The sequence below is a fragment of the Nostoc sp. DedQUE05 genome (genome assembly GCF_034530955.1).
GTDB lineage: Bacteria > Cyanobacteriota > Cyanobacteriia > Cyanobacteriales > Nostocaceae > Nostoc.
In genome coordinates, this window is record NZ_JAVRCB010000060.1 from 1 (window position 1) to 44,861 (window position 44,861).

Sequence of the window (44,861 nt, forward strand, 5' to 3'; positions counted from 1 at the left end):
AATCCCACACACTAAACAATCGATCGAATAACGCCACCATCTACCCGCAAAGCTGCACCATTAGTTGCCGATGCTACGGGACTAGAAAGGTAAACTACGATCGCTGCTACTTCTTCATTTGTTGCAAAGCGTTTGATTAAGGAACTTGGACGCACATTTTGAAAAAACTCCGCCTCAACGTCAGCGCGAGTAATACCGCGTTCTTGTGCCAGGTTGGTGATAAAATCTTCAACTCCTTCGGAACGAGTTGGCCCTGGAAGGACGGAGTTTACTGTAACTCCAGTCCCCACAGTCATTTCTGCTAAACCTCTGGCAATGGCAAGTTGTGCCGTCTTAGTTGTGCCGTAGTGAATCATTTCCACTGGGATCTGAATAGCAGATTCGCTGGAGATAAAAATTATCCGCCCCCAGTTTTGCTCTAGCTGCTTTTGCAGATATTGCCGACTCAAACGAACTCCACTGAGAACGTTAACCTCAAATATTTTTAACCAGTCTTCATCAGTAATATCAAAGAAGGTTTTTGGCTCATAAATACCCACATTGTTTATGAGTATATCAACGTCAGGAACCTCTTGAATGAGTTTCTCTATCCCTGATGCAGTGGCTGTGTCAGCAACAACACCAGAAACTTTTGCGTCGGGTGTAGAATGCTTAATTTTAGCGATCGCTTGAGCTACTCGTTCTTCAGACCGACCGTTGACAATTACTGATGCACCCTCTTGAGCTAGCCCAAGAGCGATGGCCAAACCAATACCTGCGGTTGAGCCACTGACCAGTGCGGATTTACCATGCAATTTCAAGTCCATTTCGCTCTTTCCCCGTTATTTGAAACAAAACGATCTGGGATTGGGGACTGGGGAGAATGCGAGGGGGACAAGCACAAAGGTCTAAGCGCCGGAAGTCGGCGCTCAGAACTTTAGAAGAACAAGGAAGGGGGACAAAGAATATTCAACAAGTCTCTCCCCAATTCCCAGTCCCCAGTCCCCAGTCCCTAATCCCCTTAACTTAAATTAAAGATGCTGTGCTAAGGTCTTATTCAAGGTAGTTTTTGGAACCGCCCCGACGACAGTATCAACCTGGCGACCTCCTTTAAAAACCATCAATGTCGGAATGCTGCGAATTCCATAGTGGCTAGCGACAGTAGGATTTTGATCTGTGTTCAACTTCACAAATTTCACCTGTCCTTCGTATTCAACAGCAACTTCATCGACGACTGGGCCCACCATCCGGCAAGGGCCGCACCACGGTGCCCAAAAGTCTACTAATACCGGAATTTCACTTTCCAAGACTTCTTGCTTGAATGTGGCTTCTGTGACGTTTGTAATGGATGACATAAATTGCCTTCCTACTTAATTCTATAATTCGATAATATCGAATAATAAAAATATATGCCACCTGATGAGATAATGCAACTATGAGATTCCTTTATCATCCAGATAGAAAAAATATTTCTTTACCAGGCGTGTTGTATGCATTGGGCGATCCGGTGCGGCTAGAGATTGTGCGGCTGTTAGCGAGTGAGGGGGAACAATGCTGTGCGAAGTTTGATTTTGCGATCGCCAAATCAACTATGTCCAACCACTTCAAGATTTTGCGGGAGTCGGGGATAGTCTTGACACGCAAAGAAGGGACACACCATATTAACATCCTGCGGCGTGAAGATTTAGAGGTGCTGTTTCCAGGGTTATTGGATGTGGTATTGAAAGCTGCTCAACCATTACCTGTTGAATCTGCCAGTACTAAACAAACAGTTTCAAGGATTTAGGGGTATTGGGCATGGGGCATGGGGCATGGGGCATGGGGCATGGGGCATGGGGCATGGGGCATGGGGTATGGGGTATGGGGCGATCGCTCTTTTCAAAGGGCGGATAACCTGATATGCTTTTTCAGCCTTCTCAATTGATACTTGAGGTATTGGCGATCGCAGCCTGAGAACTGCTAGATCGACAGTATGTCCGAATCTAAGGATTCAAGAACTGTGAGAATTTTATATATTATGTTCAAATCTGGAGGTCATAAATAAACTTGCAACCAGGATTTATAGCGTCTGGCGAGTTCCTGAAGAAAATTGAGTTCTTCACCCTCAAGATTATTAAATAGGTTGCGATATTGCCAACCACGCTCGTAGCGACTCAGCATTTCTTCTGGAGTAAACCGATATACATCAGCAGTTTGCCAACAAATTGATTCCAAAAAAGGCAGCTTTTTAGGGACAATAACAGGATTATTTGTTGGTGTTGCGGTTGTCATAATTCTTTTAATCAACCACTTTTGGCTTACTTTAATTTTAGCTTTCACGCCTTATATCACGCCATGGTATTTGAGAAGGACAAATCAATGACGAAATATAAAGCGGGCGATCTAAAAAAATCTATCTGCCGCTAAGTATTGGGGTGTGATGCCCTAATTGAGGCAATAGCATCTGATGCAGAGGTAGGTTTGAAAGCTATAATTAGGATACAACACATATTCTTAAAAGTGCAAAATCGCAACAAAAGCACCAATGGCAGAATTCACTATTCAAATTCCCGATGAACTAGCTCAACGTTTAGAACCTCTGCAAAATCGCTTACCCGAATTGCTTTGGCGATTACTAGACGTTGTTAATCTACCAACAAATATTCAGCCAACAGTTAGTCCTGAGACTACAAATATTCCAGCAGTTTATCAAGAAGTTATTGATTTTTTGATTAAGGGGCCAAAACCAGAAGAAATTATTAATTTTAAAGTTTCATTTCAATCTCAAACACGCCTACAAGAATTACTAGAAAAAAATCGCTCTGCAACACTCGATCAAATGGAATTAGCAGAATTAGATGTTTACGAGCAGCTAGAGCAGATGATGATTTTATTAAAAGCACGAGCTTATTCTGCAATCAGCTAACATGACTTCTAATTCGATTTCTGTAGAACTCCGTAGGTTAGTGTTCCAGAGAGCTTCAGCACGCTGTGAATATTGCCAAATCCATCAAAACTTTTCTATTTATACCCATGAAGTAGACCATATTATTGCTGTCAAACATGGGGGTGAAACTACTGCTGAGAATTTGGCACTTTCATGTTTATCCTGTAACCGTCATAAAGGCTCTGATTTCGCTACTATAGACCAATTTACTCAAGAAATTGTCCCATTGTTTAATCCCCGCCGCCTGGTCTGGGATGAACATTTTTATCTTGAGAAGGCCAGGATAGAAGGAAAAACTCAGATTGGTCAAGGGACTGCAAGGTTACTTCAATTTAATGTTCCCAATCGGGTGCTTTCTCGACAAGTATTGATAAGTCAAGGACAGTACCCGTAGATATAAGATCAAGTCCAATTTTGCTCCCAGAGCAATAGGGAATTGAGTAAACTTAAGAAATGTTAATGTTACTGAAATTGAAATATAGTTCATTCCAGAATTTATTGCGGAGGTCTATAGATGAGGATAACTGCTCAGGAGTTGCTCCAGCGATATGCTGCTGGGGAGAGAGATTTTAGTGGGGTTGACTTGGAAGGAGCTAACTTGGTTAGAGCTAATTTGAGTGAAGCCAAGTTGAGGGGAGCTAATTTGGCTAGAGCTAGTTTGAGAGAAGCTAATTTGGCATATATTTTTCTGGAGGATGCCAACTTGGAAGGTGCTGACTTGATCGGTGCCAATCTTGAGGATGCTAGGTTGATGCGTGCCAATTTGAGTTACACCAATTTGCGAGGTGTCGATTTGAGAGGGGCAATTTTGTCTAATGCCAATTTGACCAGCGGTAACCTGAGATGTGCTAATTTGGCTTGCTCTTCCTTGGATGGCGCTAACTTGACCAATGCTAATTTTACGGGGGCTGTTTTGGACAGTGCTACTTTGACTGATGTTGAGTTCGCTGGGATTAATTTGGATTGGACTATCCTGACCAATACTGATTTCCGGGGAGCCAAGAAACTGGGTATTCCACCCTTGGAACAAACTGGAATGCTCTTTCCCAGTAGCAGAGGCGCTCTCTTCTTGGAAACCTCGTTTCCAGATGGTGAGATCATCCAAGGTCTATACTACAGAAATCCCTGAATCTAGCAGATGATCAGTCATTGAAGTTTCAGCCAGTAAAGATGATTTAAGAGGTGAATCAATTGGCTTGTTTTTATTATCAACACGTAAAGCTATCTTATTTTGAATAAGGTCTTTTGCATCTTGATTCAAATTTTTAAATCTAATTTTATCCCAGCTATAAATTATCTGGGCTGTGATAAACTCTTCCTTTCCAAGCGCCGCCGCGCCCTTGCCAATGACGGAGTGCTGAGTCTAGAGTCATTAAAGTATAAAGAAAAGCGATCGCAGGTAAACTAAAAGCGAACCAGACAGAACATTTATAAAAGCGGATCGTCGGGTAGTAAGCAAAAGTCATTAATAGCCATCCTAATATACCTGTAAGTGCGATCGCCGAATTACTCGAAACTGCACCCAGAATCACACATACAGGTGGAGCTAAATAAATTAGAGGCATTCCCACCAAAGTTCCCAATAATATTAATGGTGAATAATTCAGTTGGGTATAGGCAGTACGAGCAACCATATCCCAAATCGTCGCTAGCGAGTCATAAGGGCGCAAGCTTCGAGTCAAGCTACTCAATCCCAGCCAGATACGACCTTGACTGGGCATTGGGCATGGGGCATTGGGCATGGGGCACTGATTATTAATTCTTCTCCCCCTGCTCCCCTGCTCCCCTGCTCCCTGCTCCCTGCTCCCTGTTCCCCCACTCTTCTTAACAGCTTTAGCCAAGGCGCAATCGTCAATTAAAGCTTGGCGAATCACTTGAATTCCCCCGATTCGCTCTAAAGCTTCTCTACGAATCAAAATAGATCCCCCGGCGGCGGCGGCTGTAGGATTGTTGGGATTATTCACCCAGCGAAAAGGATAGAGTTTTTGAAAGAAAAAGACGAAAGCTGGAATCAAAAGTTTTTCCCAAAAGCTCTCACACCTGAGTCGCACCATTACCGAAACCAAATCTAAATCTTCCTGCACAGCTTTCTTCACGAGTCGGCAGAGATTACCAGGATCGTGTTCGATATCTGCGTCAGTCAGCAAAAAATAGTCAGGTGCTAATAAACTCGCACTTTTGATACCTTGCTCAACTGCCCAAAGTTTGCCCGACCAACCAGGAGGTAGTGAAGCGCCAGAAATAATATGCAATTGCTGAGGTTTCCCAACAGCGTGTGCAACTCCTTCGGCAAAATTTGCTGTCCTGTCTGTGCTGCGATCGTCTACTAAAAACACGTTGAAAGAACCAGGATAATCTTGAAGTAGGAGCGATCGCAAACTAGTTGGTATTAACTCAGCTTCGTTACGCGCTGGAACGACCGCACAAACCACAGGTAACGATTCTAGCTGAGTTTCTGTAAACTCTAATTGCTGGTCTGTTTGCCAAAACTGTCCCCAAAAACCCAGTAATACTAACCAAATTGTCAACGATAAGAGCATCAATCCTAATACAATTACATCCATGACCTATTGCAAATTATCAGTGACTCAGACAGAATACTATGTCTATTGATAGAGGAAAAAAAATTTTTTTGCTGTACTACCGCGTTCATATCTAGTGTTGGGTGTTGAGGTTAAATAGTTTTTCATGCAAACACAAGACAGGGTAAAAGTCAATAAAGTTGCAGATGCGATCGCAGCTAGCCAAGAATATCTGCTTTCAATTCAAAATCCGGCAGGTTACTGGTGGGCTGAGTTAGAATCTAATGTCACCATTACTGCTGAAGTCGTCCTACTGCATAAAATTTGGGGAACAGACCAAACCAGACCTTTACACAAAGTTGAAACATATTTGCGTCAACAGCAACGAGAGCATGGCGGCTGGGAACTTTACTACCGTGATGGCGGAGAACTTAGCACTTCGGTTGAAGCCTACATGGCTCTAAGATTGCTAGGCGTACCAGCAACCGATCCGGCGATGATTCGGGCGCAAGCTTTTATTCTTCAACGGGGTGGGATCGGCAAAACTCGGATTTTTACCAAGTTGCACCTAGCCTTGATTGGCTGCTACAACTGGCGCGGTATTCCCTCGCTACCACCTTGGATAATGCTGTTGCCGAAAGCTTTCCCTGTCAATATCTACGAGATGTCTAGCTGGGCACGTTCTAGTACAGTACCATTACTGATTGTATGCGATCGCAAACCTGTTTTTCTCACCGACTCAGCTATCAACCTAGATGAGCTATACGCTGAAGGTATCGATCGAGTTCAGTGGGAATTACCTGAAAGTGGCGATTGGACGGATTTATTCCTCACTCTCGATAAAGGTTTTAAGTTGGCAGAAAGCCTTAATTTAGTACCCTTTCGTGAAGAAGGCATCAAAGCCGCCGAAAAATGGATTTTAGAGCGCCAAGAAGCTACAGGCGACTGGGGCGGCATTATTCCGGCGATGTTGAATTCCATGCTGGCTTTGCGGTGTCTGGATTATGACACAAACGACCCGATTGTGGAACGAGGTTTGCAAGCAATTGATAACTTTGCCATTGAAACAGAGGATAGTTATCGAGTTCAGCCTTGTGTTTCACCCGTCTGGGATACAGCTTGGGCGATGCGTGCTTTGATAGAATCTGGCTTTGCACCAGATCATCCTGTCGTGGTAAAAGCTGGCGAATGGTTGTTGCAAAAACAAATTTTAGATTACGGAGATTGGGCTGTCAAAAATCGCCAAGGAAAACCAGGGGCTTGGGCTTTTGAGTTTGAGAATCGCTTTTATCCCGATGTAGACGACTCGGCGGTGGTGGTGATGGCACTACATTTGGCGAAACTCCCGAATGAAAAAATCAAGCAGGCTGCGATCGCTCGTGCCTTAAACTGGATTGCATCTATGCAATGTAAACCAGGCGGTTGGGCTGCTTTTGATTTGGATAATGACCAAGATTGGCTTAATTCCATCCCTTATGGCGATTTGAAAGCGATGATCGATCCAAACACCGCAGATGTTACCGCTAGGGTACTAGAAATGCTGGGTGCTTGTGATTTGTCAATTGATAGTGATAATTTGGAGCGATCGCTTACTTATCTTTTGCGCGAACAAGAAACCGAAGGCTGTTGGTTTGGTCGTTGGGGTGTAAATTATATTTACGGCACCAGTGGCGTTTTGTCAGCTTTGGCGTTAATCGATCCTCAAAGACACAAACTCAGTATAGAACGGGGAGCAGCTTGGTTAGTTGGATGTCAAAACCCAGATGGTGGTTGGGGCGAGACTTGCCGTAGTTACAACGATCCCAGTCTCAAAGGCAAAGGAAATAGTACTGCATCTCAAACTGCTTGGGCTTTAATTGGGTTGATAGCAGCAGGTGAAGCAACAGGTAAATTAGCTCTTGATGCGATCGAGCGGGGAATTGGATATTTGGTGGCAACTCAAAAGCCAGATGGTACTTGGTTTGAGGCAGACTTTACAGGTACTGGTTTCCCTTGCCATTTTTATCTCAAGTATCATCTGTATCAACAATACTTTCCTTTAATCGCACTAGGTCGCTATCAAGCAGCGATTGCGATCAAAGAAGGTTAACATTCGTTTTTAGTAAGGTAGCACGCCTATGCTACCTTAGCTCGACTTTATCCAAAATTAAGAACTTGCTTATCTTGATACGGCAAAAACCCTAGCTTTTTGGCAAAAACTTTTTCCATGTCACTGATTATCGGTTAAATCTAAAAAGTAAAACTACCGTCCCACAAAGGTTTCAGTGTCAGGTTTTGGGTTTCGTAAAAATGGATAAAGTCGAGCTTAGAGGATGTCTGAGAAGTATTAAATATTTCGTCCGATCCCCCCTAGCCCCCCTTGAAAAGTGGGGAAAACTTCTAAAAGTCCCCCAATTTATCGGGGGATTTAGGGGGATCTACAAGTCTCGAATACAACACTAAAAAGTTTTCAGACATCCTCTTATCGTGTATTCCATTAATACGAAAACCAGCTATTACATCAATACTTTTCGGATAAACCCAACAATCTCTTTTTTGGTCTGGGGGTAAGGCTAATGGGTTTGCGGATAAAGGTAAATTCAAACCTTTTCCCTTTCCCCCTTAACCCAAAAGTATTGGTTATTACATAAGCGATCGCATCAACTATATTTACTCAAGTAAAGAAAGTTTATTCTCTTAATATTTAACTATAGGACTCATATTTGATTTCTGAAAAAACTCAGTACACCTTTATTCCTATCTTCCCAGTCCCAGTCCCCAGTCCCCAGTCCCTAGTCCCCGATCTTTACAAGTAATCAGGAATCAAATAGGATTGCTATATAACGCCCCAAATCAACGTATTTCTATTCTCTGGCAATGACAATATCGTTAGATTTAATAACTGCATAAGCTTCTTTTCCTTCAGATAATTCTAACTCTTCTGCGGAAGCTCTGGTGATAATCGAAGTTAATTCTACTTTGTGAATAATCTCCAAAGTAACCTCACTATTAACTGCTCCATAAACAACTCGTTTAACCACACCTTTAAGAATATTGCGAGAGCTAACTTTTAGTGGTTTCTTTTGAATACTACTTTCTATGTTAGGCTTTTGAGTGTAATAGATATCTGCCTGTTGTTCCTGCTGAGTTGGTGGTGATATTGGTGCTAAGTTTTGCTGAGTGAGACTACGCACGAGTTCCCGCAGAATCTCAGTCTTAGTGCGTTGAGACTGTTCGCAGAACTCCTCTAGAATCTTCCGCTCGTCCTCTGAGGTTTGAAATGTAACCCATCCTTGTTCTTTTCTTGGCATAATAATATTATTATCAATTTTGGTTATCTTGGTAAAATTCTACCAAGTATCAATTCGATACGTCGTTTTAGTAATAACATTTTTTTGTCGGTATTTTCGGCATTTCTACCGCAATTAATCAACTATTCTCATATAGTTAACTACATATATATTTATTTTTTTCTAGATGCGAAATATTTTGTTACTTGAGATTGTCTAAACCATCACTAAAATGATACCAACTAAGATGGTATAACATTAGTCTATGGTATTTGTTGGGATAGCTACGCTTATGCAAGGATAATCTAACAGAAAATTCCACTGGCGACGCCGAATAGCCCGTCGCAGACATCGCGTGAGTGCCGTAGGATTATTTAACGTGAGTTCACAGCCGGGGGATGAAACACTTAAAATCACGTTCTCAAGACTTGCGGAGTTTATTTGAGAACAATATCACCATTGAATACGTGGCAGAACCCCTAAAAGCTATGCCAGCTGATGCGGAGGCGAAAGAAGTGCTGCATTGGATGCAAGCACAAAATTTTGATGTTATCGGCGTGGAGACGGGAGATATTATTAGCGGTTATGTAGAACGCTCTAGTTTGATCCCAGGCAAAAAAGGTAAATGTAGCGACTATCAACGGGTGTTTCATCCCAAAGAACTGATTGCCATTTCCACCCCACTGATAAAGTTGCTACCCATTTTGCAACAAACTCCGCGATTGTTTGTCTTAGATTGCAATCAGGTAAGTGGTATTGTCACCTGTGGTGACTTGCAGAAAGCACCCGTGCGAATGTTACTATTTGGCTTAGTAACGCTGCTAGAAATGAATTTACTACGGCTGGTGCGGATTTACTATCCTCAAGATTCTTGGCAAAAAGTCCTTAAACCTGAGCGCTTAGAAGTTGCTCAACGACTATGGCGAGAAAGTCAGGAAAGAAACGAAGCCACCGATTTATTAGATTATCTACAATTCTGCGATAAGCGAGAGTTGATTTTAAATCAACCAGAACTTCTCCAGCAACTAGGACTAAAATCAAAACGGTTTGGCGAACGTTTCCTCAAGTCTGCTGAACAGTTGCGAAACCGATTAGCTCACGCCCAAAATTTAGTTAGTGGTTCCTCTTGGACAGAATTGATTTCTCTAGCACAAGCGATGGAAAAGCTGTTAATTCATTGTGAGGAAGTTGAGTAAATTAGTTAGGTTTTTTTAAAATTATTGAACTAGCAAATCAAATCCGCTGCTGTCCAAAATACTCATGTAGAGACGCAATAAATCATGTCTTGTTTGAATAAAGTTGAACTGAGAGGATGTTTGAAAAGTTCGTTGTCGTTATCAAAAGTTTTAGCTTCCTCTAAATTCCCTTTTTCAGGTGGGTTAGGACGGATCTAAAAGTGCCTAAAGTCACAACAAAACACTTTTCAAACAACCTCTTAAATCCTTTAATTGAGTCAGAGACAATACTTCAATCTGCGATGTCTACGACGGTTTTTTTACGAGATGCACTTGCGTTCGCCTACACAATTTCGGAGGAACTGTTGCAAGCTTATTTTTCAGTGAAGTTATAACTTTTTTCGATTAACTCTGCGTTAGCAGGCACCACTCTTATCTGACACAACTTTTAAAGTTTTGAAGATTAGACTAATATCATAAACTATAGACCACTTACGTTGGTAGTCTAAGTCCATATGAACAATATCTTCAAAATCTTTAATACTGGAGCGACCATGAGCTTGCCATTCACCAGTCATACCCGGCTTGACATTCAAACGTTCCCAGTGGTGCTGTGAGTAGTGTATCACTTCATTAGGAGTAGGAGGGCGGGTGCCTACTAGACTCATTTCCCCCAGCAGCACGTTCCAAAACTGAGGGAGTTCATCTAAGCTAGTGCGGCGGAGAAACCTTCCTACACAGGTAATGCGGGGGTCATTCTCATTTTTGAATATCCGATCGCTTTGAGCTTCATTCTTAACTAGATGCTTAAGTTGGTCAGCTCCAACTGACATCGAACGGAACTTCCAAATTCGGAAGTGACGCCCATTCAAACCACAGCGAATTTGACTGTAAAATATAGAACCTGGGCTATCTAACTTAATCGCGATCGCAATCGGAATTGCTAAGAATACTGTAATCGATAGCCCAATAACAGCACCCAAGATGTCAATCATTCGCTTGGCTTTACTGATGACAGAGGGATGAACTGGAACTTTAACTTTAGGAAGAGTATGGGTATCATCTAGAACTTGCATATCAAAACGATGGGGAGTAAAAGTATTAGACATGGTAATTGCAGTTTCAGTAGTAAGTCGATCAACTCGATCGTCTGTACATTTACTTATTTCAGTACCCTGTAAAAGCGAGAATGAGATTTTCTAATAGGTTAAGCAAGTAAATATGTCACCAGTCAATCTGTTCTTTAAGATATTTGCAATGACGGTAGCGATCGATGCTTCATATTTAAGCATTCAACATCATTACGACGGCATTTAGTTATCATAAATTTCAAACACTGAATCCATCTGAGTCAGTTCAAAAATCATCCGAACAAGTGCTTGCAAATTACCGAACAATAGGCACTTGAACGTCTAGACAAAACCTCCTTAAGTAAAGCGATTAAGCTTGAACTATCCATAAAATTTACTTTGACTAGATCAATCACCCAAAGATGTTTGGGGTGAGGTACTAAGCTAGATAGCTGTTCCCTTAAGGTATTACCATGCTCAAAATCTAAGCATTGCTGAGTTTGAATCACGATCGGTTGCCTTTCTTGTGTCAGAGTCATAAGTTTTATAGATTTAATTAACTAAGAAGCTGACTTTCAAAAGCATGAAACTGTGTGGTTTACCACACATACTCGTTTCATTATATTTAACTGATAAGGTATTTAAGAGCCAGGATTATTTGTTATTTTATTTATCTGAAATTTCTGTTGCAAAATTAACCAAAAAAATGGTAATCCTTCTATTAAATATCTTTTCCATAATCTTTGAGGCTCCGATACCATTCTATATAACCATTCAAAACCCATATTACTTATATATTTTGGTGCCCTTTGTATATTACCTGCTTCAAAATCAATAGTGGCACCTATTGCTAAAAATATTTTGATATTTGGCAGTTGGTTTTTGTATTTATATATCCATTTTTCTTGTTTTGGTGCGCCTAGCCCAACGGCTAATACTGTGGCGTCTGAAGAATTAATCATCTCAACTATTTTTTTACATTCCGCTTCTTTTTTTTCAAATCCAAAAGGTGGTGAATATGAGCTGACAATTATATTTCTATGAACCTTGGCATTAATTTTCTCTTGAGCTTTAATAGCTACACCTTGTGCTGCACCTAATAAAAATATTTTAATTGTTTCATTTTGTTTGTGGAAGTTATAAAATGCTGGAAAAAAGTCAGAACCGGAAATTTTTTCTTGGATGGGCTGACCTAAGAAACGAGATGCATATATTAAAATTTGACTATCACATAGTTTGTAATCAGCAGTCTTATAAGCTTCAAGAAATTCACGATCGTTTTGCAATTTCATTATGTGATCTACATTGGGAGTAAATACAGTACCATATTTAAGATTTTCTAAAACTTCTGTTGTCAAGACATTGTTAATCTCAATATTTAAGAGATTAACCTTTTGTACTTGGTTGTTCTCCCATTCAAAGGATTTACCCTGATGTCTTAAAAGTTGTACTAGGAAAAAACTGAGTGTTTCAGATGAGAAAATACGGTCAAAGCGAATGTTAAAGAGACTATTTTTTTGTGCCATATAACTTTGAAGTTCGCTATCTACAATTGAGAAATAGTAAAATTTAGAACATTGCCGATGTTTTCTGCTTATGCGGGTATATTTAGAGTGTTACGTTTGGGTGATATCAAACCATATAAATGCTAAAAATATGAACAATGTCTGTTGCCAGACTTCAATTTTTATCTGTCAAAGCTTTTAATACAGTTGCATTGCTACGCATAAGCACCATAAAAGATTTGGTGTTGCTGAATTATGGGATGATTTCACTCAGTTTTGAACGGCCTTTCAATTGTTTCAACTGCCAATTTATACCGCATTCATGCAACGCCATAGATTTGATAGGACTTGAGACTTTGTTCGCGAGGTTGAGTCAAGACTTAGTGAACTCTACGTATACTTTCTTACGCAAATACCGATAGAAAATACTATCTGATGGCTACTTAAATTATTTTTTATACAGTATCCTAATGAGGAATAAAATTATCCAGCTAACTATCCGTTTGGCTGTGGCGTACAGATAGTATAAATTTCATAATAAGATAATTAGGCACGGAAAAACAAACGTATGTTTAGTTTTTTCAAACCTGTACAGTAACCAACTTATAAGCTATTCAGCGAATTTACATTTCTTTACATAGCTTACTTTTTTAACACTGATTGACTGACTACAGGACATAAAAAACCAAAAAAATTAGAGCTTTGACAACTACAGAAATAAGATAACAAACAATTATTGCCACCCAGAATTGATGTTGAACAGATGATATGTTGAGTGAAAATATTTCCAGTAGCGAGTGAGAATTTCTGTTTCTCTCGTCATTTTTATATTCAGGTAATAATGGCAGTCTGTAGAGTTGTCAGATTGCAATTTAATTGCTTATGCTTTTTATCTGTTAATGACTTAAGCCTCTTTGAGAAAAATAAATCTTTCTTCTTTCTATCTTTTTGCTCTTAACTGATGATTTAGCTCAACTTATTCGCCCAAGCCTTATTGTTACATCCATTCAATACTGGGCGGTTACGCCATCGCACTTCCTTTGCGATCGCTAAAACCATTGTTGTATAGTAGGCATTTCCCGTTTGCAGATAAGTATATAAATATGAAAAGACACCGAATTATGGTTATTGGTAAAAATGTCATGACCGTGCAGCGCGTCAGCAGTCATTGCTTAAAACAAAATGCAGAAGTTTTTCCATATTATTGTATTCCCACGCCGGAAGAGATAACTTTGTTTGAACCTCATATATTGGTGCTATGTCTACCCATACCTGAGCAATTCCAGCATGAACTACTTCAGCCTTACATTTTGTGGTCAGAACAACTCGTGAATGACATCTCACCACTGGCTACCACTTTGACAGAATTATCTGACTGTTTACATAAATTCCTCTAAGCTTAAATCAGCCCTTGGCGTACAGCTAAAGCTGCTGCTTGAACGCGATCGTCAACGCTAAGTTTGTTGAGAACCATACGTACATAAGACTTGACGGTTCCGAGTGAGAGGTAGAGTTGGTTTGCAATCTGCTGGTTTGAGCGCCCCTGTGCAATAAGTTTAAGAATCTCGCGTTCGCGATTACTGAGAATAGGTTGCGCTATTACCTGAGATACAGAAGCATCGGGAGCAACAGCGGTTGACCTAAGCATCCGAGCAACTTTTTGAGCGATTAGAGGATCTAAATAAGCGCCACCTTGGAGTATCAATTGAATAACGGCGATGAGCTGTTCCCATTCAATGGTTTTAAGACAGTAACCATCAGCACCAGCTGCAAGCATCCCCATGACCTGAATATCGTCGTCAAAGGCACTTAAGGCTAAAACACAAGTAGTCAAGCAGTTGCTTTTTATATGCTGGGTGGCTGTAATCCCATCCATAACTGGTAGATCGATATCCATTAAAACTACATCTGGTTGGAGTTGACTAGCTAATTCAACAGCTTCTCCACCGTCCAATGCCTCTCCAACTATACTAAAACCAGGTTCTAAGCTAAATTGCCCTTTTATCCCTCGGCGGATTAAAGCGTGATCGTCAACTAATAGAATCCGTACAGTTTTCTTTTCGTCAATATTAGATATCATTATTGCTACATCTGGTTATATTCTGTTCATCGTTACTATCAACTTGATTTATGGCACTTGGGAGAGTAAACCAGAAAGTACTTCCCTCTCCAAGAGAACTTTCAACACCAATGTTTCCTCCGTGAGCCTCAATAATTTGACGACATAAGTACAGACCAAGCCCACTTCTTCCACGATGCCCTCGTCCTTGAATAAAGCGGTGGAACAGCTTTTCCTGAGCTTGCGGTGCAATTCCCAAACCATAATCGCGCACCGAAATCCGCACTTGCTCTTGTTCATAAGGCATTATCTCAATTAGAATTTCCCCGTTAGGCTTACTTACCCGCACAGCGTTATCAAGTAAGTTTTGTAGAACTCTTTGAATTTCTAATTCATCACCATAGACAGCTGGCAGCAATTGAGAAGTTTTACAAATGAAGGCTAACTCACGTGTAGATGTTGCTTTTATCTGACTAATTACTTTAATTAAAATCTTTTCCCAGTTTAGGCGATCGCACATTAAACAAGTGCTGCCTGCTTCATAACGGGAGATATCTAAAAGGAGTTCCACAAGCTTAAGCAAATCCTCATTAGCTTCATGGTACTCTTCAAAAACTTCCTTCCAAGTGTCATTGACTGAACCAAAAGCTCCTCTGAGCATACAGTTTAAAGTGTTACGAGTCGCAAGTAAAGGAATACGTAGGTCGTGGGAAAGTGCAGATATCATGTCTTCAAGCTGTTGGTTACGCACCTCAATACTTTGTTGACGGTGACGAGTCTTATCAGCGATCGCGTTAAGAACTCCAGCTAGTTGCCCGATCTCATCTATAGAAGAATGGGATAGTTGCACTTCCATTTGTCCCGCTTGCCAAAGTTTACAAACTTGTGTCAATTTGTTTAATGGAAGTTTGACTCGCCAATGCAACAACTGGATATTTAAAATTGCTACTAATAAAATGATGAATGTGCTGAAAATATTGATCGCACTGTTAATACTATTCAATTGCTGTATACGATTTTTGCGAACTCTCAAAAGCATCTCTTCGTGCTGAATGAGTTTCTCAATCTCCTTATGCAAAGAATCAAATAAAGTGCTTTTTGTCAAAGCAGAATTCCTTACAGACCCAGAAAGCGCTTTTTGCTTCAACTCCCTTTGCCACTGGTTATAGATATATTTAATTTTATCGAGTTGCTTTATTTGAGCAGGGTTGTCTTGTACGAGATTGTACAGATGGTTGAAGCTGTTGTGGAAGCTGGGCTTCTTCTGACGAGAACTTATCGGATTAGTTTGTCCCTGATTAGAATTTTCTAGAAAACCTTTTTCTTGATTATCTATTACAGCATTAAGTAGACGTTCTCCTTCTCGCCCTATGAATAAAGCATGGGTTATCTGGTTATATGCCTCATGATTTAGGTGTGCTATCAAGAGATTGAAGACTTGCTGTCCAAATAAAAAGAACACTAGCAGTAAAATACTAGTATGCAGAGGGTTTAAAAAATTACCTTTCCTAGATGAGTGAATTAAGAAAGGTATCAAGCTAATAGCTATCACTATTTAATATCTCTACCACCTTAATTAAAGTTACCTAGAATACTACTTAAAACCCTTATACACCAGTACTGAAAAAGCTTTGCTGGTGTTCAGCTGTGATTAAAAAGCGTTAACTATGCGTGTGTTACATATCAATATCCTTCATATTAACAACTTAATTGTATTAAATAATGTAGCAAAAATATACTACTACCTTTTTTACAAAAATTAACATAATGCACAAAAATTAATAATCTTTTAGCTTCGTGGTTTTTTTGCAACTGATGTCAGTTGCGTGAGAGAAAAACACAAGAGTATTTTTTTACGGAGATCCATAGTAGATTCCCCTACCGTTAGTGCCAATAAAGACTAGTCCAAATTTCTGCCAGCTAGCCTCCATGACATTAGGCTCATTGCCCATAGGTTGGTGTAAATAGGCGATATTTATCCATGTTTTTCCTTTGTCGAGAGAGCGAAATACTCCTTCGCCCATACCAGCAATTTCCCCATACAAATACAGTGCAGGAATTTTGCTTCCCTTTTGTGCCTTACCAAGGGCGAATAAGTAAGCTTTCTTCACTTTAGGAATCTGGGCAAATTTTACACCGCCATTTGTTGAGCGATAAAGTCCGTGAGAGTTAAGACTGAGCCAAACTTCGCCATTAACCCCCGGAACTGTTTTGAGCATAGACCAACTTTCAGAAGGCAATAATGAGTTTACAATCTTAAAGGATGCGCCTCCGTTCTTACTGCGGTATAACTTGCCACCACTGTAGTAGTAAAAAGTGTTGCCATCTAATTTGTCAGCTACTAATGGTTGACCCCAGTACCACGGGCCTTTGGGGCCTTTGGGTAACCCTGATACTTTGCTCCAAGAACATCCGCCATTGGTTGTACGAATAGGCTGTCCTTGATTAATAATTGCGACAAATAGATTTGAATTTGTTGCTGACATGGCTACACGCAACGGGATTGTGTTCTTCGGAAACGAGGAAAATTGTTTCCATGTCAGTCCCCCATCTTGCGAAGTTGCTCCCGTATAAGTATTGTTCCACCGATTACCACCAACACGCACCATTTGTGAAGGATTGCTTTCGCTATAAGCAAGACCATAGGTATCCTGGAACCGAGGACTATTTTTGCCGCCAAACTGCGTAGATGGGTAGACATCTAATCCATTGCTGTGGTCAAACCCATCCGTATCAGCAACACCGCTCAACAATTTAGAGCCACTTCGAGGTGAGACTAGGGCGAAGCTAACTAGCTGCTCGTGTCCTTTTTCATAGTTTGACCAAACAGATGACTCTGCGTTGATATTGTCTGTTTGCCATGTTCCATACCAGTCTGTTAACCATAATCGTCCAGCAGCTTTTGGGTCAAACTCAATCGCTGAGGTTGAGGAGGCAAAAAACCACTTAGGCCACCAGGGCACTTGAGGTTTCAAAGTTTGCTTTTTCTGTTGCCATGTAGCTCCACCATCAGTAGATTGAAATATGACACGATTGTTTGTTGTGGAAACATACTGGTCATAAACAATTAAAAGATGATTGGGATTGTTTGGATCTACAGCAATGGCATTAAATGTAGTTTTCGCGTTACTTGGTGTGATATCGCTCCAAATACTGTTTGCATATTTGCTGACACCCGACGTATGCGTTACATACAGAACTTTGTCTTTTGCCAGAGCCATTCGATTCACTTTTGATGGGCTTCCTGGTATTTTGCTCCAGGTAACACCCGCATCAGTGGATTCATATATGCCATTTCCATAGGCATTGGCATAGACTAGTTCAGATACATTTTTGCTAAATACAATACCTGTAATTCCAATCTTTGTTTCCGGCTTTTCGGGAAAAGAGCTAACCTTGCCCCATGTTGTACCACCATCTGAAGACTTCCATAGCCCATTCAATCGCGAACCAAATAAAATAACATTGGAATTAAAAGGATTAACGGCTAGCCTCTCTCCGAGCCAACGTTTAGTTTCATTGCCACCCATTGGCAAGTCTATTTTCAGCTTATTCCAGGTTTGACCGCGATCGCTCGATTTGAAGATTGTTCCTAATCCACCCCAACTAGTAGTATATTTCCCTGCTGCGATGTATACAATATCTGGGTTATTTGGGTCAAGTGCTAAGGCTTCTCCCCCGTAGTAATTGCTGTGTTGCAAGCTAAATATATCTGTTAGCGGAATCCATTTGTAATCTTTTGAATTCCAACGATAAAAGCCACCCATATCAGTTCTGATGTAGGCTAAATTTTGCTCTCGTGGATGCAAATAAATGCCTGTAACATAACCACCTCCTCCAATAGAGACATTATTCCAGTGATACCTTGATGTAGTACTCCAACTAGACTTGAGGGGTGTAAATTTGACGATAATAGCCAGCGCAAGTATAGCAATACAAATTGTTTTCCCTAGCAGTCTCCAGAAACGGCGATCGCTCATTGCTATTTTCATGGTATTTGCACGTATTTATTTTAATTGACGTTACAGGAAGTAAATTAAAGTCAAGTAAATCAGGTACAGATCGATACTTCTCGGTTAGCCCAATTAAGTAAGTCTGCGAGAAAAAACCTAACTAGGTTACGAAATGTAAATACACCTAAAACCCTTACAAATGACTAAGGACAAATGACAAATGACAACCCTCACTGCTTATCTTTATTTGCACCTACTTAAGTGGATATCCGGGTGGATAATTTTATTGAACCCTAGAGGATGCTGTCTGCATGGATGCAATATTGACCATCAGGCGGTTTTGTCATTGCTGTTTAGGAAGGAAACTTTACTAAGAATTATTAATCACTTTTTAAGTAACAATGTAGTACGATCCTGTAAGTTTACTTAGGCAAATCGTAAAACCCACCTAGACTTTGTAATTCCGCAGCCAATTCCCGACTTTAGAGGATTTTTAATGGCCAATCATACAGAAATCTCTGCGGGTTACCCTAGCAGTTTGAGAAAATTAGTAGCGAGAAAAGGATGTTGGCAGCGTTACTTACTTCTAGGTATAACAACAAACATAGCATTTTGGGCTGCAACTTTTCTTTATCTAAAACTTACACCACCGACCTACACTAGTTCTTCAGCTATTAATCTGCCAGGAGCATGGTCAAATGCCAATATTAATCTACCAGACATTGGCTATGCTAATTATGAAAATGTGTCTCCATACGCTGCTCTTTCTTCTCAAGATCCAAGAGAAATTTATAAATTTATAGCTGAAAGCGAACCTATATTAAGATCGGCAGCCGAGCAACTTAATATGTCTTTAGAAGAGTTTGGCAAACCTCGGCTCAAGCTAATAATTAATACTTCCATGATGAGCGTTGACTTCGAAGGCGCGAGTCCCCAGGAAGCTCAAAATAAATCTTTAGCTTTTTACAAAGCCTTGCAAACAAGACTCAACAAGCTACGAAATCAAGAAGCTGTTCAAAGAGATATAGGTTATCAAACGTCCCTGATTTCTTCGCAAAAAAAATTAGCAGATGCTCATAAGCGGCTTTCCGATTACAAAGCACGTTCGGGTTTGAATTCTGAAGATCAAATTAAGGATTTGACAACCAACATTGAACAGCTCCGCAGACAACGAGCTGAAATAATCGGTCAACAGCAACAGGCTACTACTCGTTTGGCACAATTATCGAATAATTTAAAACTATCTGCTGGACAAGCTACAGATGCTTTTACCCTTCAAACAGACCAGATATTTCAACAAAACTTAAAAAATTATAGTGATGCTAGCGCTTCTTTGGTAGTTTTAGAATCCAAATTTCTGCCTAGCCATCCGACATTAATTACAGAGAAAGCGAAAAGAGACGCTGCTCAAGAGGCCCTGCTAGTTCGAGGTCAGTCTCTTTTAGGGCGAAAATTCACTTTGGCAGTTCTAAAGCAATTAAGCCTTAGTAGCAATAACTCTGGTAACAACGTTCCTCGAGACGCTCTTTCCCAAGAACTAGTTATAGTTCAGGCAGACCAAAAGGGATTCACTGCTCAAGCTCAAGCAATAGAACAACAGATTAACCAGCTTGAGAGTAGGCTCAAGAATTTAACACAGTTGGAAAGCACCTTGGATTCGTTGAAGCGAAATACGCAAATTGCTGGAGCGGTCTTTTCTTCAAATTTGACCAGACTGGATATTGGTAAGTCGAATACTTTTGGATCTTATCCACTGATTCAACTTGTTATACAGCCTACATTACCTGAGAAACCGACTTCACCAAAAGATAAATTAGTTTTACTAGGTTCAACTTTAGGCTCCCTTTTCGTATCCCTTGGACTGGTATTACTTTGGTGGCGCGAACGTAAAAATTTAATATCTGATAAGACTGTGAGTACAGAGAGGAAGAGAATGGAACAATGAAACCTCAAAACTTTGAAGAAAGTCTTGTTTGGTATTGGATAATTAGTACCTATGTATTTTATTTTATTGGTATTTTATATCCTGTAAATTTTGTATTAGCCTGGATACTGTTTTTTTACTTATGTAAGCGGCTTTGGAACCAAACAGCGCAAACTCGTATTGAAAAAAGAATCAAAGTTTATTGGATACATTGGGTTTGGATTGTCTCTATTCTGATCGTAGCGATCGCTACAATTGTAGGCTGTATAACTTATGATGTAGGTACAAATCAAACTCTTAGGTCATTGATTAACTGGTTTACAGATTGGGCTTTGCTAGCACTATTTCCATTAAGCGGCTGTCTCAATATTCGACCACAACTAATCTATAGGGCCGTCTGCATCTTATGTCTTCAAAGTTTGATTTTAATTCCCTTTTTTTATCTAGCTTGGATACTAAAGTTACCTGCACACCTATATTCTTCTCCAATTGAAAGATTAATCCAGAATGGTGAGCTTTTTTACAACGTAAATCTCTATGGTAGTGATTACGGTACGAATGATATCCGTCTATTTCTATTTGCACCTTGGGCACCTGCGCTCGGTCTTATTGGAAACATCTACTTCTTCCTTGCTATTGAAGAACGTAACAACAAGTGGCGCTGGATTGGTATAGCTGGCTCTTTAGCGATGAGTATAGTATCTGTTTCTCGCTTATCTTTTATAGCTTTACCAATAGTTTTCATATTAGTTTTGTTACTTACAAAAATTACTAAACCTACTACACAAATTGCACTTGGATTTGTTAGCTTTTTAGCAGGTATTTTTAGCACGGCACTTCTTGGTACTATTAGGGATGCTAAAGAAGCATTTTATAATGCTAGACCGGACTCTTCACGAGTGCATGAAGCTTTAGGTATGATTGCCTTGGAGAAATGGAAAGAAGCTCCTATATGGGGTCATGGTTTTCGAGAAGCACCAGGGCCTAAAGCATTAGCGGAAATGCCTATCGGCTCTCACCATACTTGGTTTGGTCTCTTGTTTGTGAAAGGGATAGTTGGCTTCATCGCTTTTTTAGTACCAATTTTATTGAGTTTTATAGTTTTGCTGATTAAAGCACAGAAAAGCACAACTGCTAGGGTAGCATTATATTTTCTTGTCACTCTATTACTTTTTACATTTAATGATAGCCAAGAGGTTTTAGGTTACTTATACTATCCCGGTTTAATTATTATGGGAATTGCATTTAAAGAAGAAGTGCAGCTTCCTAAATCTTCTCTTAATAAGAAGCCTGAAGCTGCTTATACTTAAATTTAAAATTGATAAAAAATATTTAATTTTCTATTAAGGATGCCCTCATGTTAATCAAAAAGCTAAGGCAAAAAGTATCTAGTCAATATGTGCGTAATATTGGTTGGATGGGGGGAGCAGAGTTAGTAAATCGTGTTTTCCGATTGGGAACAACAGTTACTTTATCTCAACTGTTAAATCCTTACGATTATGGATTGATAGCAATCGTTTTGACTACCAATGAATTCGCAACTGTTTTTACCTTAAGAGCTGGAATTGGCTCTAAGATTGTTCAGGCAGCAGAGAAGGATCTGAAAATTATTTGTCAGACATCCTACTGCCTTAATTGGATACTATGTGGAGTAATGTTTATTCTTCAGTGTCTTGCCGCTTTACCAGTTGCTTTGTTTTATAGTAATAACCAAGTTATCTTGCCTATCTGCATTATGGCATTAGTTTACTTAATGCTACCAATCTTTGCAGTTCAATCTGCCTTAATCCAGCGAGAGAACCGCCTGAAAATCACAGCATTATGTAATGCTACTCAGTCGTTTCTAATCAATATTCTCACTATATGTTTAGCTCTATTAGGGATGGGAATGTGGGCTGTTGTTATACCTATTGTTATTACGACTCCAGTCTGGATTGTTATCAATCTAATGAATCATCCTTGGCGTCCTACTATGTTCTTTAGTTTTAATAAGTGGCAGGAAGTTGTTAGTTATGCTAGAAATATTCTTGGCGTTGAGTTACTAAATAAGCTAAGAGCTAATCTTGATTACCTGATTATTGGACGTTTTTTAGGAGTCCAGGCGCTAGGAATTTACTATTTTGCTTTCAATGCTGGCTTAGGAATCAGCATGAATGTAATAAATACAATGACTTGGTCTTTATACCCGCATCTTTGTGCTGCTCGGGGAAACGTTAAGCAGCTTCGAGAACGTTATTTTAGTAGCCTCAAAACATTTGCCTTAATTGTCTTTCCATTGGTTTTGCTACAGTCAAGTCTAGCTCCATTTTATGTCCCAATTGTTTTTGGGCAAAAGTGGATAACAGCAATTCCAGTATTGATAGTTATCTGCTTGTCAGCCATACCACGCCCATTTGCTGATGGCGCTTCTATGTTACTTAACTCTGTAGATAAAAGTCATATTAATCTTTACTGGAACTTAATTTTTACTGTAATTTTTACAATTTCATTACTAGTAGCTGTGAAATGGGGAATTTTTTGGGTAGCTGTTGCGGTATTCATGGCTCATATATTAGCATTACCTCTTTACAGCATTTGGGTTAGTAAATATGTTTTATCTAGAACTCAATCTTTATCAATTGCAAAATAAAAACTAAAGCTGAGTAAAAATTTGGCTTTTTAGAAAAATACCTTTTTCTAACTACACTCATTCATTGAGACATAACGAATAACAACGAGGAACTAAAATTAATGGCTACCCCCCAACCGGAACAGCTGAAAGAACTTCTGCATAAATCACTAGGGAAATTAGAGACATTTCCAGAGTGTGCATTACTAGACTATCCTGACTATCCTAATATTGGCGATCACCTTATCGGGTTAGGTACTATACTTTATTTAATTAATGTGCAAAAAACAAAAATTAAATATACTGCTAGTCCTAATAACTTTTCTAGCAAAGTAATGGAAGAAAGAATTGGAAAAGCTCCTATTTTTCTGCAAGGAGGAGGGAATTTAGGCGATCTTTGGACTGCTCATCAAAAATTTCGCGAACAGATTATTTCTAAATACCGAGATCGACCAATAATTATCCTACCACAAAGTATTTATTTTGTTGAACCTACCAATTTAATAGAAGCAGCAAATGTATTCAACTCACATCCTAATTTGACTTTGTTTGTACGTGACGAATATAGCTATGAACTTGCTCTAAAATATTTCTACAACTGTCAGGTAATTAAAGCACCTGATATGGCTTTTCAAATGGTCAATCTACCTGGCCTCTTATCTAGGTCTAACCGTAGTAACTCTATTTTATATCACTATAGAAATGACAAAGAGTTGAATCAAAGTAATTCTCAGACTTCTATCGATCTCCCTAATTTAGTTGTAGAAGATTGGACTTCTTTCAAATATGACACAACTGAACGTATGGAGCGAATTCGGGAAGGCTTGCAAAAAGGTACAGTGATTCCTGGTGAGTGGATATATCGACATCTTTGGAAATACTTCCATCATTATTCCTTTGGATTCAATAGCTTATATAACTCCTCAATGCATCTTAAATCCTTAAGTTATATGCATCATGGGATGTATCAATTTAAACAGCATCGTCTAATTATTACAAACCGCCTGCACGGACATATTCTCTGCATTCTTATGGGTATTCCTCATGTCTTTCTACCTAATGCTTACCATAAAAATGAGGCATTTTATCAAGCTTGGACTTACTCAATTCCCTTTTGCAGATTTGTAAAAGAATCTTCACAAATTCAGGTGGCTGCACAAGAACTTTTGGAACTATTCCCAAACTAACTGGTTTATGCTCTGCCTACACGAAAAATTACAAAAATTTTTCTACTTTCCATCTGGTTAAACTCTATGACCGAAAACGACTCATGATACAGAGCAACTAAATTTATTTATAGGGATCATTAATTTTGAATTTTGAATTTTGAATTCGGAGCGAAGCAACGTGACAACTATATCCGTTATTATTCCCGCTTACAATGCTGAACGCACTATTTTAGAAACAATAAAATCCGTTTTTCAACAAACCTTTTCTGATTTTGAGTTAATTATTATTAATGATGGCTCAACCGACCGGACTTTAGAACTATTGAAGACTGTTGAAGATTCTCGTCTCAAGATTTTTTCATACAGCAATGCTGGTCTATCAGTAGCTCGTAATCGTGGTATTTTCCATGCCACGGGAGAATTTATGGCATTTCTCGATGCCGATGACTTATGGACACCTGATAAATTAGAGCTACAACTAGCAGCATTGCAAAAACATCCAGAGGCAGGACTTGCTTATAGCTGGACTCTGAACATGAGTGAAACAGCAGAGATTTTTCACCCTGGTCATAATGTAGTCTACGAAGGTAATGTGTATGACAAATTATTACTTAGTAACTTTATTTCCAATGGTTCTAATCCTTTAATTCGTAAACAAGCAATTGAATCTGCTGGAGAATTCGACCCAACTCTTTTTTCCGTGGAAGATTGGGATTATTGGTTTCGTGTAGCACAGCACTGGGATTTTGCAGTAGTTCCCAAACCTCAAATTTTCTATCGTCACTCTTCAAAATCTATGTCAACAAAAGTTGAGAAGATGGAGAAATATTTGCTTATTGTCTTGGAGAGAGGCTTTCAAGCAGCACCGCCAGAGTTACAAAATCTTAAAAATCAAAGCCTAGCAAATATCTATCAATATTTAACGGGTATGGAACTAGCTCATGTGACTAATAGAGAACAGCTCAACCAAGCTGGTCGTAAATTGTGGAAGACGGTTTCTTTATATCCTCAGATTTTGCGAGAAAGAGTAACTCAGCGTTATTTAATGAAATGGCTAGTAATGCAAGTCCTTTCTCCTCAAATTGCTAAGTACTTGACTCGACCTTTTTCTTTGGCTAGGTCTGTTGCGGTTCCAAGGCTGCAATAGAGGCTGTTATTAGAAAGCAACCTTTTGATACTAATTAGCTAGTAGAATTTAGCAACTTATTGAAATCATATGCCAACTATATCTGTCATTATTCCCGCTTATAATTCTGAGCGCACAATTGTCGATACAATTGTCTCAGTACAACAACAAACTTTTTCTGATTTTGAGATAATTGTTATCAATGATGGTTCAACAGACGGAACTCTTAAGCTACTGGATGAGTTGAAAGATAGTCGTATAAAAGTCTTTTCCTATGAGAATGGAGGTTTATCAGTAGCTCGTAATCGTGGTATTTCTCATGCTAAGGGAGATTTTATAGCCTTTCTTGATGCTGACGATTTATGGACAGCCGACAAGCTAGAACTTCAGTTAGAAGCTTTGCAAAAAAATCCAGAAGCAGGTGTTGCTTATAGCTGGACTTATTTTATGGATGAACAAACTGGAAATTGCCATCTGGATCGGCCGATCTTTTTCCAAGGTAAGGTTTTGGCGAATTTATTAACCTGGAACTTTATTGCTAGTGGTTCAAATCCCTTAATCCGTAAGCAAGCGATTGAATCTGTAGGAGAGTTTGAACCTTCAGTATCAGGAGCAGCAGACTGGGATTATTGGCTACGTTTAGCTGCAAAATGGTCGTTTGTTGTAGTTAGCAAACCGCAGATTTTTTATCGTCAATCTTCAAATTCAATGTCATCTAAAGTTGAATTTATGGAAAACTGTCAGTTCCAAGTATTGGAGCGAGCTTTTCAATCAGGATCGCCAGAAATTCAAATACTGAAAAATTATAGTTTAGCTTATGTTTACCGATATTCTTGTAAGCTATGCTTAACAAGAATTACAGGTGATGAAGGAGTTGAAAAAGCAAGTCAAAAATTGGGGAAGGCAATTCAGCTATATCCAAAAATTCTCCTGGAAAAGGAAACTCAAAAGCTAATTATTAAATTGTTGTTGAAAAAAATACTTGTAGAAAATATTTCTGCATACTTGCTCCAGATTATTAGTAAAATTCGCGTTGCTCACGTTCAAAAGTTGAATATTCATGAAAAAAGAATCGGTTGAGGTAAGTTGTAGTACTTGCCACTTGGTAACTCAATGGGATAGTTACTCAGTCTTATTCTGGATAATGGTGGAGCGATCGCTTGCTAAAAATTTCAATCAGACTATCCACACGTAGACAAAATGTATCATTAACTACAATAATTGCTTGATAACGCATACTAGAAGGAAATATCTTACATTATCCGGTGAAAAGTTAGGAAGTGGGATTCGTCCTATAATTAGACGGATAGCCAAGTGGATAAATATCTCACTTTTTTAGATGCTATCACTAGAAGGTGCGATCGTATCCATCAGATAGTATTCCCATTGCCATATCAAAGATTACTGTACTACTAGTAAAACCTGAGAGCAAACTGAAACTAAAGTCAGTCTAGAAAATGAAAAAAGTTTCTGTAATTATTCCGGTTTATGGAGTCGAAAAATATATAGCTGCTACTGTACAATCTGTTCTTGAGCAAACCTATACAAATTTCGAGCTTCTAATTATCGATGATGCTTCTTTGGACAGGAGTATAAATATTTGTCAGCAATTTACTGACCCCAGAATTAAAATTATTCGTCAGGCAAATCGAGGGGTATCTGGAGCTAGGAATACTGGTATTCGCCATGCTCAAGGAGAATATTTAGCTTTTTTGGATGGAGATGATCTTTGGTTGCCAGAAAAGTTAGAAAAACAAATTGCTCACTTAGAAAATTCACCAGCAGTCGGTGTTAGCTTCAGTCGTTCTGCTTTTATTGATGAAGCTGGACAAGCTTTAGGTACGTATCAGATGCCCAAGCTTAAAGAAATCACGCCATCCTATTTGCTCAGTTGCAATCCGGTTGGTAATGGCTCGGCTGCGGTAATGCGCAGAGAAGTTTTGGAAGCGATTAAATTTCAAGATAATCTTTACGGTACTAATGAAGATTGTTATTTTGATGAACGCTTACTCCAATCAGAAGATAACGAATTTTGGATTCGTATTTCCATTAAAAGCAATTGGCAAATAGAGGGCATTCCAGAACCCTTGACCTTGTATCGGGTTAATTCAAAAGGGCTTTCAGCAAATATGCTCAAGCAGTTAGATTTTTGGGAAAAGCTAATTGAAAAGACACGCTCCTACGCTCCAGAAATATTTACTCAAGAGGAAACACTAGCTAGAGCTTACCAGTTGCAGTATTTAGCTCGTAATGCCGTAAGACTACGAGAAGGTTTAATGGCTGTAAAATTAATTAATCGGGCGTTAATAGCTGATTGGCATATTCTTCTTGAAAATCCCAAAAGTACACTTTTGACACTGGTAGCTGCCTATTTACTTTTACTCTTACCTCAAAATGTTTACAATAAATTTGAAGCTCTGGTTTCAAATAATATAGTAGGGGCTAACCAAAAACGTCGTATTCTTCAAGAAAATATCTAGAAATAATTAATAACTTTTCTATAAATAATTAAGAAGTTTCTATGCTAAAGCATAATTAGATTTCTTAATAATGCATAGTAAATTTAATTAGATATTAATTAAATTAAATCAATGGGAATAGTCAACAATGAAGAAAGTTTCTATCATTATTCCGGTTTACAAAGCAGAAAAATATATAGCTGCTACACTGCAATCGGCTCTTGAACAAACTTACGAGAACTTCGAGATTTTAATTATTGATGATGGTACTCCTGATAAAAGTATAGAAATTTGTCAGCAATTTACAGACCCTAGAATTAAAATTATTCGTCAAAAAAATCGGGGTCTACCTGGGGCAAGAAATACTGGGATTCGCCATGCACAGGGAGAATATTTAACTCTTTTAGATGCTGATGACTTATGGTTGCCAGAAAAATTAGAAAAACACGTTAAGCATTTAGATAATTCGCCTAATGTCGGGGTAAGCTTTAGCCGCTCTGCTTTTATTGATGATAATGGCAACCCTTTAGGTATTTATCAAATGCCTCAGATGGAAGGAATAACTCCAGCAATTGTCTTTTGCCGCAATCCAATTAGCAATGGTTCGGTAGCAGTAATTAAAAGAGAAGTTTTTGAAGCTATTGAATTCCAAGACAATCTTTACGGTACAGTTGAAAATTTTTATTTCGATGAGCGATCGCGCCATCCTAATGGTGACACAACAGATGTTGAATGTTGGTTTCGGATGTCTGTTAAGAGCGATCTGGAAATAGAGGGTATTCCTGAAGCTTTGACCTTATATAGGGTAAATTCAGGGGGACTATCAGCAAACGTTCTCAAGCAGTTAGATGCTTGGGAATTAATGGTTAGTAGGGCACGCTTATATGCTCCAGAAATAGTTAATCAATGGGAAACACTAGCTAGAGCCTATATGTTGCGTTACTTAGCCCGCAGAGCAGTCAGCCTGCAAGATGGTGCAATGGCTGTGAAGTTGGTGAATCAAGCATTAGCAACCAACTGGCATATTCTCTCTAAAGAACCACGCCGTACACTTTTGACCCTAGGAGCTGCCTATTTCCTTCGTCTTTTGCCCCAGTTCCTTTACAGTCGAATCGAGACTGTTGCTTTAAAGACTACAGGATATACTCAAAGACAGCGCATTTCACAAGGCTTAGGGGGGAGCAACGCGATTTCGTGACCTCGGCCAAAGGACGTGCATAAATGAGCTTTAACGCGGCTTTTGGAGCGAATCACTCATTTGAGTCCCTGTATAATTGGGAACCCAACCTTCTGCGATCGCAAAATAGCGTATCCCTTTGAAATTCAACGATGCAGTTGGGCTGCACCAATGCTCAACTCCAGCCGGGATGTAGAGATAGTCTTGTGCCTGAACTAAAAGCTGTACCTGGCTGCCATCAGGTTGCACGAAGCCATAAATCATTTCTCCTGACAACACATACAGGGGTTCAGGCGCAGGATGAGTATGATAACGACCGTAGGTTGCGATCAGGTGGTGAAGATTGAACGAACCTGGATGCACATTTAGTAAGTCACACCAGAGAGCGCCATTTTCTTGCTGAAGAAATTCAAAAACGCTGTTGTGGAGTTCTACGCAATAACGTTTCTCGGTCTCAGTTAAAACGTCCTGGTCTCGCAGATTAGGGAAGAGTAGCGATGTTCCTGGGTCGTAGTGTTTGAGTTGAATGCCAAGAGGCGCAAGTTCGCGGGCTATTTCGTCTAAATCGCTCTCAATCGTACCGTCGTCAAGTAGTAGGTTAGCCATGACAAAAAGACTAATTAACTGTTAAGAAGAGTATACTCAATTTTGAAATGAAAAGCCACTATTCCCGACTGAGAAACCGGGGAATGAGGGATGGTGAATAGGGAATAGGGCATGGGGCATGGGCAATAGAGAATGTATACAAAAACTAAGATAAGGCTTCCTTAGATCAAAATTTTAGAGGGACAACAAAAATAACCAATGCCCAATGCCCAATACCCAATGTCCAGTGCTCAATGCCCAATGCCCAATACCCAATACCCAATACCCATTAAAAGAATAAATTTATCGCCAGAATGATGCTTATTGGTACCACTAGCATCTAAGCTAGTACGGGTGAACTATATCCAGCATGGAATGTCTGACTTAATTCTGTTTTGGCATCGGCGCGATTTACGCATTTCTGATAATACGGGACTGGCTGCGGCAAAACGGCAAAGTCCGAAGGTAGTGGGCGTGTTTTGCCTAGATCCAAATCTTCTGGAACGGGATGATGTTGCTCCTGTGAGAGTAACTTATATGATTGGCTGTTTGCAGAAACTCCAAGAGCGATATGCTCAAGTTGGTAGCCAGTTGTTAATACTCCACGCCGATCCTGTACAAGCGATACCAGCTTTAGCCGAAGCAATAAATGCCAAAGCTGTTTTTTGGAATTGGGATGTAGAGCCTTATTCACAAGAACGCGATCGCACCATTATAAATGCCCTCAAAGAAAAAGGTATTGAGTTTCTTAACCAAAACTGGGATCAAATCCTCAACTCTCCAGAGGAGTTACGCACGGGTAGTAACAATCCTTACACGGTTTACACACCCTTCTGGAAAAATTGGATTGCCAAACCGAAAGCTCAACCAGTAGAAACACTGCAAAATGTTGAGGGATTAACGGAAGCCGAACAGGAAATTGCCAAACTTGCAGGAGCGATCGCACTACCTTCAGCGAAAGATTTAGGATTTATTTGGGATGAACAATTAATTATTTCACCAGGAGAAGCGGCGGCACAAGAACGATTAGAAGAATTTACAAATAAAGCTATTACTGAATATCAAGAACAGCGCAATTTTCCCGCAGTTGACGGAACATCACAACTGAGTGCAGCTTTAAAATTTGGCGTAATTGGCATTCGCACCGTTTGGCAAGCCACTATAGAGGCACAGGAAAATAGCCGCAGTGAGGAAACAGCAGTTAATATCCGCACATGGCAACAGGAATTAGCTTGGCGGGAGTTTTATCAACACGCAATGTACAACTTCCCGGAATTAGCTGATGGTGCTTTCCGCGACGCCTTTAAAAACTTTCCTTGGCAAACTAACGAAGAACATTTCCAAGCTTGGTGTGAGGGGAGAACAGGCTATCCCATTGTAGATGCAGCAATGCGCCAGATGAATGAAAGTGGCTGGATGCACAACCGTTGTCGAATGATTGTTGCCAGTTTCCTTACTAAAGACTTGCTAATTAATCCCCAATTGGGAGAAAAATACTTTATGCAGCACCTGATTGATGGTGATTTATCTGCCAATAATGGCGGTTGGCAATGGAGTGCTTCTAGCGGTATGGACCCCAAACCTGTGCGGATTTTCAACCCAGCCAGTCAAACACAAAAATTCGATCCAGATGGGGAATATATTCGGCAATGGGTATCAGAATTGCGGTCTGTAGATCCAGAATATTTAGTTACTGGGAAAATTCCACCTTTAGAACGTCATGCTGTTGGCTACCCTGACCCAATTGTGGATCATAAAATACAGCAACAGCAGTTTAAACTGCGTTATCAACAGCAAAAAATCCTTAGTAGTGGTGAGTAAAATTGCTAATTTTTTAATGTTTATTGATAGTATTTTTGGCTAATCAACCTTCCGTCAAAAATGTTTGTAGTCAAGACTTTAATCCTGATTTTGTTCATATAGTGCTTTGGATAAAAGATTAAAGTCCTTACTACAAACTTATGGGTATTTTGATATATATAGGACTCATATTTGATTTTTGAAAAAAACTCAGTACAGCTTTATTCCTTCTTCCCAGTCCCCAGTCCCCATTACCCCTTATCCCCAGAGGGGGCCCCACCATCCCCAGTCCCTAGTCCCTACGATTAATTCAGAAATCAAATCAGATTGCTATATGACATTATGTCTTGACAGGTAAATGAGAAATTGTCCATAAGATGAGTAGGAAGATTAAGTAAATTGCACCAACTAATCCAAACTCAATCAGAGGAATGTAGGTTACTTCGTAAATTCTGCCCAAGCCGCGTTCAGTCAGTGCATAAACGGCCAGGACACTCACTAAAAAGGCTCCGTAGATAGTACGTTTAGCCCAGATAGCCACAGGTAAACCGTGAAGCTGAGTAAGCACGAGAATACCAAAAAAACCAAAGAGAAATGTGGGCCACTTGCTTTGTCCTAGTATTAATGACACGATTACACTATGTAAAAGCACTGAAGCCTCCAAAGTAAATGTCCACCAACGGTTTACATGGGTGCGGTTAAAAATCAAGGAAGATTGGAGCAGAAGCAAGAACATATAGAGAAAACCAATCAAGTGCCCCAAAGTCGCTTCCATTGGGTGATACCAGAAGGTGTAGATAGCGGCGAAGGAGAAAAAATAGCCGTGGTATAGTTTGATAATTTGCAAAAACTGTTGATGGAAGGGAACAGAATTGCCAAAAAATAAACCGCGTCGAGGTGTTTCTAAAATCAGTACGAAGACTAGTAAGAGTACAACTGCACCTTGAGAAGCCCAAATTGAAGTATCTTGAGCTAGAGCGTCGTACCAAATATATGTTTGGAGAAAGTGTAAAGCAATGAATCCACCATTGATGGCAAGCATGAGGTAATTTATCGGGTGCAACGCTGATTTGTATTTCAACTGCGATCGCTGCGCCCACAAGATACACGCCCAGATGCTAAACTGATGCCCAATGTACATACCCCAAGCCGTTGCTCGACTCCAAAAGGTTGGTTGGGGAAGTTTCCAGTAGTACCAGTTTAATCCTTGGTCAGGAAGTTTGATAATGCTTGCAGGAATGCTCCCACCGATCCAAATTCCGTAGGTGAGGAGGATGCTTACAAAGATACCTAAAAATAATACTCGGCGACCAGTCATAGTAATTTTAGATTTTAGATTTTAGATTTTAGATTAAAAATTTTTAATACAACGTGAGTTCGACAAGCCCTTTTTTGACCTCTCCCCCAACCCCTCTCTGACACCGAGAGGGGAGCCAAAACCCTAATTTCTCGTTGCTCCTCCCTTTCCCCGTGGGAGAGGGAGGCTGGGAGGGAGAGGTTCATCGAACTCACGTTAATACAAGGCTGTTTCAAAAAATTGTTAAACTTTGAAATCAAGATTGTCAGGCGATACGTTCTGTTTTTGATTCAGATGCACTTTTCATTACTCGAAAACTAAGAGTTAAAGCTACTAGCATTACTAAAAATCCACTCAAAAAAGGAGCAGAATTTCCAAATTTCATAAAACTCACTCCTGCCCATGTTGGCCCAGCGATGCGTGCCAATGCAGAGCAAGAACTGGCAATTCCTAATATTTGTCCTTGTTCTTCTGGGGCTGTCATCTGGGAAATCAAGCTGTTCAATATTGGTTGACTAACACTAATTCCCCATGCCACAAGTGTGGCGGCGACTAATAATAAAATTAAGCTTTGCGAGAATCCAATTAACAGTAATCCTAAACCTAATCCTAATATCCCCAAGATAAGTAACTTTATTTCACCTAATTGTTTCTTGAGAAATCCGATTAGTCCTCCTTGAATGATTGTGCTGACAATCCCCATGAAGGCAAAAAGATAACTAGCTTGTTGAGGCCCCCAATTTAATTGCTGCTTAGACCATAAAGCTAATGTAGAGTCCATAGCTGCAACAGCAAAGGTGACTAAAAAGTAGATGCCAACAAGTACACAAAACTGCGATCGCTGTGACAACTGTAACAAGTTTAGGGATTGCTGACGGTGGCGATGAAGTTGGATTTTGGCTTTAGTCTCAGAATTTAGAGATTCTGGAAGTAATATTAAAGCACAAAGAAATGCCAATAAAGATAATCCGGCTGCAAACAATGACGGTAGATGAAAGTTAGCGTTGTTCGGATCTGACCCGATTAGAAGACCTCCAATCGCTGGGCCGAGAATGAAGCCAAGACCAAAAGCTGCGCCGATTACACCCATGCCACGAGCTCGATTAGTTAGCGTAGTAATATCTGCTATGTACGCCTGAGCAGTGGCAATATTCCCTGACATAATCCCAGCTAGACTACGAGCAATAAACAAAATCCATAAGGAGTTGGCAAAACCTAAACCTGCGTATGCAATTACCGAACCGAATAAAGTCAGTAATAAAATCGGACGGCGACCGTAGCGATCGCTAAATCTGCCCCATAATGGTGCAAATAAGAACTGCATTAAAGAATAAATAGCTACAAGTAAAGTCGCTTCATTAGGTTTTGCACCAAATTGTTCGGCATACAAAGGCAGTATCGGCAGAATAATTCCGAAGCCGAGCAAGTCTATAAATACAGTCAAAAATAAGACGAATATAGCCCTGCGATTATTTTTACTCTCCATCTGGGCAATGCCATTTTATAAAAAAGATGTGTAACTTGAATTAGCTTTCTGCACAGCAGGGAATGCTCGATCGTAAAGACCTATTGAATACAACCAGTAATCAGTACAAGCAAAGTGTATGAATTTCAGTGTGATTGAGCAAAATAGCATGGAACAAACCCATAATAAAAATCAAGCCAATAATACTACTAATGAAAGCAACAATAATTTCGTGCTTCCGTATGGCTTTTTGTATCTTAGCGTCTATGATATTTTCTAATTCTTTGTATAACATTGAGTTGAACTTGGTTAAAGACAATAATTATCTGAAACTTACGTTACTTACATAAGTTAGAGTATGTCCGAAATCTCTAACTTATGTCTAACTTATTAAATGAAAACTATTTCAATGCAGTGCGAGTGTCAAGAACTTTTACGTCGTTTCAAAACACCACCTGAAATACCAAAAGCTAATATCGCTAAGGTATAAGTTGGTTCGGGAGTTGCAAGAATACTTACCTGATTAATAGCCAAGCCGTATTGTGGAGCAGAACTGCTAAAAACAAGCCGTGAGATGTTTGGAGTATCACTACGAATCCCCAAGAATACTGCCGAATTATCTAATGCTAAGGACGAAATATTTGGAACTGAGAAAGTACCTAATAGGTTATTAGCTTTATCAAAAGCGGCGATCGAATTTTCAATTTTCAATTTACTAGTGTCTACAGCTATCTGAGTTCCAGCGCCAAAAACCGGCTGGGCAAAACTAATCGAAAAAGGCCCGCCGTTTCCCTGAGTACCAGGATCGGGAGTACCGGGAGGAAGAGGAATAAAACCTGTTGGGTCTATACCTCCGAAGAGAATAAAATCACCTAGAGCGAAGTTACTCCGAATGCCAGGTGGAGGTAAAGTTTGAAAAACAAATGGTGGAGTAATTTGAGGCTTATTAGTTGGAGTTATATTTATATTCAAGCCTAAACCACGTTGCGATGTTGCTGAAAAAGAGTTAGGTAGAAAAGCCGAAAAATCAGGGGCAGAAGGATTAAAGACTTTACCTAAACTTTCCCAATTAACTTCATCATTGCCTCCTAAACCAGCGCGGTCAGTTACTAAAAATGTAGCGGCTTTAACTGGTAATGGGAGAACCGTTATTATAGCTGCGATCGCTGAAAAATATTTTACAGATAACTTAAATAATTTATTTATCGTAACTTCCACAAAGGTTTCTCCTTAATTTTTTAAGATAATATCATCAAATGCAACAATTAAATATTCACGTTCAGACAATGATTTGCTCAGATCGAGAGAGTGAAAGCAACTGCTGCGATCGCACCGACTGAGCTTAAATGTTTCATTACCGCCATTACTAACCAACTTGTTATTGTTTTCTCCAGCATCAATCAGGTTATTTCCAGATTAGTAGAGATATTATTGCCTCCACGAGTAAAAATATACTCGTCACTACTACCTAGCAAAAAGTTATCGTTAGGGGAGTACCAGCAACGATAGATATAAAATATACCTTTATAGTTTTGTAGATCAAATGTATTCGATCGTCGTAATAGTCCCATATTACAACGATCGCAATTATAAATTTCTGATGAAATATACTTAAAAATAGTTAATCCGATTTTATATCTCTGGCGAGAGAAAAAAATACGATTACCTATTTCTTAAAATTATATGTCAGTACCTTATGGCAATTTATAGCTACCAACACGTAGATTTAACTGACCTTGGCGCGGGTTATGGCTGAATATAAATGCGCCTTCTTCGCTTTCCCCACTAGATAAAAAGTCGATTTGTTGCTCTCCTGTTTCTGTAACTTTGCCGTCAATCATTAACTCAGCTATAATCTGAACTGACTCAGCTGTATCTCCTCCATTATTCACAACTTCAAAAGGAACATAAAACTGGCTATTAATTTCTCGAATTGTTTGTTTTTTAGTGACAGAAAGGACGGGAGGTTGATTTTTTTCGTTCAGCCAAGTGTAGCCTACTAGAATCACAATAGTTGCTAGGATGAATGAGGCGATGCTGAATGTTATCCACTCAGCTATTGAGCGCTTTGGTTGTTCTGTTTTAGTCATATTGCTAACCTTCCGGCTGCACCACCAATGGTTGCGGGTAAACCCAGTATCAATGTGTGATCTAACCACATTGTCCAGGGGTCGCTAAAAGTTAATTTTTGAAAGAACCACAGCATAAAAGCGCCTGCTAGCAATGATACTAAGTAGGACATAATAGTTTCGCTCGATGGTCGTTGAAAAATTCCCTTTTGCTCTTTACGTTTTTGCTGGTTAGAAAAACCTGCCTGAAATACAATGCCATAAGAAATCAGCAAAGATGCGGCGATCATTGCCAACTCCCAAGGTGGAGAAGTTGCGGCTGCAAGCATAGGAATTTCATCTGTGGGAGCGATGTTAAATGCAATTATCGTTGCACCAATCAGGGTTCCACCCACATCCACAAAAGTGGCGTGTAACTCATCACCTTTGTTCTTGGTTGTGTTATTTTCGCGATCGCTTCCTTGTCCTTTTCCATTAGTGTTTTCAGTCTCTCCCAAAAACTGATTCGCTAATGCTACACCGAGAGCGAAGGGCACACTTTCAAAGATAATTTTACCTAAAGATTCCTTTAGGGAGGTTTCTGGTGCCAATTCTCGCAATAGTAACAGCACAAAGGTAGAACAAGCTATGCCGATCGCGATCGCTTCGATGGTATCGATTGCGGCTTGATGAGCAAGGCCTGTATATCTGCGTTTCCGAAAGCCTTCTGTATAATTGAGCAAGTAAACCACAATAAACATTAATGCGATCGCCGTCATGATAAATTGTGCTTTCGCCAGCGATCCAATCCACCAAACCTCCATTGTGTACAGCAAGGGTATGCCAAACAAAAAACCTCCACAAGCACCTCGAATGATGTCATTAATCTCATTCTTCCAGATATTTTTTTGACTTTTCGTTGGCACTCCTTTATTTTCCTTTTATTTAAATTTTGTTTTAATTTATAGTTCATTTATTGGCGAAAAAGTTATTTGTTTAATATATATAAATTTTATTTATCAGATTTTCATGTTTTGTAATATCTGCTACAGTACCGATCGGCATCTATCTTAAGATAATATAATTTACCAAAATATTCTCTCGGTTGATGGAAGTAAAAAACAATACATAACTGTTAGATTATGTAATAGCTTTAGGGACTTACAAGTAATAAGATAAGCAATATTTTATTACTTGTAGGGTGAGCGTCTTACCCGTTCCGTGAAATGGGCGGGCTTTTCGTCCCACTTTGCAAGTAGTAGTAATTTATCTATGACTTACGCAAGTGTCACAAAAAAATCGGATTTGTAGTTTGTAGTAAGCGGCTCTAGCCCTTATATTGAGGACTAAAGTCCTCTCTTCTCTGCGAGAGGCTACGCCAACGAGACGCTGCGCGTAGCTTGCTTCCCCGGAGGGGTACACTACGAACTGAAAATAATATCCCAGTTGCGTAAATCCTGTTATCTTGCGAGTTCTCTGAATCAACTACAAGCTGGAGATAAAAACCATGAGTGTCGAAAAGAGAATAGAAGCGACTGTAAAAAATATTGAAGGAAAAATTCAAGAGATTGTGGGTGAAGTCACAGGTAATCCACAAGATAAAACTGAAGGACAAGCAAAGCAAGCTGAAGCCCAAATTGGTCACACCGTAGAAAATATTAAAGACGAACTGAAAAAAGTTTTAGAATAATTTCGCTAGTCTAGTACAAATAGCGATTTTAACGATGAGTAACTCCTAAATTTGTAACTTGATTGCTCCACTTTCTATAAGTTAGTGGGGTTTTTTATGGCGTTAAATCTGAAAGTATAGGAATCCATTTTGATTCCTGAAATTATTTGCGTAGGCAGGGAATAGGTAATAGGGAACAGGGAACAGGGAAGAAGGAATAAAAGTAGACCTCTTGCAAAAGTGCTTTTTGCAAGAGAGGGGAAAAGGGTAAAGGTTAAAGGGGAAAGGGAAAATAACAAACCTTTCCCCCTTTCTCCTTCCCCTTTTCCCGACAAATGCCAAGAAGTGTAGTGTACTGAGTTTTTTTCAAAAATCAAATACTCTCAAGTCTGTAGCGACTACTCTCAAGTCTGTAGCGACTACTCTCAAGCCTGTAGCGACTACTCCCAAGTCTGTAGCGACTACTCCCAAGCCTGTAGCGACTACTCTCAAGTCTGTAGCGACTACTCCCAAGTCTGTAGCGACTACTCCCAAGTCTGTAGCGACTACTCTCAAGCCTGTAGCGACTACTCTCAAGTCTGTAGCAACTACTCCTAAGCCTGTAGCGACTACTCTCGTGTTTTCTACCTCTTGCCCTCGTAAATGAGTAATTATATACCGGGATATTACTGGTATAAACGAAAAATTTTGCGATCGCAATTTGCGATTTACCCTGAACCAGAATCGGGTTTAATTGAGGCAAGCTAGTTCTAGAAATATCTTAAAAGAGCAAATTTATGTCTCGTCAAAAACGTACATCCCGCGTTTTAGAAAAAGCTGAATTAAGAGCATCTGGAATGAAATCGATTATTCCAAGCATTAAATTTGAAGAAGATTATACTTTAGAAAAACTGATTGATTCAATCGAACAGTTACGTAATAAAATTGATGTTCATAATAGCGCTCTGGCTATAGTTGACTCTACTTTAACAGAAGTTGAAAATATGGAAAAAAACTTGAAGCAGCTTTCTGAGAAAATGTTAATGGTGGTTGCTATTAAGTACGGTAAAGACAGCGTTGAATATGAAATGGCGGGTGGTGTTCGTAATAGCGATCGCCTCCGCAAAATGAGAGCGAGCCGCTTAAAAAATATTGCAGAGCAAGCATCAGATAAAAATGAGAAAACTGCATAGAAAATGAGATAATATCATTTTGGATTTTGGATTTGAGATTTTGGATTGAACAATCTAAAATCTCAAAGGTGTTTCTACTTATGCTGAAGCAAGCTTTTTATCACAATTGGGATGTCCACAATTTTCTATTTGTTCGCCAGACATTAGAAATTTCTATGGAAGATATAGAGATGAAAATTTCATACAGAGGTGCAGCGCAGTGTTAGCCTGCTGACCGCAATAAACGAGTAAAACCTTCTTGCTCAAAGTGTTTATCAGTTGTTAATGCCTCTATAATTCCTTGCCTACGCATTAACACAAAGCTTACAGCATCACATAATGAATAGGTTTTATCTTGTCTTGCTAACAATAAATCTATTGCTTCTCGATGTAGCCGCTCATCAACCCATACAATTTGAACGTTTGAATTGTTGATTAGTTCAAGGCTATATGAGAGTACAATTGAACGGGAAAAACCTCGAACCAATGCTAGAGCCACTAATTCTGCTAAAACATAGTTGTGCGTAAGCCGACTTCTGCTTGTAGTAGCAATCAGTTCAACTGCCCTTTCATGTTGTGGCTCATCTTTATGGAGAAAGCAGAGCAATCCTGACGTATCAAGCAGCATTATCTACATTCCAATGCTTAAAAATCATTGGCATAAGCTTTTGCCAAGTCAGCATCAATGCTTTCGTTATCTATACCTGTGGCATAACCCAAGCTAATTGCACCTGCATAACTAAGTAACCGTTGACGTGCTTCTTCTGGCTGAACTTCTGGTTGTAGCTTTGCACCAGTCAGAAGACCATGCTGCCCATCAAGAGATGTCACAATCAATTCTGCTACCGAAAGCCCGATGGCATCAGCTTGCTGCTGCAAAGCTGCATAGACATCATCACTTAATTCCAGTGTTAGCAGTTGGCTCATAAGAATAAACGATTTCAACTAAAGCTAGGGCAATTATAGCTTTTTCCACAAATACTCGGTCACTAAGCTTGTGACTATAGTATATCTAAGCCTTGTAGAGCTAAAAATTTAGTCTTCCTGTTTTCCCAAATATACTTCAATCACACGAGAGTCATTTTGCACTTCTTCAAAATTACCTTCGCACAATACCGAACCTTCATGTAATACTGTTACTTTCTTGGCGATTTGACGCACAAATTCCATATCATGTTCAATTACTAAAATTGAATGACTCTGCGCTAGTGCTAAAAGTAGTTCGCCGATGTTGTAGGTTTCTTCATCTGTTAAACCAGCAACGGGTTCATCAACAAGTAATAAATCAGGTGACTGTGCTACTAACATCCCAATTTCTAAACGTTGCTTTTCTCCGTGAGAAAGTAAAGCTGCTCTGATATCGGCTTTCGGAGTTAAACCAATGGTTTCTAATAATCCTTTAATATTATTCTTTTCCACAGCATGAGAAGGTTCAAACAAAGTAGAAAATACATTTTTCTTCTTGTGACTGGTAATTTCTAGATTTTCGCGTGGTGTTAAATTCAGGTAAATTCGAGGTGTTTGAAACTTGCGCCCAATTCCCAATCGGGCAATTTTATATTCAGGTAAAGAACGCAGGTTTTTACCTTTGAATAAAACTCGCCCTACGGTTGGCTGAACTTTCCCCGTAATCACATCTAGAAACGTTGTCTTTCCCGCACCATTTGGGCCAATTACGACTCGTAATTCACCCACATCCATACTAAAGTTAAGCTGGTTTAAAGCCTTAAAACCGTCAAAGCTAACAGTTACATTTTCAGTTTCCAATATTTTCGCGTTCATGTTGCACTTCGGGGTCTTCTTCTAAAGTGGGATATGTAGCAATTTCTTGACGACGGTGGAAAAGAGAAATATTCTGACTGCGCAACCATCCCACAATGCCGTCAGGAAGGACTGTGACGACTATCAAAAATAGTGCGCCTTGGAAAAATAGCCAGATTTCGGCAAATTGTTCGCTTAAAAAAGTGCGGGCATAATTGACTAACAAAGTTCCGACAATCGCGCCAATTAAAGTAGCGCGTCCGCCTACTGCTACCCAAATCACCATTTCAATCGAAAAGGCAATATCCATTGCTCTGGGTGATACAGAACCACTCTGGATGGTGTAAAATGCTCCTGCTATACCTGCGATCGCACCGGAAACTGCAAACACCAATACCTTAAAATCTGTAGGGTCGTAGCCAGAAAATCTTACCCGACTTTCATCATCACGAATCGCTATCAACAACCTCCCAAAGCGTCCAGTTGTCAACCAGCGACAAATTCCGTAGGTGGCTGCGAGAAACACTACCGTCAGCGTGTAGAAAATAAACTGCGTCTTGGCATCGCTCACCGTTGCCCCAAACAAAGTTGTAAAATCTATCAGTCCGTTCGTGCCGTTGAAAAATTGTTGTTGACCGTTAAAGAAGTTGAAAAATACAATCGTTCCGGCTTGAGTCAAGATGGAAAAATAAACTCCCTTGAGGCGATTTCGGAAAACCAAATATCCCAACAATCCCGCCAATAACCCCGGAATTAATACCACCAAAGCTATTGTTAAAGGAAAAGAATAAAAAGGTTGCCAAAAGGCGGGAAGTTCTGTAACCCCATAAAGCCCCATGAAATCAGGCAATTCTCCAGTAGGGACTTGCAGCTTCAGGTACATTGCGATCGCATATCCACCTAAACCAAAGAAAATACCATGTCCCAAACTTAGTAAACCAGTATAACCCCAAATCAAATCAATACCCAAAGCTGCGATCGCCAGCGATAAAAATCGCCCCAACAAATTCAGACGGAACTCCGACAGCAGCAGTGGCATAATGATGATGAGGAAGAGTGCGATCGCGATCGTCACCCCCACCTCAATTAATAACCCTCCTCCCCTCTTCCTCATTCTCTGCGTCCTCTGCGTCTCTGCGGTTTAAACATCAACAGTACGTCCCTTCTGCGGAAAAATTCCCCCAGGCTTCCACTGTAAAAACACAATAATCAGCGCAAATACCATCACCTTCGCCATACTTGTCGTTGCAAAAAAAGTAAAAAAATCAGTCAAAGGTTTAACAGGAGTCAACAACAAAGCCAAAGTCCCAGAACCAATTAAAAAATTAGCCGTACCAATACCCAACGCCGCCACAATCGTCCCGGCTAAATTGCCCACACCCCCAACGACAACCACCATAAAAGTATCAATAATATAGTTTTGTCCCGTATTTGGCCCCACAGAACCGAGTAAACTAATTGCACATCCCGCCACACCAGCTAAACCAGAACCCAGTGCAAAAGTAATCGCGTCCACCTTTTGAGTTGGGATACCCAAACAAGCACTCATACTCCGGTTTTGCGTCACCGCCCGAATTCTTAAACCCCAGCTAGAACGTTGTAAAAATAAGTAAATTCCCGCCACACAGATTATTGTTAAAGCAATAATAAATAATCTGGCAAAGGGTATTTGTACACCACCTAAAGATATCCCTGCTTGTAACCAAGTCGGTGCTGTTACATCTACATTTTGAGCGCCAAACCAAGGTTGAGTTACTGCTAACTGATAAGTTTGACTCAATAAATTGCCCGTTGTGATTGTCACCCCCAGCGATAATAAAAATATCACCGCCACAATCCAGTTACGAACCCTTCCCAAATCAGTGCGAGAATTTAAAATCCATAAACCTCCAAAAAACAGCAGAGAAAATAAGCCGATACCAATTATCAATACCCAATTCACACTGCGGACAAACTGTTGAAAAATTAAACTTACTCCCCAAGTTGCTAGTAAAGTTTCTAATGGGCGTCCATAGAGATAACGAATCACACCTTTTTCTAAAATTAATCCCACACCTGCCGTGAATATAAATGCAATAATCAAAGCCAAAAATATATAGACTTCAAACCACACCCCACCCAATTGCTTACATACATTTTGCACAACAAATGTTGTATAAGCACCAAACATCATCAATTCACCATGCGCCATATTAATCACGCCCATCAAGCCAAATATAATCGCCAACCCCAACGCCGCGATTAATAATACCGCGCCAATACTAATACCATTAAATACAGCTTCTAAAAATCCTGCTAACACTTATTTCTCCTTATTTGTCATTGGTCATTTGTCATTCGTCCTTTGTTATTCACCAATGACTAATGACTAATGACTAATGACTAATGACTAATGACTAATGAATTAAACTTTCTTGTACTTACCACCCTTAGCAGGGTCACTCCAGTCACAAGCAAATCCTTTAGTTTCTTTCACAAATTGATTCCAAGGAACCGGCTCAACTGCTGTTGGAGTAGCATAGACAATATCAAATAAACCATCTTGTCTAACTTCACCAATCCGCACAATTTTAGATATGTGATGATTGGTATCCATTGTCACTTTACCTTCAGGCGCATCTAAAGTTTGACCATAAGCCGCAGCGCTTACCTTAGCTATGTCTGTAGTACCAGCTTTTTGGACTGCTTGTTTCCACAAATAAACTGCAATATACGCAGCTTCCATTGGGTCATTTGTCACCCGATTTTCACCGTACTCTTTTTTGAAAGCTGCTACAAACTTCTTATTAGCAGGTGTGTCTATTGTTTGAAAATAGTTCCAAGCTGCATAATGACCTTTGAGATACTCTACACCAATTGCTTTCACTTCTTCTTCGGCAATACTTACAGACATGGAGGGATATTTATCTGGTGTCAATCCAGCCCCTTTTAATTGTTTGAAGAAAGCAACGTTGCTATCACCATTTAAGGTGTTGTAAATCACGCCACCATTAGGCAAATTTTGCTTGATTTTAGTGATAATTGGTGTAACTTCTGTGTTACCAAGAGGTAAATAATCTTCACCAACTGTTTTTCCGCCTAAAGCTTCTAGTTGAGCTTTAATGATGGTATTAGCTGTCCGGGGAAAAACGTAGTCAGAGCCAACTAAGAAGAATTCTTTGCCCTTATTTTTTAACAGCCAATCAACAGATGGTTCGATTTGTTGATTTGGTGCAGCGCCAGTGTAGAAAATATTTTTAGAACACTCTTGACCTTCGTATTGCACGGGATACCAGAGCATGTGGTTTTTGCTCTCGAATACTGGCTTAACGTTCTTGCGGCTAGCAGAAGTCCAACAACCAAAAACTACAGCGACTTTATCTTGATCGATTAGCTTAGTTGCTTTTTCTCTAAAAGTATCCCAGTTAGAAGCGCCATCTTCGGTAATTGCTTCAATTTGTTTACCTAAGACACCACCAGCTGCGTTAATTTCTTTGATTGCTAATTTTTCAGCATCAACAACGCTTTTTTCACTAATAGACATCGTACCACTCAAAGAGTGCAAAATACCTACTTTGATCGTGTCACCAGCAGTAGCCGCAGCTGGGGAAGCAGCAGGAGGTGCGGCTGGACTCTCTGTAGCAGTTGGAGAATTATTCGCGCAAGCTTTCAAAAAAAAGCTGCTGCCAAAAGTTAAAGAACCGTAGATTATAAACTTGCGTCGGTTAAATTGTCTTCTCATCTTTTTATGAATTTTCCTCTTGATGAATCAGCCAACTTAATAGAAAGCTGACAATATCAAACTTTAAAGTGTGATAATAGTGCGATAGTTTACTAGTAAAAAGTGACGACTTATACAAAAATCTTTGTTTTTGTAATAAAAAACAAACTTTTTAAGATTAAGCTTTATTAACTTTATAAAGATTCTCATATCTATGCAACACGTTATGGAAGAACAAAAGCTTTCTCTTCCAGAAACGTCTTTGATTCTAGACAGTTAAAAACTGCTAAGTATCTAGGCATAAATAAATTTCAAGTTTGTAGTAAGGACTTTAGTCCCGATAATCCTTGCTCTGAGCGATAATATCATGTCCGCCAAATTACCCATAATAAAAGAACCCCACCCCCAACCCCTCCCGAAGAGCGGGGAGCAGGGTGGTTTCATACAAAGAAAGAAAAAACTTT

At 39.6% G+C, this 44,861-nt stretch carries 42 protein-coding genes; 18 read left to right on the forward strand and 24 right to left on the reverse strand.

What is annotated here, in order from left to right; genetic code table 11:
* Window positions 1-11: 11 nt before the first annotated feature.
* Entirely contained in the window at window positions 12-806 is a 795-nt protein-coding gene (locus tag RMZ42_RS30945; RefSeq protein WP_322675010.1) for an SDR family NAD(P)-dependent oxidoreductase, read from the reverse strand.
* Between the two features lie 204 nt (window positions 807-1,010).
* Complete coding sequence (gene trxA / locus RMZ42_RS30950; protein WP_292829099.1) at window positions 1,011-1,334, reverse strand: thioredoxin; 324 nt, start codon at window positions 1,332-1,334, stop codon at window positions 1,011-1,013.
* Window positions 1,335-1,414: 80 nt separating this feature from the next.
* Between trxA and RMZ42_RS30955 the strand changes: the two genes are divergently transcribed.
* Window positions 1,415-1,765, forward strand: coding sequence for a helix-turn-helix transcriptional regulator (locus RMZ42_RS30955; RefSeq protein ID WP_322675011.1), 351 nt, complete (start codon window positions 1,415-1,417; stop codon window positions 1,763-1,765).
* 248 nt (window positions 1,766-2,013) lie between these two features.
* Here the strand turns inward: RMZ42_RS30955 and RMZ42_RS30960 are convergent, their stop codons facing one another.
* Complete coding sequence (locus tag RMZ42_RS30960; protein WP_322675012.1) at window positions 2,014-2,250, reverse strand: hypothetical protein; 237 nt, start codon at window positions 2,248-2,250, stop codon at window positions 2,014-2,016.
* 253 nt (window positions 2,251-2,503) lie between these two features.
* Between RMZ42_RS30960 and RMZ42_RS30965 the strand changes: the two genes are divergently transcribed.
* The 3 genes from RMZ42_RS30965 to RMZ42_RS30975 all read left to right on the forward strand — a co-directional run bounded on the left by RMZ42_RS30965 (window position 2,504) and on the right by RMZ42_RS30975 (window position 4,034).
* Window positions 2,504-2,884, forward strand: a complete 381-nt coding sequence (locus RMZ42_RS30965; RefSeq protein WP_322675013.1) for a hypothetical protein — start codon at window positions 2,504-2,506, stop codon at window positions 2,882-2,884.
* A 1-nt stretch (window position 2,885) separates the two neighbouring features.
* On the forward strand, window positions 2,886-3,299 hold the full coding sequence (locus RMZ42_RS30970; protein ID WP_322675014.1) for an HNH endonuclease signature motif containing protein: 414 nt from the start codon (window positions 2,886-2,888) through the stop codon (window positions 3,297-3,299).
* Window positions 3,300-3,419: 120 nt separating this feature from the next.
* Entirely contained in the window at window positions 3,420-4,034 is a 615-nt protein-coding gene (locus RMZ42_RS30975) for a pentapeptide repeat-containing protein (RefSeq protein ID WP_322675015.1), read from the forward strand.
* 157 nt (window positions 4,035-4,191) lie between these two features.
* Here the strand turns inward: RMZ42_RS30975 and RMZ42_RS30980 are convergent, their stop codons facing one another.
* On the reverse strand, window positions 4,192-5,469 hold the full coding sequence (locus RMZ42_RS30980; protein ID WP_322675016.1) for a glycosyltransferase: 1,278 nt from the start codon (window positions 5,467-5,469) through the stop codon (window positions 4,192-4,194).
* Window positions 5,470-5,593: 124 nt separating this feature from the next.
* Between RMZ42_RS30980 and shc the strand changes: the two genes are divergently transcribed.
* Window positions 5,594-7,516, forward strand: a complete 1,923-nt coding sequence (gene shc, locus RMZ42_RS30985; protein WP_322675017.1) for a squalene--hopene cyclase — start codon at window positions 5,594-5,596, stop codon at window positions 7,514-7,516.
* 754 nt (window positions 7,517-8,270) lie between these two features.
* Here the strand turns inward: shc and RMZ42_RS30990 are convergent.
* On the reverse strand, window positions 8,271-8,717 hold the full coding sequence (locus tag RMZ42_RS30990; protein WP_322675018.1) for a molybdopterin-binding protein: 447 nt from the start codon (window positions 8,715-8,717) through the stop codon (window positions 8,271-8,273).
* 377 nt (window positions 8,718-9,094) lie between these two features.
* On the opposite strand from RMZ42_RS30990, the gene RMZ42_RS30995 reads away from it, so the two are divergent.
* The gene (locus RMZ42_RS30995) at window positions 9,095-9,892 is read left to right on the forward strand and encodes a hypothetical protein (RefSeq protein WP_322675019.1); all 798 of its coding nucleotides are present in this window, start codon (window positions 9,095-9,097) and stop codon (window positions 9,890-9,892) included.
* Window positions 9,893-10,287: 395 nt separating this feature from the next.
* Here RMZ42_RS30995 and RMZ42_RS31000 read toward each other — a convergent pair whose 3' ends face one another.
* The 3 genes from RMZ42_RS31000 to RMZ42_RS31005 form a co-directional block, all read right to left on the reverse strand.
* On the reverse strand, window positions 10,288-10,947 hold the full coding sequence (locus RMZ42_RS31000) for a sugar transferase (RefSeq protein WP_322675048.1): 660 nt from the start codon (window positions 10,945-10,947) through the stop codon (window positions 10,288-10,290).
* A 287-nt stretch (window positions 10,948-11,234) separates the two neighbouring features.
* A complete protein-coding gene (locus RMZ42_RS34850; protein ID WP_416211846.1) occupies window positions 11,235-11,480 on the reverse strand; it encodes an STAS domain-containing protein in 246 nt (81 codons plus the stop codon).
* 102 nt (window positions 11,481-11,582) lie between these two features.
* Window positions 11,583-12,467, reverse strand: a complete 885-nt coding sequence (locus RMZ42_RS31005) for a WecB/TagA/CpsF family glycosyltransferase (protein ID WP_322675020.1) — start codon at window positions 12,465-12,467, stop codon at window positions 11,583-11,585.
* A 1,082-nt stretch (window positions 12,468-13,549) separates the two neighbouring features.
* Here RMZ42_RS31005 and RMZ42_RS31010 point away from each other — a divergent pair.
* Window positions 13,550-13,843, forward strand: a complete 294-nt coding sequence (locus RMZ42_RS31010) for a hypothetical protein (protein ID WP_322675021.1) — start codon at window positions 13,550-13,552, stop codon at window positions 13,841-13,843.
* 2 nt (window positions 13,844-13,845) lie between these two features.
* Here the strand turns inward: RMZ42_RS31010 and RMZ42_RS31015 are convergent, their stop codons facing one another.
* From RMZ42_RS31015 to RMZ42_RS31025, 3 genes are all read right to left on the reverse strand, one after another.
* A complete protein-coding gene (locus RMZ42_RS31015) occupies window positions 13,846-14,526 on the reverse strand; it encodes a response regulator transcription factor (RefSeq protein WP_322675022.1) in 681 nt (226 codons plus the stop codon).
* Window positions 14,516-15,967, reverse strand: coding sequence for an ATP-binding protein (locus RMZ42_RS31020; RefSeq protein ID WP_322675023.1), 1,452 nt, complete (start codon window positions 15,965-15,967; stop codon window positions 14,516-14,518). The genes RMZ42_RS31015 and RMZ42_RS31020 overlap by 11 nt, the downstream gene beginning before the upstream one ends.
* 391 nt (window positions 15,968-16,358) lie before the next feature.
* Window positions 16,359-18,497 carry a hypothetical protein gene (locus tag RMZ42_RS31025; protein ID WP_322675024.1) on the reverse strand — a complete coding sequence of 713 codons (2,139 nt, stop codon included), beginning with the start codon at window positions 18,495-18,497 and terminating at the stop codon, window positions 16,359-16,361.
* A 457-nt stretch (window positions 18,498-18,954) separates the two neighbouring features.
* On the opposite strand from RMZ42_RS31025, the gene RMZ42_RS31030 reads away from it, so the two are divergent.
* The 8 genes from RMZ42_RS31030 to RMZ42_RS31065 all read left to right on the forward strand — a co-directional run bounded on the left by RMZ42_RS31030 (window position 18,955) and on the right by RMZ42_RS31065 (window position 28,942).
* On the forward strand, window positions 18,955-20,403 hold the full coding sequence (locus RMZ42_RS31030; protein WP_322675025.1) for a hypothetical protein: 1,449 nt from the start codon (window positions 18,955-18,957) through the stop codon (window positions 20,401-20,403).
* Complete coding sequence (locus RMZ42_RS31035) at window positions 20,400-21,692, forward strand: O-antigen ligase family protein (RefSeq protein WP_322675026.1); 1,293 nt, start codon at window positions 20,400-20,402, stop codon at window positions 21,690-21,692. Before RMZ42_RS31030 ends, RMZ42_RS31035 begins: the two co-directional genes overlap by 4 nt.
* A 47-nt stretch (window positions 21,693-21,739) precedes the next feature.
* Window positions 21,740-23,011: a lipopolysaccharide biosynthesis protein gene (locus RMZ42_RS31040; RefSeq protein WP_322675027.1), complete on the forward strand. Its 1,272-nt coding sequence runs from the start codon at window positions 21,740-21,742 to the stop codon at window positions 23,009-23,011.
* Window positions 23,012-23,112: 101 nt separating this feature from the next.
* Window positions 23,113-24,177, forward strand: coding sequence for a polysaccharide pyruvyl transferase family protein (locus RMZ42_RS31045; protein WP_322675028.1), 1,065 nt, complete (start codon window positions 23,113-23,115; stop codon window positions 24,175-24,177).
* A gap of 160 nt (window positions 24,178-24,337) precedes the next feature.
* Window positions 24,338-25,306, forward strand: a complete 969-nt coding sequence (locus RMZ42_RS31050) for a glycosyltransferase family 2 protein (RefSeq protein ID WP_322675029.1) — start codon at window positions 24,338-24,340, stop codon at window positions 25,304-25,306.
* 69 nt (window positions 25,307-25,375) lie between these two features.
* A complete protein-coding gene (locus RMZ42_RS31055; protein WP_322675030.1) occupies window positions 25,376-26,365 on the forward strand; it encodes a glycosyltransferase family 2 protein in 990 nt (329 codons plus the stop codon).
* A gap of 377 nt (window positions 26,366-26,742) precedes the next feature.
* Window positions 26,743-27,765, forward strand: coding sequence for a glycosyltransferase family 2 protein (locus RMZ42_RS31060; protein WP_322675031.1), 1,023 nt, complete (start codon window positions 26,743-26,745; stop codon window positions 27,763-27,765).
* Window positions 27,766-27,892: 127 nt separating this feature from the next.
* Complete coding sequence (locus RMZ42_RS31065; RefSeq protein ID WP_322675032.1) at window positions 27,893-28,942, forward strand: glycosyltransferase family 2 protein; 1,050 nt, start codon at window positions 27,893-27,895, stop codon at window positions 28,940-28,942.
* 30 nt (window positions 28,943-28,972) lie between these two features.
* On the opposite strand, the gene RMZ42_RS31070 is transcribed toward RMZ42_RS31065, so the two are convergent.
* A complete protein-coding gene (locus tag RMZ42_RS31070) occupies window positions 28,973-29,527 on the reverse strand; it encodes a 1,2-dihydroxy-3-keto-5-methylthiopentene dioxygenase (RefSeq protein ID WP_322675033.1) in 555 nt (184 codons plus the stop codon).
* Between the two features lie 354 nt (window positions 29,528-29,881).
* On the opposite strand from RMZ42_RS31070, the gene RMZ42_RS31075 reads away from it, so the two are divergent.
* On the forward strand, window positions 29,882-31,327 hold the full coding sequence (locus RMZ42_RS31075) for a deoxyribodipyrimidine photo-lyase, 8-HDF type (protein WP_322675049.1): 1,446 nt from the start codon (window positions 29,882-29,884) through the stop codon (window positions 31,325-31,327).
* Window positions 31,328-31,646: 319 nt separating this feature from the next.
* On the opposite strand, the gene RMZ42_RS31080 is transcribed toward RMZ42_RS31075, so the two are convergent.
* The 5 genes from RMZ42_RS31080 to RMZ42_RS31100 all read right to left on the reverse strand — a co-directional run bounded on the left by RMZ42_RS31080 (window position 31,647) and on the right by RMZ42_RS31100 (window position 37,042).
* Window positions 31,647-32,624 carry a hypothetical protein gene (locus RMZ42_RS31080; protein ID WP_322675034.1) on the reverse strand — a complete coding sequence of 326 codons (978 nt, stop codon included), beginning with the start codon at window positions 32,622-32,624 and terminating at the stop codon, window positions 31,647-31,649.
* A gap of 244 nt (window positions 32,625-32,868) precedes the next feature.
* Entirely contained in the window at window positions 32,869-34,089 is a 1,221-nt protein-coding gene (locus RMZ42_RS31085) for an MFS transporter (protein ID WP_322675035.1), read from the reverse strand.
* 402 nt (window positions 34,090-34,491) lie between these two features.
* Entirely contained in the window at window positions 34,492-35,286 is a 795-nt protein-coding gene (locus RMZ42_RS31090) for a hypothetical protein (protein WP_322675036.1), read from the reverse strand.
* A gap of 476 nt (window positions 35,287-35,762) precedes the next feature.
* Complete coding sequence (locus RMZ42_RS31095; protein WP_322675037.1) at window positions 35,763-36,158, reverse strand: TIGR02588 family protein; 396 nt, start codon at window positions 36,156-36,158, stop codon at window positions 35,763-35,765.
* Entirely contained in the window at window positions 36,155-37,042 is an 888-nt protein-coding gene (locus tag RMZ42_RS31100; RefSeq protein ID WP_322675038.1) for a TIGR02587 family membrane protein, read from the reverse strand. The genes RMZ42_RS31095 and RMZ42_RS31100 overlap by 4 nt, the downstream gene beginning before the upstream one ends.
* Before the next feature lie 581 nt (window positions 37,043-37,623).
* Between RMZ42_RS31100 and RMZ42_RS31105 the strand changes: the two genes are divergently transcribed.
* Window positions 37,624-37,806, forward strand: a complete 183-nt coding sequence (locus RMZ42_RS31105; RefSeq protein WP_322675039.1) for a CsbD family protein — start codon at window positions 37,624-37,626, stop codon at window positions 37,804-37,806.
* Between the two features lie 345 nt (window positions 37,807-38,151).
* Here the strand turns inward: RMZ42_RS31105 and RMZ42_RS31110 are convergent, their stop codons facing one another.
* Complete coding sequence (locus RMZ42_RS31110) at window positions 38,152-38,484, reverse strand: hypothetical protein (protein ID WP_322675040.1); 333 nt, start codon at window positions 38,482-38,484, stop codon at window positions 38,152-38,154.
* Between the two features lie 77 nt (window positions 38,485-38,561).
* On the opposite strand from RMZ42_RS31110, the gene RMZ42_RS31115 reads away from it, so the two are divergent.
* Entirely contained in the window at window positions 38,562-38,957 is a 396-nt protein-coding gene (locus RMZ42_RS31115) for a hypothetical protein (protein WP_322675041.1), read from the forward strand.
* Window positions 38,958-39,159: 202 nt separating this feature from the next.
* On the opposite strand, the gene RMZ42_RS31120 is transcribed toward RMZ42_RS31115, so the two are convergent.
* The 6 genes from RMZ42_RS31120 to urtA form a co-directional block, all read right to left on the reverse strand.
* The gene (locus tag RMZ42_RS31120) at window positions 39,160-39,564 is read right to left on the reverse strand and encodes a type II toxin-antitoxin system VapC family toxin (RefSeq protein WP_322675042.1); all 405 of its coding nucleotides are present in this window, start codon (window positions 39,562-39,564) and stop codon (window positions 39,160-39,162) included.
* A 17-nt stretch (window positions 39,565-39,581) separates the two neighbouring features.
* Window positions 39,582-39,863, reverse strand: coding sequence for a hypothetical protein (locus RMZ42_RS31125; RefSeq protein ID WP_322675043.1), 282 nt, complete (start codon window positions 39,861-39,863; stop codon window positions 39,582-39,584).
* Between the two features lie 108 nt (window positions 39,864-39,971).
* Window positions 39,972-40,718, reverse strand: a complete 747-nt coding sequence (gene urtD, locus RMZ42_RS31130; RefSeq protein WP_322675044.1) for an urea ABC transporter ATP-binding protein UrtD — start codon at window positions 40,716-40,718, stop codon at window positions 39,972-39,974.
* Window positions 40,693-41,811, reverse strand: a complete 1,119-nt coding sequence (urtC, locus tag RMZ42_RS31135) for an urea ABC transporter permease subunit UrtC (protein ID WP_322675045.1) — start codon at window positions 41,809-41,811, stop codon at window positions 40,693-40,695. The genes urtD and urtC overlap by 26 nt, the downstream gene beginning before the upstream one ends.
* 27 nt (window positions 41,812-41,838) lie before the next feature.
* The gene (urtB, locus tag RMZ42_RS31140; protein WP_322675046.1) at window positions 41,839-42,999 is read right to left on the reverse strand and encodes an urea ABC transporter permease subunit UrtB; all 1,161 of its coding nucleotides are present in this window, start codon (window positions 42,997-42,999) and stop codon (window positions 41,839-41,841) included.
* A gap of 102 nt (window positions 43,000-43,101) precedes the next feature.
* Window positions 43,102-44,418, reverse strand: a complete 1,317-nt coding sequence (urtA, locus tag RMZ42_RS31145; protein WP_322675047.1) for an urea ABC transporter substrate-binding protein — start codon at window positions 44,416-44,418, stop codon at window positions 43,102-43,104.
* Between the last annotated feature and the right edge of the window lie 443 nt (window positions 44,419-44,861).

Bases quoted from the DNA above. Each gene is read 5' to 3' on its own strand.
- RMZ42_RS31070 (WP_322675033.1), bottom strand. From the start codon at position 29,527: ATGGCTAACCTACTACTTGACGACGGTACGATTGAGAGCGATTTAGAC.
- RMZ42_RS31015 (WP_322675022.1), bottom strand. From the start codon at position 14,526: ATGATATCTAATATTGACGAAAAGAAAACTGTACGGATTCTATTAGTT.
- RMZ42_RS31065 (WP_322675032.1), top strand. From the start codon at position 27,893: ATGAAGAAAGTTTCTATCATTATTCCGGTTTACAAAGCAGAAAAATAT.
- urtC (WP_322675045.1), bottom strand. From the start codon at position 41,811: ATGAGGAAGAGGGGAGGAGGGTTATTAATTGAGGTGGGGGTGACGATC.
- RMZ42_RS30970 (WP_322675014.1), top strand. From the start codon at position 2,886: ATGACTTCTAATTCGATTTCTGTAGAACTCCGTAGGTTAGTGTTCCAG.
- RMZ42_RS31105 (WP_322675039.1), top strand. From the start codon at position 37,624: ATGAGTGTCGAAAAGAGAATAGAAGCGACTGTAAAAAATATTGAAGGA.
- RMZ42_RS31120 (WP_322675042.1), bottom strand. From the start codon at position 39,564: ATGCTGCTTGATACGTCAGGATTGCTCTGCTTTCTCCATAAAGATGAG.
- RMZ42_RS31115 (WP_322675041.1), top strand. From the start codon at position 38,562: ATGTCTCGTCAAAAACGTACATCCCGCGTTTTAGAAAAAGCTGAATTA.
- RMZ42_RS31125 (WP_322675043.1), bottom strand. From the start codon at position 39,863: ATGAGCCAACTGCTAACACTGGAATTAAGTGATGATGTCTATGCAGCT.
- RMZ42_RS31040 (WP_322675027.1), top strand. From the start codon at position 21,740: ATGTTAATCAAAAAGCTAAGGCAAAAAGTATCTAGTCAATATGTGCGT.
- RMZ42_RS31025 (WP_322675024.1), bottom strand. From the start codon at position 18,497: ATGAAAATAGCAATGAGCGATCGCCGTTTCTGGAGACTGCTAGGGAAA.
- RMZ42_RS30975 (WP_322675015.1), top strand. From the start codon at position 3,420: ATGAGGATAACTGCTCAGGAGTTGCTCCAGCGATATGCTGCTGGGGAG.
- RMZ42_RS31080 (WP_322675034.1), bottom strand. From the start codon at position 32,624: ATGACTGGTCGCCGAGTATTATTTTTAGGTATCTTTGTAAGCATCCTC.
- shc (WP_322675017.1), top strand. From the start codon at position 5,594: ATGCAAACACAAGACAGGGTAAAAGTCAATAAAGTTGCAGATGCGATC.
- RMZ42_RS30955 (WP_322675011.1), top strand. From the start codon at position 1,415: ATGAGATTCCTTTATCATCCAGATAGAAAAAATATTTCTTTACCAGGC.
- RMZ42_RS30980 (WP_322675016.1), bottom strand. From the start codon at position 5,469: ATGGATGTAATTGTATTAGGATTGATGCTCTTATCGTTGACAATTTGG.
- RMZ42_RS30960 (WP_322675012.1), bottom strand. From the start codon at position 2,250: ATGACAACCGCAACACCAACAAATAATCCTGTTATTGTCCCTAAAAAG.
- RMZ42_RS34850 (WP_416211846.1), bottom strand. From the start codon at position 11,480: ATGACTCTGACACAAGAAAGGCAACCGATCGTGATTCAAACTCAGCAA.
- RMZ42_RS31045 (WP_322675028.1), top strand. From the start codon at position 23,113: ATGGCTACCCCCCAACCGGAACAGCTGAAAGAACTTCTGCATAAATCA.
- RMZ42_RS31060 (WP_322675031.1), top strand. From the start codon at position 26,743: ATGAAAAAAGTTTCTGTAATTATTCCGGTTTATGGAGTCGAAAAATAT.
- RMZ42_RS31000 (WP_322675048.1), bottom strand. From the start codon at position 10,947: ATGCAAGTTCTAGATGATACCCATACTCTTCCTAAAGTTAAAGTTCCA.
- RMZ42_RS31075 (WP_322675049.1), top strand. From the start codon at position 29,882: ATGTCTGACTTAATTCTGTTTTGGCATCGGCGCGATTTACGCATTTCT.
- urtA (WP_322675047.1), bottom strand. From the start codon at position 44,418: ATGAGAAGACAATTTAACCGACGCAAGTTTATAATCTACGGTTCTTTA.
- RMZ42_RS31055 (WP_322675030.1), top strand. From the start codon at position 25,376: ATGCCAACTATATCTGTCATTATTCCCGCTTATAATTCTGAGCGCACA.
- RMZ42_RS30965 (WP_322675013.1), top strand. From the start codon at position 2,504: ATGGCAGAATTCACTATTCAAATTCCCGATGAACTAGCTCAACGTTTA.
- RMZ42_RS31095 (WP_322675037.1), bottom strand. From the start codon at position 36,158: ATGACTAAAACAGAACAACCAAAGCGCTCAATAGCTGAGTGGATAACA.
- RMZ42_RS31035 (WP_322675026.1), top strand. From the start codon at position 20,400: ATGAAACCTCAAAACTTTGAAGAAAGTCTTGTTTGGTATTGGATAATT.
- RMZ42_RS30990 (WP_322675018.1), bottom strand. From the start codon at position 8,717: ATGCCAAGAAAAGAACAAGGATGGGTTACATTTCAAACCTCAGAGGAC.
- trxA (WP_292829099.1), bottom strand. From the start codon at position 1,334: ATGTCATCCATTACAAACGTCACAGAAGCCACATTCAAGCAAGAAGTC.
- RMZ42_RS30995 (WP_322675019.1), top strand. From the start codon at position 9,095: ATGAAACACTTAAAATCACGTTCTCAAGACTTGCGGAGTTTATTTGAG.
- RMZ42_RS31010 (WP_322675021.1), top strand. From the start codon at position 13,550: ATGAAAAGACACCGAATTATGGTTATTGGTAAAAATGTCATGACCGTG.
- RMZ42_RS31085 (WP_322675035.1), bottom strand. From the start codon at position 34,089: ATGGAGAGTAAAAATAATCGCAGGGCTATATTCGTCTTATTTTTGACT.
- RMZ42_RS30945 (WP_322675010.1), bottom strand. From the start codon at position 806: ATGGACTTGAAATTGCATGGTAAATCCGCACTGGTCAGTGGCTCAACC.
- RMZ42_RS31005 (WP_322675020.1), bottom strand. From the start codon at position 12,467: ATGGCACAAAAAAATAGTCTCTTTAACATTCGCTTTGACCGTATTTTC.
- RMZ42_RS31030 (WP_322675025.1), top strand. From the start codon at position 18,955: ATGGCCAATCATACAGAAATCTCTGCGGGTTACCCTAGCAGTTTGAGA.
- urtD (WP_322675044.1), bottom strand. From the start codon at position 40,718: ATGAACGCGAAAATATTGGAAACTGAAAATGTAACTGTTAGCTTTGAC.